Raw genomic sequence first — 56,679 nt, 5'->3', positions numbered from 1 at the left:
CGGGATTGCGCACGGCATCGGAGCGGAAGAGCTGGCCTGGCTCAGAGCCTTCGAGCTCGACTGGGTCGTGGTAGAAGGCCTTGTACTCGTCGCCGACCTTGTTATCGGAGGGGGCTGCGGCGTCGGTGCTTGGCGCGGCGTCGTCAAGCTCCTTGGCGTCGGTTGCGATGTCGGAGGCCTCAGCCGGGCTCTCGTCAGCGACTGGATCTTCGAGGGCCTTTTCAATGAGGGCGCTTTCAGGCAGCTCGGTGTTCGGAGCATCGGCAGCGACGGCGGCGGGGCAGATGCTGAAGGTCAGGCAAGCAGAAGCAAGCAGTGGCAGGTAGGTGCGCAGTGATTTTTGCACGGTAACGTCCTTTCTAGAGATCGGAGGAGTCTTAGTGTTTGTCTGGCTACGCCGTTAGGGGGCGGGGAGAGCGCTGCGCGGTGGAGCTGACACCGATTATTATTGGTTTAATTTTGCTAACTAACAATGGGGAAATGAATTTAATCCGTTTGTACAGGCCCGTATAGGGGTGTACACCGTTAGCATTACGTTTCCGGGCGGGCGTGCTTGAATGGAATCATGATTGATGCGCGCGATAGTCAGGCCCTCGATGTGGCCAAGCTGTACTACAACTCGCACCTATCCCAAGCGGAGGTAGCGCAGTGTCTGGGTATTTCGCGCCCTACCGTCTCCAAGCTTTTGCAGCATGCGCACGACCAGGGCTTCGTGGTCATCAGCATCAACGATCCTCGCGAACGCTCCGATGAGCTGGTGCGTGAGCTAAAGGAGCACTTCGCGCTTGCCGACGCCCGCGTGGTCACCACCCCACGCGGCGGCAACCTCATGCAGGACCTAGGCGCAGCTGGCGCCGCGCTGCTCGAAGAGCTCGTCCACGACGGCTCCAGCGTCGGCGTGTCCTGGGGCCAGACCATGTCCGCCGTGGCAGAGCACCTGCGCCAGCTGCCGCTCGAGGGGGTAAAGGTGGTGCAGCTCAAGGGCGGGCACTCGCACACGCAGCGCTCCACCAAGGACTTCGCCACCCTCCAGGGCTTTGCGCGCGCCTTCAATGCGGAGACCTTTATGCTGCCGCTGCCTGTCATTTTCGATTCGGCCGAGGCGAAGCAATGGGTGGAAAAGGATCGCCATATTGCCCACATCGTGGAGATGGGCTCCCAGGTCGACGTCGCGGTGTTCACGGTGGGCGCGGCCGCGCGCGAGTCTTTGGCGCTGAACCTGGGCTATCTCAGTGGGGAGGAAACGCAGCTCATCTTGGAGCGCGCGGTAGGCGATGTCTGCTCCCGCTTCTTTGACGCTGAAGGCCGCGTCGCTGTGCCCGAGGTGGACGCGCGAACGGTGAGCATTACTTTCGACGCCCTGGCGGCGCGGCCGGCACGCGTCCTCGTTGCCGGAGGGGCGGAAAAGGCCGACGCCATCCGGGTGGTACTCGAGCAAGGATTGGCCACGCATTTGGTCATCGATCACAACACGGCGCAGCGCGTTCTAGCAGGGGAGTGAGCCGTATCATAAAGGTGAACAAATGTAAATAGCATCATTGACATTTGTGTTGGCTGCGGTAGTGTAATGCCTGAAAGTCATTGTCCTTCCGATAGGAGTTCACCGTGTCTGAAGCCGCACACGCAAACGAATTTTCCACCGAAATCGCCACCCCGCACATCAACCCCAAGGGCGCGGAAATCGCAGAGACCATCTTGCTGCCAGGTGACCCACTGCGTGCAAAGTTCATCGCCGATACCTTCTTGGAAGACGTCGTCCAGTTCAACGAGGTCCGCAACATTCTCGGATTCACTGGCACCTACCAGGGCCACCGCGTCTCCGTCATGGGCACCGGCATGGGCATGCCTTCCATCGGCATCTACTCCTGGGAGCTAATCCACAACTACGGCGTGAAGAACCTGATCCGCGTCGGCTCCATCGGCGCACTGCAGGAGGACATCGACCTGCACGATGTCATCGTCGCCTCCGCCGCTTCCACCGACTCCAACTTCCTGAGCCAGTACAACCTGCCGGGCCAGTACTCTCCGACGGCTTCGTGGAAGCTGCTCAAGGCACTCGTCGATGAGGCAGAAAAGCAGAATGCCCACATCCACGTCGGCAATGTCTTGAGCTCCGATGTCTTCTACAACTTCGACCAGGCCGTCAATGACCGCTGGGCACACATGGGCGTGCTCGGCGTCGAGATGGAATCCGCTGCGCTTTATGCCACCGCTGCCGAGGCAGGCGTGAACGCCCTCGGTCTGTTCACCGTCTCTGACAACATCGCTGCCGATACCCACCTTTCGGCTGAGGAACGCCAGACCGCATTCCACACCATGATGAAGCTCGCACTGCCACTGGCAGGCCTGGACTAGGAAGGATGGCTTAAAAAGCCATGTCAAAAGCTACAAACGCTAAGCCATCGGGCGTCGTAAAGCGCGGCGTCGATGCAGCCCTCAACCCCAAGGCAGCCGTACCGGTGCTGCTATTCTGCTTCGTCTTCTCCCTCGTGGTGGATAATGGTTTCAAGACCATGACCATGCCGATTGCGCAAGGCTTGGGCATTGATGACAACACTGCCTCGCTGCAGGCATCCCTTGCTGGCGTCATCATCGGCATCGGCGCCGTGGTCTACGCGGCGCTGGCGGACTCCGTGTCCATCCGCAAGCTCATGATCACCGGTGTGCTCCTCGTGGCTGTCGGCTCGGTTATTGGTTTCGTGGGCTCGGGCTCTTGGCCCATCGTGCTGGCCGCCCGCCTGATTCAGACCACCGGCCTAGCCGCCGCGGAAACCCTGTACGTCATCTACGTGACCAAGCACCTATCTGAAGCAGACCAAAAGACCTACCTCGGCTTTTCCACCGCCGCCTTCCAAGCCGGCCTGCTGATTGGCGCGCTGACCTCCGGCTTTATCTCCACCTACATCTCGTGGACCGCGATGTTCCTCGTGCCGCTCATCCTGGTGCTGTGCATTCCTGCCATCCACAAGATGGTGCCCGAGGACGAAGCAGTGGAGTCAAGCCTGGACGTGCTCGGCCTTATCCTGGTTGGCTTCTTTGCCACCGCGCTGACCATGTTCATGCAGGCGTTCGACTGGAAGTGGCTCATCCTGGCCGTCGTGGCAGTGATTGGATTTACGCTGCACATCCGATCCGCTAAGGCGCCCGTGGTGCGCCCGGAATTCTTCACCAACGGCCGCTACGTGTGGGCAATTACCCTGGTGTTCTTCATCTACTCCACGCAGCTGGGCTACATCTTCCTGTTGCCATTTGCGGCCAACGAGCTGCACGGCATGAGCATTGACCGCGCCAGCCTACTGATGATTCCGGGCTACATCTGCGCCATCTTGGTCGGTGTCTTCTCCGGCAAGATCGGCAAAGTCCTGAACTCCCGCCAGACCATCTACACCGCACTGGTCATGATCGTCGGCTCCCTGGCCGTAGCCGCTCTCTTCGTACAGGAGCACGTCGCCGTGCTGGCCGTGACCATCGTGACCTTCGCATCTGGCTTCGCGCTGATGTATGCACCGCTGGTCAACACTGCGCTGCAAAACATCCCGGCCGCGAAGTCCGGCATTGCCATCGGCTTCTACAACCTGACCATCAACATCGCCATCCCGCTCGGCATCGCGTACACCGCAAAACTCATTGACGTAAGCGATGGCTTCAACCTTGCCCTCGGCGTGCTGACCACCGTTGGCGCATGTGGCGCCGTCCTCTACGTCGTGGCCGACCGCATCATGGCCCGCAAGGCGCGAGATGTTTCTCGCGCGAAATCTGTAGATGCTTCCGAAACACTCGCTTAAAGGAGAAGAAATGTCATCCAACGTCGCATCCATGATCGACCACACCCTGCTCAAGCCGGAAGCCACCGCGCAGGACGTCGCCGCACTCATCGAGGAAGCCCAGCGCCTGGGCACCTACTCGGTGTGCATTTCCCCGTCCCAGCTGCCGGTCGAGGTTCCCGAGGGTCTACACGTGGCAACCGTGGTGGGCTTTCCCTCCGGCGCGGTCAAGCCGGAGATCAAGGCCGCCGAGGCAGGCCTTGCCGTGGACAATGGCGCCGAAGAAATCGACATGGTCATCAACATCGCGCTGGCCATTGAGGGCCGCTTCGACGCACTCGAGGAAGAGATCCGCACCGTGCGCAGCGCCTGCCAGGGCAAGGTCTTGAAGGTCATCATCGAGTCCGCCGCGCTTTCCGACGACGCGATTGTCGCCGCCTGCCGCGCCGCCGAGGCTGCCAGCGCTGACTTCGTCAAGACCTCCACCGGCTTCCACCCAGCCGGCGGCGCCAGCGTTCACGCAGTAAAGCTCATGGCAGATACCGTGGGCGGCCGTCTCGGCGTGAAGGCCTCCGGCGGCATCCGTACTGGCGCGGACGCGCAGGCGATGATCGACGCCGGCGCCACCCGCCTCGGCCTGTCTTCCTCCGCCGCGGTGCTGGCGGACCTAGAAAACTAGTGGCTTAGAAGCTGAATCGAGGAAACAATGTCACTTGTTGAATACGCTCGCACGTGGGCCGAACACGACCCAGACCCGTTAACCCGTGACGAGGTCTTGGGCTGGATTGAAGCTGGCGACGAAGCCGCGCTGTCCGGCGCCTTCGCCGGCCCGCTGGCCTTCGGCACCGCCGGACTGCGCGCCGCCGTTGGGGCAGGCGAGTCCCGCATGAACCGTGCCGTGGTCATCCGCACCACCTATGGTTTGGTTTCGTGGCTAAAACAGCAGGTTGAAAACCCAGTCGTGGTCATCGGCTGCGATGCCCGCTACGGCTCGGCCGATTTCTACCAGGATGCTGCGGAGGTTATCTCCGCTGCCGGTGGCCGTGCCCTGGTGCTGCCCAAGCAGAACCCCACGCCGTTGACCGCCTATAGCGTGCGCGAGCTCGGCGCCGACGCCGGCATCATGGTCACCGCCTCCCACAACCCTCCAGCCGATAACGGCTACAAGGTTTACCTGGGCGGCCGCGTGGCCACCGGTGACGCCAACGGCGTGCAGCTTGTCTCCCCGGCGGACGCAGAGATCTCAGCGGCGATTGCTGCGGCGCCGTTTGCCAACGAAGTCCCGCGTTCCACAGACAACATCGAGGAAGTCGATACCCGCGCGCAATACCTCGAGCGCGCCGCCAAGCTGGTGGGGGAGTCCACCAGCGCCAAGATTGCGCTGACTGCCATGCACGGCGTGGGCGCAAAGCTGGGCACCGCGCTGCTCGAGAAGGTCGGCTTCGAGGTTTCCCTCGTGCCGGAACAGGCCGAGCCGGACCCGGATTTCCCAACCGTTTCCTTTCCCAACCCGGAAGAGCCCGGCGCTCTGGACCTGGGCAAGGCGCACGCGGAAAAGATCGGCGCAGACATCCTCATCGCATACGATCCGGATGCTGACCGTTGCGCGGCCGCCATTCCGACGCACGGTGCGCAAGGCGGCGTCGTCTGGCGTCAGCTCACCGGCGACGAAACCGGCGCCCTGCTGGGTGACTACCTGGCGCGCCGGGGCGTGGGCGGAACGTTTGCAAACTCGCTGGTTTCCTCGCGTCTGCTGGGCCGCATTGCCGCGCACTACGGCCTGCCGCATGAGGAAACGCTCACCGGTTTCAAGTGGATTGCCCGCACGCATGACTTGAGCTTTGGTTACGAGGAAGCCATCGGCTTCTGCCCCGACCCGCAGGCCGTGCGCGACAAAGACGGCGTTGCCACCTCGGTGGTTCTGGCCAGCCTGGCCTCGGAGTGCAAGGACGCAGGCATCACCCTGCAGGACCGCCTCGCGGAGATTTACTCCACCGTGGGCCGCCTGGCCACCGCTCCGCTGACCTTCCGTGTGGAAGACCTTTCGCTGATTACCCGCGGCATGGAAAAGATCACCTCGACCCCACCGACTCAACTGGCGGGCTCGGAGATTGCAAAGGCAGAGAAGTTTGCCCAAGGCATGAAGCTCTACACCGTGGACGATGACCGCGTCATCGTGCGCCCGTCTGGCACCGAGCCGAAGCTCAAGTGCTACTTGGAGTCCCCGGATCCGGCCCGCCTGGATGCCATTGCAGAGGATCTGCGGGTCTTCTTCGACATGTAGCTGCAAGTTCTTTGCCCTAGGCCGTGATGCCTGGAAGGAGATGGGGCGTAACGCTGAGTGCGTTACGCCCGCTTTTCGCGTCTGGTGCCATTAATTTTAAGAAATTTATGGGTTGTGACCTAACCGTTATCTAACCCTATAAGCTGGCTTTTAACGCCTAAATGAAGACATTTCACAGGTTTATGACAGGCGATGTTCACACATTGAGGTGGCGGAATCTCGCGACTTCCGTACTGTGGGTTTCGGCGCCGTAAAGAGAGCTAGCACAAACGCTTAGTTTTTCCAAACGGCCTGATAGTTGCCCATTTTTAAAGGAAGAGGAAATTATGACTAACCAGAATGCACGCGATATCAAGGACCTGTTCAACAAGACCGCATACGACGTAAACGGCGACAAGCTGGGTTCCGTCAAGGAAGTATTCGTTGATGACAACTCCGGTCAGCCAACCTTCGTTGAGGTTAGCCACGGTCTGTTTGGTATGAGCGAGTCCATCGTTCCGATGCGCGGCCACAAGTTCGCTGGCGAAGACGACCTCATCCTCGCATTCGACAAGGAGCGCATCAAGGATGCTCCAAGCGTTGACACCGACAAGGCTCTTAGCGCAAACGACCAGAACGAAATCTTCCGCCACTACGGCGTTGACACCATGAAGGACGAGCAGGCCTACACCGGTGGCCGCCACGACGTTTCCGATAAGAACAAGGCTGGCCTGGCTGCTGGCGCTGGTGCAGGTGCAGGCGTTGGCGCTGCTGCTGGTGCAGAGCACGCTGCTGGTGCAGAGCACAAGGAGCACGCTCACAAGGACCACGTTGCTGGCACCGAGGCTGCAGACCACACCAAGAACGCTGGCCACACCCACGCTGACGTTGATGGCCGCGATTCCCTGGTTCGTTCCGAGGAGCAGCTGGACGTTAACAAGGAGCGCGTCGAGACCGGTGAGGTTCGCCTGCGCAAGTATGTCGTAACCGAGACCGAGAACGTTGAGGTTCCGGTTACCCGCGAAGAGGTTCGCGTCGAGCGCACCCCAATCTCCGAGGAAGAGGCTGCTTCCTTGCGCGGCAAGAATAACCTGACCGATGACGAAGCATCCGTCACCCTCCACGAGGAGCGCGTCCGCGTTGAGAAGGACACCGTTCCGGTTGAGAAGGTTGAGCTGAACAAGAAGCAAGTTACCGACACCGAGCGCGTCTCCGAGGATCTGCGCAAGGAGCGCATCGAGACCGAGGGTGTAGACGGCAAGACCACCAAGTAAAAACTTGGATAGTACTAGGTAGCTAGTACCTAGTACAGACACCTCCTAAATAGGCCGCTGGCAGTATTGCCGGCGGCCTATTTGTCTTTATGTCTTTCTCGCTTCCTCCCGCGTTCGGAAAAGACTAGGAACTTCCCTGCCGTAGGGCGCCTCTGCCCATAGACTGGAATCATGAATGTTGAGGTGGATCCGCTGATTGAGGCGCTGTACTACTGGTCCGACGTCAGCGGCGTGTTATTGATGGGGATCATCGGTGGCACGCTTGCTCGCCAGCGCGGCTATGACATTGTGGGCTTTTTCTTTATCGCGATGTTCTCAGCCTTGGGCGGCGGCATGATCCGTGACGTCCTCATCAACCGCGGCACTGTCGCTGCCATGTCGCAGCCGGAATACCTCTACCTTGCTTTCGCCGGCGCGCTGATTGCACGATTCTTCTACTTCAAAGGCAGAACCTGGGACTATATTCAATCTCACGGGGATGCCATAGTCTCCGCGCTGTGGGCAGCCACCGGTACCGTGAAGGCGCTGACCTATGGCCTGCCGCTTATCCCATGCGTGATGATGGGCGTGTTTACCGCAACGGGCGGTTCCATGATCCGTGACATCAGTATGGGCCGCGAGCCAGCCGTCTTCGGCGATAATCAGCCCACGGTGATCCCCGCGGTGGCCTGTGCCGCAGTGGTGCTCGTGGCCGATTCCTTCGACCACCTGGCCACCGGCATGCTGGTGGGGCCGGTCGTTTCCTTCATCCTGACCTTGTTCGGCATCTGGGCCGGCTGGCGCATTCCTGCCCGCCAGGAATGGGCGCCGCTGAACGATACTGCGGCGCAGGTCATGCTGCTCGCGCGTAAGGCCGAGAACAAAGGCCGGGCAGTGGGGCGTCGCCTAGAGCCCACCAAGGTGCGCAGCTGGCGGCACCAACAGATGGAAAAAGCCCTGCAGCGCCGCATCGAAAAGCAAGTGCAAAATGGTCGCCTCCGTGCGGCCGCCACCAGCGATGCCACCGAGCTGCTTGAGTCCTTCACCGACACCATGGAGCAGCTCCACGGCGAGGCCATCCCAGCCACCGACTCCGATTCTGCCGCGAAGAATGAGGAAGCTCTAAGCCAAGAATCCAAGGGCATCCTGCAGGAAATCGGCGTGGACTTAAGCGGCGATTCCTATGAGGACTATGACGAGGATGAACCGCTGCTCGATCCAGAAATGCTCAAGGAGCAGCGTGAGAACCTAGACATCGTGCTCTCGGATGAAAAGCTGACCGATGAGTTGGTGGAGCACTTAGTCCAGCGCTATAAGAAGCAGAATTAAAAAGTCGATACTTAAGTGTAAAAACTCACCTTTTCTTCTGCTTTAGCTGGGCAATCATATAAGCTTATGCGGTGGAATCATTCAGGACTTTCCGAGGCGATTCCTTATATAAGTGGAAAGGGGGAAAACGTCATGTTAAAGCGCGTATTAAGCGTTAGCGCAGCCGCCACCCTGGTATTGGCATTATCGGCGTGTGTTCCCCCAGACCAGACCCCGGATATCTCGGGCGTTGACTTCATCACCACTGACGGCGCGGAGCCGCAGAACCCGCTGCTGCCAGCGGATATCAACGATGTGCCGGCCGCGACCATCGTTAATCTCATCTACTCCGGCTTGGTCTACCTCAACGAGGAAGGCGAGGCGGAATACGACGTTGCTCAGAAGATTACCCAGACCTCGCCTACTGAATACGACGTCGTCTTGCGTGAGGATGCGAAGTTCTCCGACGGCTCTTCAGTTCGTGCGCGTGACTTCGTGGATTCCTGGAACGCAGCTGTTCAAAACAACATGCTTTCCTCCTACTTCTTCAAGCCGATTCTGGGATTTGGGGAGGGCGAGCCCACCATGCGTGGTCTTAAGGTAACAGGCGATAGAACCTTCCACATTGAGCTGGCCGAGCCTACCGCGAACTTCGTGAAACGCCTGGGCCATTCGGTCTTTTTCCCCATGCATCCTTCAGCCGAGAAGGGCTATGACGCATATGGCATGAACCCCATCGGCAACGGTCCGTACCGCCTGGCGCGCTGGGATAGGGATGAAAAGATCAACCTTATCCCAAACGCGGAGTATGTCGGCCCGCGAAAGTCCCGTAACGAGGGGCTGGAGTTTCGCTTTTATGAGACCGAAGAGGAATCCTATGCTGCCCTGCAGCGCGGCGAGCTGGACTTGGTCACGGATGTGCCGATCACGCATATCCACCGCTTTGAGGAGGAACTGGACGGGCGAAGCTTCAACGAGACTTCCGCCATGTTCAGCTTCATCACCATCCCGGCCAATGACCCGATGTTCCGCGGAGAGGCCGGCGCTTTGCGACGCCGCGCCATCTCCATGTCCTTCGATCGCACCCGCATCGCGCACGAAGTCTTGGACGATACTGTCACTCCGGTTACATGTTTTGCCACCCAAAAATATTGCCCTGAGATGGGGATGATTCCGGGTCAGGAAGTGCTGGTTTATAACCCAGAAAAGGCACGCGAACTGTGGGCAAAGGCTGATGCCATCTCGCCGTGGACGGGGCCATTTCTTCTGGGATATAACGCGGATGGCGGGCATGCGGAATGGGTCGATGCGGTAACTAAACAGGTTTCAGAGACACTTGGTATCGAGGCTTATGGCCGTGCTTTCTCGACCTTTAAGAAGTACCGGCAAGCCGTAACGGACCGTCAGATGCGCGGTTCCTTCCGTTCCAGCTGGCAGGCTGCGTACCCCTCGGAGGTCAACTTTCTGGAGCCGGTCTTCGCAACTCGATAAAAAGGTCCAAGAGCAAAAACTGCTTGCAGCGCAGTCCATCCTTTTGCATGACCTGCCGGCGCTGCCGCTGTGGGAATCCAACGTGGTTGGCGGCTATGACACCGATATCGCGCGTCCACATTTCAGCTGGAAGGGAAAGCCGTTTTACTTTGAGCTGACTCGCGACAAAGGCTAACAGCGCATTTTTAGCTTTTAGCCGGTTGTCGTTGCGGAATCCTGGCTAATCTAAAAATATGAACCTCGTTGGCTACTTCTTTTATCGGATGTGGCAGGTCGGAATCGACCATGTCCTACCGCTTGTCGCGTTGTTGCTGCTGGGCATGTTGGTGCCGCGGCTGGGTCGGCTGGCCATCCGCGTCCTGGAATCGCGGCTCGAGGAAGGCGAAGAGTCCACGAAGGCGCGCCTGGCCTTGGGCGGAGCTTTGGTCTACGTATTGCAGGCGGTGGCATATTTCTTGCTCGTGCTGGCCGCACTCTCGAACGTGGGCGTGCCGGCGCTGGGCGCGGCAATCCCGGCGACGGTGGTTTCTGCCGCCCTTGGTTTTGGTGCACAGAAGATAATCGGGGACTTCCTCGCGGGCTTTTTCATCCTTTCGGAAAAGCAATTCGGCGTCGGTGACTACGTGAGCTTTGAGGGCACAACGGGCGTGGAAGGAACCGTGGTGGCGCTGACCCTGCGCACCACGAAGGTACGTACGCCCACGGGCGAGGTGGTCATGGTTCCCAATGGCTCGGCGGGCGTTATCACCAACTTCTCGCAGGATTGGTCCCGCGCTGTAGTGGACCTTTCGGTGCCGCTCCACGAGGGCGAGACCCTTGAGGAAATCACTTCCCAGGTGCGTACGATTTCCCAGCAGGCCATCAAGGATCCGGCCATTGCTGGCGACGTCGCCGGCGAGCTCGAGATCCTTTCTGCCACCGGCATCGTGGAACCAACTGTTGCGGGTCAGCCTTGGCAGGTTAAATACCGCGTGCTCGTGCAGGTCAACCCTTCGCGGCAGTGGGCGGTTGAGCGCGCAATCCGCTCCGCGCTGCTCTCGGCGTTTTGGGATCACTACAACCTACCCAGCAACGCGACCGGCGTATTTCCTGCAGGTCCTTCCAGCTCCGTGGAAAAGCCCGGTATCGAGCGCACCCCTGAAACCGCGGCGGAAAAGGGGCTGGGCGCGGCAGTGGCGGCGTCGGCAAGCACAGATGGCGTCGCAGCGCGCGCTAGCGCCCACAACGCAGACAATGATGACACCGCCCTGGAGGAAGTTGCCAAAGCCAAGGACCATGGCCCCGGCAAGCCCGCGAGTGCGGATGTGGAAAAGGAAGAAAAGCCGGCCACCGGCATCTGGCGTGCGGATACCCCAAGCAGCAAGTTCCAGTACGTGTGGACTGCCGGTGGGCGCGTTCGTTCTTCTACCACCACGCTGCTGGCGGCACTTGCGATTACCGGACTGCTCATCTTTGCCTCCTGGAATCCGGAGGACGCCGGCACCGGTTGGCTAAACCCTGCCTACTGGTCACAGCGCGACGCCGCCACCTCGGAAGCGCCCGCCCCAGTCGCGCCGGGGGAGGAGGCCGACTCCTCGGCGGAGACCCCGCCTGCCCCGGGGACCACCACCCCGACCGAGGCCGCGGAGCCAACCACAAGCGCGGAAAGCTCTGCCGATTACGGCTCCAGTGAGGATGGCTCTAGTGAGGACGGCTCTCGGGCGGACTCGCGCTCGGGCTCCTCGGGCGCTGACTCCGACGCCGCCACCACCGTACCTGCTGAAACCGCAACGCAGAGCGCGGTGCCTAGCGCGGAGCCCACTGCGGCAGAAGAAAGCGCCGCCGCTGGGAGAAGCGACGGCGCTTGAGCGATAGGGAGGATAGGGCAATAAGTGGAGGGGAATAGGGGGAGATTCCCAACGGCGCCCGCGCGCCGCGTAATGGATATCGAAACGCGCAGGGAAATGTTAACAAGCAACCAGATTGGGGGTAACCGGGGCTAAATTCCTTAGTTAAAGCCCTTATTTGAAGCCCTGCCCCTTGCGCCACGTCATCGTGAGGCTATCGCGCACTGGCGAGCCGGGAGTCAAGATGTCATCCACGCGCAACCAATGCATCTCCGCTTCCTCGCGACGCACGGTGACGAAGGAATAACCGTGGTTATCCAGGTCCACGTGCTTGCAGTGTGGGTTGGCGCTGCGCAGGATGTGCTCGGCGGCGTCGGAAAGCGCGTTATTTTGCGGAAGCTTCAACTGCTCGTTGATGTTCGGTGCCGTAACCGAAGCGCACACCAGCTCCGCGCCGATGATGTTGCCTTGGTGGGTGATGTTGTGTGCCCACTCGGTGTGGATATCGCCGGTGACGAAGAGCGCCTGGGAGCCCTTGGCGGCCAGTGCCTCGATGACGCGGCGTCGCTCAGCGCTGTAGCCATCCCACTGATCACCGTTGACGGGGATGCCCGTGATGTTGGAAGAAAGCGCCGAAGATACCTTTTCGGTCTGCGGATCCTGCTGCAGCGTAATCAGGTTCAGCGGGGAAAACATCACGGAATTGCCCAGCATATTCCACGCGGTCTGCGAGGTTTCCAGCTTGCCGAGCAGCCATTCATATTGCTCGGAGCCCAGCATCGTGCGGTCCTCCTTCGCAAAGCCCGCCGGGTCCCAGGAAAGCTCCTTGTCGCGGTAGGTACGCAGATCCATCATGGTCAGCTCCACCAAATCACCGAAGGTTAGTGAACGGTAGATGTGGCCATCTTGCGAAGGATTCGTCATGCGTACCGGCATCCATTCGAAGTAGGCCTGCATCGCGCCGGCGCGCCGGGAATTCCAGTCGCCCTCGGTTGCCGGATCGTGGTTCTCGGCGCCGCCGGCCCAGGAGTTATTGGCTGTTTCGTGGTCATCCCACACCACAATCCAAGGCAGTGCGCCGTGGGCTGCCTGCAACTCTGGGTCTGTGCGGTAGCGGCCGAAGCGCACGCGGTAATCCTGCAGCGAAACAATCTCGTGCGCCGGGTGATGGTGGCGCACCGGTCCAAAACCCGAGTACTCGCCGACGCCGTATTCATAGATGTAATCGCCCAAGAAAATCATGTAATCCAGCTGGCCGGCGCGCGCCCGCTTGGCGATGTCCGTATAAGCACTGAAAAAGCCCGACTCCCAGTTAGCGCAGGAGCCCACACCAAAGGTTAGCTGCTCCGGGGAAGCGTTCGCCGCTGGGGCGGTCTTCGTGCGTCCGACCGGGCTTGCCTTGCCCGCGTGCTCGCCGTCGGTGACGCGAAAGCGGAAGAAGTACGTGGTTTCGGGGTTAAGCCCGTGCGGGTCCACGTTGACGGTATGGTCGCGCTCGGCTGTGGCTACCACGCTGCCACGCTTGACGACGTCGCGCATCTCCTCATCCGTCGCCACCTCCCACTCGAGCGTGACGTCGGGGCCCACGCCGGAGCCCGGCATTGCCTCAGGGGAGGCGGTAACGCGGGTCCACAGGATGACGGAATCCGGAATCGGATCGCCGGAGGCCACGCCGTGCAGGAACGGTAGCTCGCCCTTTGGCGGCTCGATGAGCTGGCGTTTGTTGCCGGGAAGTGAGCTCTGCGCGTTGGCCGGGCTAAGCCCGCCCGCGGTCAGCGCTGCGGCGGAGGCGACGCTGCTGGTTTGGAGGAAGCGGCGGCGGTTAAAACCGCGGCGGGCAGGCGCATCATTCTGAGAGTTGTTTCGCGGAAAAATATTCATGTTCCCCAAATATTCTCCGGTTTGGAAAGCTCGCAACTCGGGGAGAAAGATTTATTTTTGCCTTTACTTGCGGTTTACGTAGCGTTTTTCTGGCCTTTCAGAAGGGTGGGGCTGGGTACGCTGGAATGCATGAGTGAGTTCTCCAAAATTTCCGAATGGCCGGCTGACAATATCGCTGGGGCACTGCTGCATCGCGGCGAAATCGTTGAGTCGGTGGGCGCGCTGGACAGGGCCTTCTCCGTCGCATCGGTGACCAAACCGGTGGTGGCCTATGGCGTTGCCATGGCCGTGGAGGAAGGCGCGGTGGACCTCGATATGCCCGCCGGACCGGAAGGCTCGACTTTGCGGCACCTGCTGGCGCATGCTTCGGGCGTGAAGTTTGATTCCCGCGAGCAGCAAAAGCCGGTGGGCGAGCGGCGCATCTACTCCTCAGCCGGCTACGAGTGGGCGGCAGAGGTGGTGGAAGAGGCTGCGGAGATGCCTTTTCCGGAGTATCTGCGCGAGGGTGTGTTTGCTCCGCTGGGGATGGGCTCGACGCGCCTTGAGGGCTCTGCCGGCCACGGTTTGGTGACCACGGTCAGTGACCTTGCGGCCTTTACCGCCGAAGTCTATTCGCCGCAGCTGTTGCACCCAGGCACTGTGGCCGAGATGCGCCGCGTGCAATTTCCTGGCCTGCGTGGAATTGTGCCGGGCTATGGAAGTTTCAAGGATTGCACCTGGGGCTTGGGCTTTGAGATCCACGGCGAGAAACAGCAGTGGATGGGCGCGCTGCCTTGCAGCGCTGTAGGCCACTTCGGTATGTCCGGAACCTACCTGTGGCTGGCGGGGGATTGGGCCATGGTGGCTCTGACGGATCGCGATTTTGGCGACTGGGCCAAGCCTTTGTGGGCGGAGGCGAACACAGCGATTTGGAAGGAGTGTCAGGTGCGATAGGCGTTACTAGTGGGGTTTCTGAAAACCTTTGTTAACTACTGTTCCTCGTGTGAATTTTCAACCTTTGGTTGAGGTTTATCAAACGGGGGTTGAAGTGGTTGTTTAGGGTTGATGGGGCTCATGTGACGCGGGAGAATCGGCCCCAACGCGCAGACAGTTCGTTGGGGAAGACGAAGCTCGTCTGGCAGCACTTGGAGGCCACCCCTTTTTAGGCGGCCTGCGAAGCGCTGCTTTAAACATGTCGAAGGAGAATCGGCGTGAATACTCGCGTTCACGAAGCCGTCGCCACTACAACGGCACCCAGCGCCTGGCCGCACCGCAATGCCGGTCAGGTGCACACCGCCGTGCTCACCATTGCGGGAATGCCCCGCAAACTGCGCCCGGCAGTAGAGCGTGCCATGGCACGCTGCATCACCACTGAGTCAGAGTTCATCGTCCCCGGCGACGATCCACTCACCGCCCAGTGGTGCACACGGTGGTACCGGGACATGCCCGGTGACGCCGAACTTGTGCGCGCCGTCGTACCGGCACGCGTGGGTATCGGCTGCCGCCAAGTCATCACCGGCACGCAAAAAGAGCTCGCCGCCCTCGAAAGGGAAGTCGAGCTCTTATCAACCGAGCACGCATTCAGCGCGCGCGTTGACGTTACAATCTAGCCCTAGCTCCGAAGAACTAGTCCTCGGGGAAGGGGCTAGTGACGCGATCAGCCAAATCTGCCACCGAATCCAGCACCTGGTTCGGGCGGAATGGATAGCGCTGGATTTCGCGATCGTCGCTAATGCCAGTGCGCACCAAGATGGTCCGCAGGCCGGCCTCCAAGCCGGACTTCACATCGGTGTCCATGCGGTCACCAATCATGACCGTGTTCTCGGAATGCGCGCCGATGTTATTGAGCGCCGAGCGCATCATGACCGGGTTTGGTTTGCCCACGTAATAAGGCTCGCGGTTGGTTGCCGCGGTAATCAGTGCCGCGACCGCACCCGTTGCCGGCAACACGCCCTGCGGCGCTGGGCCCGTGACATCAGGGTTGGTGGCAATAAAGCGCGCGCCGCTGCGGATGAGATTAATGGCGGTGGTAATAGCCTCGAAGGAGTAGGTGCGCGTTTCGCCCAGGACCACGAAGTCTGGGTCGTTGTCGGTGAGTACCCAACCTGCTTCATGGAGGGCCGTCGTCAAGCCGGATTCGCCCACCACATAAGCCTTGCCCTCGCCCGTCTGGGTGGTCAAAAATGCTGCGGTGGCGGTGGCGGAAGTCCAGATGCGCTCGGCCGGAATCTTCAAGCCCGTGTTGTGCAGGCGCGCGGACAAATCGCGCGGGGTGGACATCGAGTTATTCGTCAGCACCATGAACTCGATGTCATTGTCATAGAGCGCCTGGATGAACTTATCGGCACCGGGCACCATCTCGCCCTCTTTGATGAGGACGCCGTCCATATCGGATAGGTAAGAAATCAAAGCTAAACCTCCATATGCTTATCTAGGTATTCGGTCAGTTGGCCGACGGTGTGGATGTCTTTCATTGCGGCCTCGTCAAAGCGCACCTTGAAGCGTTCCTCGGCGCGCACAGCCAGCTCGATGCGCTCGAGCGAATCCACGCCCAAGTCCTCGAGGGCGGCCTCACGCTCTACGCCCTCCGCGCTGCCAGTGACTTTCTTGATGAGCTCAGCCACCGCGCCGAAAGTGTCTTGGCGCTTATCCTCCTTTTCAGGGGCTTGGTTGAAGCGAGCTTGCAGTTGCGCGGAAAGGTCGTTTGCCATGCGTCCTAGTCTAATAGGGTCATATAGGTAGGTGCGGCTATTATGGGAAGGTCATGATTTATAGGGCTCGAGCAAAGACGATTGCGCACAGTTGGGCGCGCCGTTTGCGGCCGACGCGTCGCAACGAACAGCACCTCATGTACGAGTCCTTGCACAATCACACGGACGAGCCTGGGCTGACTGGAATCGATTCCTTGGGCACCGTGCGCAACGATGGCCTGGACATCGCGTGGTACGAGGTCGGCCCGCAGGACTCGGACATCACTGTGGTGTTCATCCACGGCTACTGCCTGTCCGCGGAGGCCTACTACAGTCAGGTGGACTACATGCGCCGGCATTTCCCGGAGGCACGCTGCCTGCTTGTCGACATCCGCGGCCACGGCCTTTCCCCCGAAGTCACCCCCGCGCAGTGCACGGTGGACGCCGCGGCTGACGACGTCCTCGCTGTCCTTTCCAAGCGCGCCTCCCGTGGCAAGCTCGTGGTCGTGGGGCACTCTTTGGGCGGAATGGTGGCGCTCAATGTGATTCGCCGCGCGCCGGACGAGGTGTACCAGCGCGTTGACTCGGCGCTGTTGATTGCGACGTCGATGCGCCGCTTTGCGGCGAAGGGTGTGGCGCAGATTCTCGAGTCGAAGGCGCTGGGCAGTTTGTATAACGCGTGCATGCGGCTGCCGAGGCGGATGGACCGCATCCGCTTTGAGGTCGCGCAGTGGGTTGCGCCGCTGTTTGCTGCTTTGCTGGCGGGTTTTCCGCAGATGGAGAAGCTGCAGTTCCACGTGGCCATGCTGATGGACACGCCGCTGTCCAGTTACACGGGCTTCTTTGACGACCTTCTCGACCACTCCGAGTATGCTGCCGCCGACCGTCTGGCCCGCCTGCGAGGCGAGGTCATCGTGGGTTCAGCCGACATCGTAACCCCGCGCAGCCAGTCGGACGTCATCTTGGAACACTGGCCGGCCGCCCGGCTGACTGAGGTGGACGGCGCAGGCCACATGGTCATCCTCGAGGAGCCCGAGGCCATCTCGGAGGCGCTTGGCCGACTCTTGGTTCCGTTGGTGGACTAGCGTTGCCGCGGCCGCCGGCCCTTTGCCGGCCCTCTACCGACCACCGCGCGCCTCCGCTTGTTTCCCAGAACCCCCGTAGGTTTGGTCCCATTCGTTTGGTCCCATTCGTTTGGTCCGTTTGTGGGGTAAAGGGACCACTAGCGGCTTCTGTCCGGAACCGGTTACTCGTAAAACTACCCTTAGTAGGGGACCCAACCAATGGGACCAGTTGGCCGGTCGGCCAGCGAGTTCGTTGTACGACAAGCCTGCGCCCTTCTGCGCCCTTCTGTGCCCCGGCCGCGCCGCAAAACGAGAAGACCGCCCCTTGGCGCCCTGCTAGGAGGGCAACCGAAGAGCGGCCTAAACCGTCCTAGAGCGAGTTATTACTCCTCGTCAGAGGAGGTGGACTCGGTGGCGGTCGGGTCATCGAGCTTCAGCTTCTTCGCTGCTTCCTCGACGACGGAACGTTCCACCTTGCCCTCGCGTGCCAAGCCCTCGAGGACTGCCACGACGATGGACTCGGCATCGATGTTGAAGAAGCGACGAGCGCCCTCGCGGGTGTCGGAGAAGCCGAAGCCGTCTGCGCCCAGAGCGATGTAGGTGCCCGGAACGTAAGGGCGAATCTGCTCCTGCAGGTCGGTGGTGAAGTCAGAAACACCAACGAACGGACCATCAAAGCCCTTGAGCTGCGTGGTGGCGAATGCCTCGGTCGGCTCGACGCCCTTCTGCAGCGCCTCCTTGTTGCGGCGCGCGCCGTCGCGAGCCAGCTCAACCCAGGAGGTGACAGAGAACAGGGAAGCCTTGACGTCGTAGTCCTTGGCCAGGATGTCCTGTGCGCGCAGCGCCTCGTGCACGCCCACACCGGAAGCCAGGATGTTGGCCGGGATGGAGCCGGACTCAGCGGTGTTGTAGTGGTAGATGCCCTTGTGCAGGCCCTCGATGTCGAGGTCCTCCGGCTCAGCTGGCTGGGAGACCGGCTCGTTGTACACGGTCAGGTAGTACATGACTGCCTCGGAGTCTTCGCCGTACATGCGGTTGATGCCGCGGTGGATCAGGTGAGCCACCTCGTAGCCGAATGCTGGGTCGTAGGAAATAACAGCCGGGTTGGTGGAAGCCAGAACCGGGGAGTGACCATCCATGTGCTGCAGACCCTCACCGGTCAGGGTGGTGCGGCCTGCGGTAGCGCCGATGATGAAGCCGCGGCCCAGCTGGTCGCCGGCTGCCCAGAAAGAGTCGCCGGTGCGCTGGAAACCGAACATCGAGTAGAAGATGTACAGCGGGATCATGGCCTCACCATGGGTGGCGTACGAGGTTGCAGCCGCGGTGAAGGACGCAGTAGCGCCTGCCTCGGAAATGCCCTCGTGCATGATCTGGCCGTCGGTAGCCTCGCGGTAGGAGAGCATGAGCTCGTTGTCCACTGGCACGTAGTTCTGGCCGCGTGGATTCCAGATCTTCATGGTTGGGAACCAGGAGTCCATACCGAAGGTACGAGCCTCGTCCGGGATGATCGGAACGATGCGCTTGCCCAGCTCCTTATCACGCATGAGCTCCTTGAAGGTACGCACAAGCGCCATGGTGGTAGCAACGTTCTGCTTGCCCGAGCCCTTACGCACGGAGCGCAGCTTCTCGATGCCCGGAGTGACCAGCGGGGTGAACTTGTCACGGCGCTCCGGCAAGAAGCCGCCGAGTTCTTTACGACGCTCCAGCATGTACTTGATTTCCGGTGCGTCCTCGCCTGGGTGGTAGTACGGCGGTGCGTAAGGATCCTGCTCGAGAACTTCGTCGGAGATCGGGATTTCCTGCTTGTCGCGGAAGAGCTTCAGATCCTCCAGAGTCAGCTTCTTCATCTGGTGGGTTGCGTTGCGGCCCTCGAAGTTGTGGCCCAGGCCGTAGCCCTTAATGGTGTGGGCCAGGATGACGGTCGGCTTGCCAGTGCCCTTGTTGGACAGTGCCTTCGCGTAAGCAGCGTAGATCTTGCGGTAGTCGTGGCCACCGCGGCGCAGGGCCCAGACCTCGTCATCGGAAAGATCCTCAACCAGCTTGAGGGTGCGCTCGTCGCGGCCGAAGAAGTGCTCGCGGACATACGCGCCGTCGTTTGCCTTGAAGGTCTGGTAGTCACCATCCGAGGTGGTGTTCATGATGTTGACCAGGGCGCCTTCTTTATCGGCGTCGAGAAGCTTGTCCCAACCGCGGCCCCAGATGACCTTGATGACGTTCCAGCCAGCGCCGCGGAAGAAGGACTCCAGCTCCTGGATGATCTGGGTATTGCCGCGGACCGGGCCGTCGAGACGCTGCAGGTTGCAGTTGATGACGAAGGTGAGGTTATCGAGCTCGTAGAGCGCGGCGGTCTGCAGGAGGCCGCGGGACTCTGGCTCGTCCATCTCACCGTCACCCAGGAAGGCCCAGACGTGCTGATCGGAGGTGTCCTTGATGCCGCGGGTCTCCAGGTACTTGTTAAAGCGTGCCTGGTAGATAGCGTTCATCGGGCCGATGCCCATGGAAACGGTTGGGAACTCCCAGAAGTCAGGCATCAGACGCGGGTGCGGGTAGGAAGGCAGACCCTTGCCTTCGCCGCGGGAAACTTCCTGGCGGAATCCGTCGAGGTCTTCTTCGCTGAGGCGGCCTTCCATGAACGCGCGGGCGTACATGCCCGGGGAAGCGTGACCCTGAAAGAAGATCTGGTCACCGCCGGAAGGATCGTCCTTGCCTTTGAAGAAGTGGTTCAGGCCGACCTCGTAAAGCGGGGCCGCGCCCGCGTAGGTGGAAATGTGGCCGCCGACGCCGATGCCTGGGCGCTGCGCGCGGTGCACCATGATTGCTGCGTTCCAACGGATCCAGCGGCGGTAGCGCTTCTCCAGCTCTTCGTCACCTGGGAACTCCGGCTCCATGTTGGTCGGGATGGTGTTGACGAAGTCAGTGGAGGTCAGGGCGGGCATCGGAACGCGCTTGGCGGTCGCACGCTCGAGCAGGCGGAGCATGAGGAAGCGGGCGCGTTCTGGATCGGCGTGATCCAGCAGGCCGTCGAGGGATTCCATCCACTCGCGGGTTTCCTCGGGATCGCTGTCGTGCAGGTAAGAAGCAACTCCGTCGCGGACGATCGGGAAGTTGGACTCATCCTTTACGGCGTCCTGGTCGGCCATTTAAACCTCCTAGATTGGTTTTACACAGTTTGCATCCCAGGATACGCGTACCCTGATCATCTGTGTGTGTGAAGGGGGTTAATAGTCATATGTGGCCGGTGAAAGGTGCTATTTGCTAACTTTGCAAAACTTCTGTGTGCAGTAAATCTCCTGTGTAATCGCGAAAACTACTGTGTAAGGCGTTATGATCTTGCTCATGCCAGAAAATGGAAGGAATAAAGCAGTGGCTGATGCGGCCAGCAAGCTCGGAATCACCGAGGGGCAGATTGCCCTTGAACTCGGGTGGGACGAGGATTGCGATTCCAGCATCTCCGAATCTATTGAGGATGTCCTTGGAGAGGATTTCCTCGATGAAGAAACCGACGAGCTTTGCGACGTCGTGCTTCTTTGGTGGCGCGCCGAAGACGGCGACCTCGTCGATGGTCTTGTCGATGCAACCCGCCCGCTAGGGGACTCTGGCCGGATCTGGCTTATGACCCCAGGAGCAGGCAAGCCGGGCAACCTCGCGCCGGGTGACATCTCCGAGTCCGCTCAGCTCGCAGGCTTGGTGCAGACTAAAGCGGAGCGCCTAGGCGAGTGGCAAGGTTCTTGTTTGGTTGCTCGCGGATATACCAAGAAATAACTTTTACCAGGCGATTTGTTAGCTAACGCTTGTGTGGGCTAATCTTATGCAAGCGTTAACGCAATGCGGCTTTAGCTCAGCTGGAAGAGCAACTGGTTTACACCCAGTAGGTCGGGGGTTCGATCCCCTCAGGCCGCACCATTGTGAAGTCTCGAGACATCGTTCCTTTGGATGGTGTCTCGAGATTTTTGTTTCCTTCAAACGCGCTTCGCACCGCCAGGCGTGGTTTCATGTACCGATGTATGTAAATAGCGGCCAGAAACCTGGTGATTCAGGCACGCTATATACACACAGAGGTACATACGCCGTGGACTGTCTTCGGTGTCCTTAATATGGGGCGCCTACGCGGTATTCTGCTCCAGCCATGCGTTGATGCCGCCGCGCAGGGAGTAGACCTCTCTAAAGCCGCGCTCGCGCAGTGCGGCGACGGCTTGGGCGGAGCGGCTGTCTGGGCGGAAGCCCGCAAATGGTGAGGAGGGATGGGTATATCCAGGCTACTCGCGTCACACTGGTTGCTTTGAGAATCAAGAGTTGCGGGGCGACCTCACCATTTGGATGCAAAGGGCGCTAAGCCGCCGTAAATGGTGAGGTCGGCGGCTTAGAAGCGTTCCTGGCCGCGTTCGCGGATCTTTTCATAAAAATCCGGCTTGGAGTCGCCGTAGCGGGAACGGCTGCGACGCGAAGGCGTCGTGTCTGCACGCGGGGTGGATTCCGCGGCGGCCGCGGGCTCCGTGGTTTCCTTGGTGGAATCCGTGGAAGGGCCTGCAGCGAGGGCAGAGTCTGCAGCAGAGCCAGGGCCTGCAGTGGGGGCAGAAGCGCCATCTGTGCTGGTGGCAGCCTGCAATGCCGCTTCTTCCTCGCGGGCCCGGCGGCGTTCGCGGATTTCGGACCACACGAAGTAGCCCAAGCCCAGCGGCGCCATGATGCCGAAGGCAATCCACTGGTAGCCATAAGACAAGTGGTTACCGCGGTCGAGCTGCGGGACCTCCAAGGCGGTCAGCTCACCCGGCTGCTCAGGCGAGAGCTGGATGTAGTCGTGGCCCAACTTTGTATCGGTAAGCGAGGCCACCTCTTCGGTGTGAATTGAGTAGACCTGCTCGTAGCCTTCTTGATCAATCGGCGCAGAGGCGTGCTTCGGCTCGTCCGCGCGAATCATGCCGACAATTGTGGTCTCACCGGCAGGAGCCTTAGGGATCGAGGGCACAGTGTTTCCTTCACCAGCGGCAATCCAGCCGCGGTTGACCAGCATGGTCAGGCCAGAGTCTGTGCGGAAGGGTACCAATGACTGGTATACCGCACCCGAAGAAACTGGACGCAGGCGCAGTAGCACTTCCTCATCAGCCAAGTAGCGTCCGTGGAGGGTAGCGCGGGACCATTCATCATCTGCGATGGCACCCTCAGAATCAACGACCTCAGAAAGTGGGCGTGGGTCCGCCTCATAAGCCTGGGCGATTAGGTGATTGCGTTCCACAATTCGGTCATCTTTGCCCAGCTGCCAGGGCGCTAGCACCGTGAAAGCAAAGTAGGAAAAGGTCACCACGAAGATGAGCAGCAGAACCCATCCCGGCTTGAGGAACGTCTTTAACATGCCCTTATCCTAGACCTGCTGCTCGCGAATCCAATCCAGCAGGCCAGGCTCTGCTGCTTCAATTTCCTTACGGGTTCGTGCGAAGTCTTCCACCGTGCCGTAGTAAGGATCCTCCACGTTGAGCTCCTCGGCATTCGGGTCGAAGCTGCGCATCAAACGAACGCGTTCCGGGTCGATACCTCGCTCGATGAGGGCGTCGCGGTGGCCGGAATCCATCGCGATGAAAAGATCCGCATCCATGTGCTCAGGGCCGAGCTTCGTCGCGCGGTGGGTTGCGCCGTCGTGGCCGCCGCTGCGCAGCTCCGCGATGGCGCGCGGGTCCGCGCCCTGGCCCACATGCCAGCCGCCCAATCCACAGGAAGAGGTACGGGCGACGAGATCTAGCATGTCGGTCTCCATGGCATCGCGAACGATGATTTCCGCCATGGGGGAGCGGCAAATATTGCCCGTGCAGACGAACACGAGGTGCAATGCGGAGGGGTTGTCCTCAGAAGTCATGGGGGTTTAGACCTCTTATAAGCAAATAGAGCGATTTCTGAACGAAAGCTAGGATAGTGCAGCAGCGCGCAGAGAGCGAAAACATAGCGAATAATGCATTAAGGAGCCTTAAGCCATGGCGCAGACAACCGTTGGTGATATCCGCCGCGTCCTCGAGGAAGCCTATCCGCCGCACCTGGCCGAAAAGTGGGATGCCGTGGGCCTTATCTGCGGTGATCCGGAAGACGAGGTGGGAAAGGTGGCCTTCGCACTCGACTGCACCCAGCAGGTTGCAGAAAAGGCAGTGGAGATGGGCGCGCAGATGCTAGTTGTGCACCACCCTTTGCTCCTGCGCGGGGTGACTTCCGTGGCAGCGGATACGCCAAAGGGCAAGGTCATCCACACCTTGCTCAAGGGCGGCGTCGCCTTGTTCGCAGCACACACTAATGCGGATAAGGCCCGCCCGGGCGTTAACGACAAGCTCGCCGAGCTGGTGGGCATCGAGCCGGGACGTCCGATCATTCCGCACGCGCTTTCCGACGCCGAGGTCACCGAGACCAGCCTCGGCTTGGGGCGCATCGGCGAGCTGCCCGAGCCAATGACTCTGCGCGAATTTACGCAGCAGGTCGCGAACGCGCTTCCGGAGACGGCCTGGGGAATTCGCGCGGCGGGTGACCCAGATGGCATCGTCAAGCGCGTGGCGGTCTCGAGTGGCTCCGGTGATTCCTTCCTGGATGCCGCTCGTGAGCTGGACGTGGATGTGTATGTGACCTCGGATCTGCGCCACCACCCCGTGGACGAGCACTTGCGTGCAGGGGGACCTGCCGTGGTCGATACTGCCCACTGGGCCAGCGAATTTCCATGGACTATGCAGGCGCGCGATATCGTGGAAAAGGCTTACAAGGTGGATACTGAAATCATCGAGCTGCGCACCGACCCGTGGACATTGTCCGTCCACGGAAAATAATCGCCTCGGGAAGACCTGCCATAAGGAGAACTAAATGAAACTGTCGAAGCAACTGCAGCCTGTCCTGCTGGAACTTGCCAACCTCGAGCGTTCCCAGGGCGTTACGGGAGAAAAGACCATTCCGGAGCAGCAGGAGTACGAAAAGGCACAGCTTGAGCACAAGCGGCTTGTCGACGCCGCCGGTTCCGCCCAACTCGCCGTCGACGACATGGAGATGGAAATCCTGCGTATCCAGGCCGATGAGCGCAAGCTGCGCCAGCGCGAGCGCGACGATAAGGCCCAGTTGGGAGCCGAGGTTGACCCGGAGCGTCGCAAGGACTTGGAGCATGACCTGTATGCGGCAAAGTCGCGCATCGCAGACTTGATGAGCGAGCTGCAGGAAGCTCACAATGAGATTCACGCGCTGCGCTCGAACCGCGACGTGCACGGTGCGCGTGTGGATGAGTCCCAGCGCAAGTTGGAAAAGCTCGCGCGTGCTGCGGAGGCGGCGCAGGAGGCAGTGGATAACCGCCCGGATCCGGCAATCCGCATTGCGGAGCTGCGCGAGCAGCTGCCTGCCGACGTCCTGGATAGCTACGATTCCGTGCGCCACGAAAACGGTGTCGGTGCGGCGGCCTTCAAGGGGCGCGCATGTGGTGGCTGCTTCATCGTGCTGCCGCCGGCAGAGCAGAATGCGGTGCGTAACGCCCCAACCGAGGTCCTGCCGCAGTGCGGCGATTGCGGCTCCTACCTGGTGCGCCCGGCCTAATGAAGCTGGTTATTTATGCCGATGGCGGTTCCCGTGGCAATCCGGGAATCGCGGGTTCCGGCACCGCTGTCTATTCCGCCGACCGCCAGCAGCTGCTGCGCGAAATCGCATATGTCGTAGGTAAAAAGTCCACCAATAACGTGGCCGAGTACCACGGCTTGCTGCGTGGGCTCGAGGCCGCGGTGGAGCTAGGCGCCGACGAAGTTGATTTCTTCATGGACTCTAAGCTCGTGGTCGAGCAGATGAACGGGCGCTGGAAGATCAAGCACCCAGACATGCAGGCCCTGGCGTTGGAGGCGCGCAAACTCATCGACCAAATCGGCACGTTCAACCTGAGCTGGGTGCCGCGTGCCAAGAACAAGGTCGCGGATGCGTTGTCGAACGTGGCGATGGATGCCGCCGCCGCGGGCGAGCCGGTGGGTTTTGTCGGCGATACTGAGCAGGCGGATCAGGCTCCTGCGGTGCAGGAGACCGCCAGTGTGGAACCGGGAGAGCCGGCCGCTGCGAGCCAGCCCAGCGATTGGATGGCCGAGCAAGGCCCGGTCACGCGTTTCATCCTGGTTCGCCACGGACAAACCGCGATGTCGGTGGCCAAGCAGTACTCAGGCCATGCCGATCCAGAGTTGACCGAGTTCGGCCGCAAACAGGCACTCGCAGCTGCCCAGGCGCTGGCCGATACGCCAGTCGATGCCATCGTCTGCTCACCACTCAAGCGCTGCCAGCAGACCGCACAGGCGATTGCGCGCAGCGTGCGCCCGGCCGGAGCTGATAAAGATGCTCTTGAGGTGGAAACCGTAGCGGGCTTAATCGAGGTCGACTTCGGGCTGTGGGAAGGCAAGACCTTCGCCGAGGCCCACGCTGCCGATGGCGAGCTGCACGGCCAGTGGCTAGAGGATGCCTCCGTGGCCTGCCCCGGCGGCGAGTCCTTGCAGCAGGTTCACCGCCGCGTGCGCAAGACCCGCCAGGAGTTGCAGGAAAAGTATGCGGGCAAGACCGTCGTGGTGGTCTCGCATGTCAATCCCATCAAGTCCTTTATCAGGCAGAGCTTGGACGCAGGTCCGGTGACTTTTAATCGCCTCTTTTTGGACTTGGCGTCGATAAGCATTGCGGAATTCTGGGACGGCGGCTCGATGCTGCGCGGTTTCAACGATGTGGGCCATTTGCAGTCACTGGGCTAGACTGTAACGCGCGAATGAGCCGACCGGGTGAACGCGTCCTTTCCGAACCAACCTCCACGAGGGGCAAGGCGGGGGACGAGGAAAGTCCGGACTCCACAGAGCACAGTGGTTGCTAACGGCAACCCGGGGCGACCCGCGGGCAAGTGCAACAGAAAGTAGACCGCCGAACGACTTCGCTACGCCTCGTCGTACGAAGATTCGTGAGGTAAGGGTGAAACGGTGAGTTAAGAGCTCACCAGCACCGTCAGTGATGGCGGTGGCTGGGTAAACCCCACTGGGAGCAAGGCATCATGGCCGGCATTTTTGCGGGCTTGATCAGGCGTTCGAAGGCTGCTCGCTTTAGCCTGAAGGTAGCTGCTTGAACCAACTGGCAACGGTTGGTCTAGATGGATGTTCACCGCCGCACGCTTGATGCGTGCGGGAAGACAGAATCCGGCTTATGCGTCGACTCATTCGCCCATTTTTCTGGAACAATGGGGTGGCATGAAACTCTATGCCGCCCCATTAGATTTCCGCTCCGTCGCCGCCGAATTCGGTGTGCCCACCGACTTTAGTGAGGAACTGTGTGCGGCGGCCGCGGCCGCGCAGGATCGTTTCGCCACCTTGCGCCGCGATGCGCGTGATATCCCGCTGGTTACCATCGACCCATTGGGCTCCAAAGACTTGGACCAAGCCGTGTGCATTGAGGCGCGCATGGATGGCTACCGGGTGTATTACGCTATTGCCGACGTCGCGGCTTTCATCGAGCCCGGCAGCGCCCTGGAGGAGGAGACCTTCCGCCGCGGGCAGACCATATATCTGCCCGATGAACCAGCGCGTTTGCATCCCACGGTGTTGTCGGAGGACAAGGCCTCCTTGCTGGAGGGCGTGGATCGCCCGGCCGTGTTGTGGACCATCGACCTCGATGGGGCGGGCGAGGTTCTGGACTTTACTTTGGCGCGAGCATTGGTGCGCTCGAGGGCGCGGCTGGATTATGAAGGCGTGCACGCGGATCTGGCAGCGGGCAGCATGCATTCCTCGATTGCTTTGTTGCCGCAAGTAGGAAAGCTGCGGCAGGCTTCCTCGCTGCGCCGGGAGGCGATTAATCTGCGGCTTCCTTCCCAGAGTGTCGAGGAATTCGAGGAAGATTGCCAACACCGCTATGAACTGGTCATTGAGCCGCGGTACGAGGTCATGGACTATAACTCGGAGATTTCTCTGCTGACCGGGATGTGCGCGGGGCAGCTGATGGAAAAGCACGGCGTGGGGTTGCTGCGCACGCTGCCTGCGGCCACGGCGGAAGCTGAGGAGGAGTTCCGCACTGAGGTTGCGGCCTTGGGCTATTCGCTTGACGACGCCTCGATTACTCAGTTCCTGCAAACACTCGATGCGGATTCGCCGCGGGGCATGGCCGCAATGCGGGAAGCGCAGCGCCTGCTGCGCGGTGCCGGCTACGTGTGGCTGGAGGAATCGCCCGCGGAGGTACACGCGGGCATCGGCGGCTACTACGCGCATGTGACTGCGCCGCTGCGGCGGTTGGCGGATCGATTCGCCACGGAGGTCTGCCTCGCGCTCGCACACGGCGAATCTGTGCCGGAGTGGGTTAGTTCGCGCGCTGGGGACTTAACTCGCACGATGGCCACGACCTCGCAGCTGGCCTCCCAAGTGGATAAAGCCTGTCTGAACCTGACAGAGGCAACCGTTCTCGAGCCATGGGTGGGCACGAACTTTGAAGCGATCGTGGTCCAGGGTGGGCCAACGCGTGAGAAAGCCCGCATCTTTGTGACGCAACCTCCGGTATTTGCGGAGGCTGTCGGGCACCCAGATACGGGCAGTGAGTCTAACTTCTCTCTGGTCAAAGCTGACGTGGCAGAGCGCGACGTGCTTTTTGCGTGGCCTGCTGATTAGTTGTGGTTAGTTCGCTGCTGTGGCTAGAAGGTATTAGCTTGCTCGCCGTCGAGCAGTGGAACCACCAGCAATCCGTCCTCGGCGAGGTCCGCTGCGAAGTTATCGGCCTTGGCCGCCGGCACGAAAGCGATGACAGACTGGGAAGTACCAGCGTGTGCTGAACGCGCAGAGCGTGCGCCGCGCACCGTGGCTAGCTCGGCAATCTTTTCCGCGGAGTGCAGGCTATAAACCGTGGTTAGTGCTTGCTGCGACTGGTTAAGCAGCGGGAAGAGATCGGTGCCGCGGCGCGAACGCAGGGCGCGGGCGAGTTCTTGGGCGCGCTCGGTTTCTTCCGAATAGAACACCAACCACTCGGCGGCTTCGGCCAAGGTGGGCTGGTTGGCCGAGCCATGGACCTTGTGAACTGCCTTCAGCCAATCCAGCACACGCTGGGATGCGTCGGGCAAAAGTCGCAACGACTCAGCGCCGAAAGCATGGCAGGCATCATCGATGAAACGCTCACGCTGGCGAATCGCGGCGATGCCTGGTGTGGCATCGAAATCGCCGGGGACGGTAACAGCAAACGCGGCAATCTCGCGGGTAATTGGGTGGGGCGCCTGGGTGACGGAGCCATCCGCGTAGTCCACGATTGTTACTGTCTCGCCCACGCCTCGGAGCGCGGCAGTGTGGCGGGCACGCAGGGCGGGGTATTCGCCGAAGGTGCCGACCGACTGGGAGCAGACATCGGCGATGCGTGCGCGCAGGGGAGCGGAGTGAAGATCTTCGGCATCACCGAGCAACGCTAACGCTACAGCGACATCTCCCGCGGCAAGCGCACCAAGACCGGCTGCGAAAGGAATATCGCTAACCACCGTGACGTCCATGCCGGCGGTTTCACGAGAAAGCAGCTGGCGGTTAATCATGGTGTGTGCGATGCCGCCCCAACGGGCTGCGAAGCCACCGACCGGAGCCGCCGGGATGATGGGCTGGCCCTCAGAATCTATTGACGGCAGCTGCTCTGCGGCACGGGATGCCAGTTCGGTGAGACTGATGGCGTCGTTGATGGTCTCGCCCTCGTGCGGAACAAGGTGAACCGCAATGGTGCCGTCGGTACGTGGGCTAACCGCTGCGGCAGCACGCATCTGCGCTAAGCCCATTATGGCGACGCCACCAAAGTGGTCAATGTGCTCGCCAATGAGCGAGAAAGTAGCGGGCGCACTAGCGCAGTGTGCTGGTTCCGTGCCTACTAGTTCGAGGTGGGCAGCGTTGATTCGCTCCGCTGCGGGGGAAGAAGGCGTGGACCACATCGGCATGGTGCGAGGAACTCCTTGGTGCTGCTTTGGGGGACTTTGGACTTTCATAGTCTAGCGTTTACGCGCCAGACGCCTATTGGGATGTGCCTGTAAAGTGGTGGCACCCCTTAAACACCCTAGTGTGGCCGCCGGCCACCGCTACCCGCAACACGGGGTGCGGACAGTAGCAGCAGAAGGGCTAGTTAAGAAAAGGAGCCTTTTATGAGCAACCCAGATGAGCAGTGGTACTACGACACCGCCACCGGCAAGGTAACCCAGGGCGCTGAAAGCGGTTGGGATAACCGCATGGGCCCGTACGCCACCCGCGAGGAAGCAGAGCACGCTATCGAGATTGCGAAGGCTCGCAACGAAGCCGCTGATGCTTACGACGCGGAAGATGACGCTTAAGACTCGATCCTATTTCTTGAGCTTCTTGCTCAGCGGCTTGAACGCGGACTTGATGGCCTTGAAGGATTCGGCATAATCGTCGAGTGCTTCGAGGCCAATATTGCGTTCACGCTGGTAAAGAAGGCCGTAACCAAAAGTGTCTTCACCGCGGCGGCGAGCGGTGTTGGCCAGCTCTAGGAGCTTGTCACGGGAAGTGACGGAGTCTTGGAAATCACCCAAGACCGATTGCATTTGCTTGCAAGCCTTGTACAGGCCCTTGGTCTTTAGGTTCGTCGCAGAACCGGCAGCCTCTGCTGCATAACGCAGCTTCTTAGCGGCCTTGCGCATGTCGTGGAAGTAATCCTCACGCTCGTGCAGCGATAGTTCTGGGTTATCCCAGTTCTTGATTGCCTTCTCATGACGCTTGACCAGCTTCTTGTACGCCTCGTTGAGGTGCATCGCCATGACCTGGTCCATGGACGGAGCTTCCTGCTTCTTGGCGGCAGCGTCCTTCTTTTTCTTCGGCGCGGTGTCCGTAGCCTCTGCTTCTTGGGCGGTCTCTTCCGAACCCGAGGCCTCAGCAGCGTCCGCGGCTTCTGCAGCTGGAGTAACGGTGGAAACTACTGTGGCGTCTTCGGTCTCTTCGGCATCATCTGCAGGCGCTTCCTCGGAGTCCTGTGCTACTGGTGGGTTGGCTAGTAGCTCATCAAGCGAATCCAGCAGCTCCAAGTAGCGCTCCGAATCGAGTGCGGCAACCACGTGGCGGTGAGCGCGGCGGTATGCGGTGCCCATGTCGCGTGAGATGTGCTCGCGCGTTGCCTCGTCCAATGTGTCGGAATCTTCGGAGGCAAGCAAGCTCTGCCAGCGTTCTTCAACAACCTCAGCGTCGCGTGCTACGCCTAGGATGCCGGCGAGAAGCTTTAGCTCAGATTCGATGCGCTCGATTTCCGGGCCAACGACAATGCCGTGGAAGGTTTGAATGTGGCTGCGCAGCTCGCGGGTAGCCACGCGCATCTGGTGGACAGAATCCCATTCGTTGCGACGGACGCGGGGGTCGTAGTCGACGAGCTTGTCACGGTTCGCCTTCAGCGCACTGACCACCGCGGCGGCAGCGGAATCCGGTTCCACGCTCGAAGTCTGCAGTGCTGGAGGAAGGGGCGCGTTGCGGATGGAATCGCCCAAAGCGGACTTCAGCTTGGACGGGGAGGAGGAAACGCGTGCGCCGGCGCCGATGAGGAGGGACGTGGCTTCGCGGATGAAGCGGCTTCCTTCATTGGTGCCTGGTAGGTCGCCGGCGAGCTCCACTTCCCACTCACGCCAGGTATGCTGACCGCCTCCTTGCAGGAAGGAGAAAGCGGTGACGTGGTCATCGCAGAATTCAGCAACCGGTTTTCCCTCGGCGTTAGCAAGAACCATCTCAGTACGGTTGTTATCAACCTGGGCGATGGGGGCAAGCGGGTGATTGCGGATAACGGAGCGAACCTCGTGGAGAAGCTCTGCTGGGACCTCGTAACGGCCATCTACTGGCTCGCCGAGCTCGGCATGAATCTCCGTTCGGCCTTGGCTGCCCGGAATCTTAATGTGCCAGCCATCATCATTTCCGCCCGTACGACGACGCAACGTGATCTTTGCATGGGTCAGACGCAGGTCTTCGGTGTCGTAGTAGATGGCAGAAAGTGCGTGGTGGTGGGTTTCAGCGATGTGGTCCACGCCAGCGAGCCGGGTGAGCTCAGGCAATTGGATGGATTCGGCGACTGCGAACTTTGCTTCGACTTCGAGGAAAGTCTTCGTAGACATGCACACACCTTTAATCAATACGTATTTAAGGAAAGAAGAGTTACTAAACGAAAGCCTACCCGTCAGCGTAGGTTAATGGGGCAGGCTTTCCAGACGTTAACTGGCGATCTGCCGCTGGCTGCTTGAGCCTATGGAATCGCCTGCAAGATGCGATTTTTCAGCCGCACTTGCACCATCGTGTACCCCGGCCCAACTACTGGCAGAAAGCGTCATTGCGGAAAGGTGAGGGAACAAGCGGTTGCGGGCTTCCTCGGAACCAACCTGGCGCTCATACAGCGCCGGGATTGCCTGCCGGGCAAGGCTGCGGCCATCGGCCTCATTGCCGGTTTCTGCCGTACGGGCATCTGCTGCTTCAGACATTCCGGTGAAGTTAGCTTCATCGAGCAACTCCGAGATGCGGGCGGCATAGGACAACCAGAAACTACGGCGGTAGGCGGCGGTCTCGCCGCGGCTGCGCGCCTGGGCCGCACCGTCTCCGGAGCGCATGTACCAGTCGCATTGGCGGCTCAAGGAATCGAAGAGCTGGGCCACATGCGCGGAATCTTCCGCCGTGCCAACAACGCAGGCGATGCCCTTTTCGTGCGCGAGGATTGAGGCGCAACCATTGTGATAGGCCACAACGCCCAGCAAACTCGCTTGGTGCTTTACATACGGGGCGTGGATATGCACGCGCCGAGCAAGGAAATCTGGAGCGTGCCCAGCAAACACATCTTCCACACGGTAGCGCTGTTGCAGGGACTGCGCCTTGGCAATGAGCGCATTCGCTTCATTCTCAAAGGGAGTGGATTCCGCCTTGCGCAGGAGGTTGTTTATCTTCTCGCGAATCTTCGCTTGCTTCGGATCAATATCCGCTTGGCGGTCCTTCGCGGCCGCGACCAAAAGCTCAGTATCACGCAGCTTAGGCAGTCGTAACAGCTCCAGGCTTAGCTTGCGAAGTGTTTCCTCCGGGAGAATCAGCGAGCCCGAACGTGGTGGCGCTAATTGCAGCCATTGCTTGCGCAGTACCGGCGAAGAAATGCGCGCCGGGACGCGTGGTGCGGCGCGATAGAGCAGGGGATGGACCTTAGGACCTAGAACGTGGAGGATATCGGCCGGTGCCCAGCCTTTCTCGGCGGCCCAGACAGCGTTGATGAGAGCTTCGTTGTGGAGAGCGCGGTGGGAGTGGTCAGTGTCTTGGTACATGGTCTTCCTTTCGGCTGTGTTCGAATGTGTGTTCAGCAAAGCATGTCGCCCAGACATCCCTTCCTCGCATCGCCCCCACCTTTTGCCCCCGAGATACTTTGCTGAAATGGTCAAACGCCGCCCAAAGTAGTGTCTAATAGAGTGCGCAATTTACGCGTGTATCGCAGGTAAGGTTTAGAGCATGAACAGCCAACATGAATTCGTCCTCCGCACAGTCGAAGAACGCGATATTCGCTTCATCCGCCTGTGGTTCACCGACATCTTGGGCGCACTCAAGTCCGTTGTCATGAGCCCCTCCGAGCTGGAATCGGCATTCGAGGAGGGCGTGGGTTTCGACGGTTCATCTATCGAAGGCTTTTCCCGCATCTCCGAGTCGGATACTCTCGCCCTGCCGGATCCTTCGACCTTTCAGATCATGCCTTTCGACCAGGATGAGCCGGAGATTGCTTCGGCGCGCATGTTCTGCGATATTGCCCAACCAGACGGCCAGCCTTCCATGGTGGATCCGCGCCATATCCTGCGCCGCCAGGTCACCGAAAGTGCCAACGAGGGCTTTACCTGCATGGCTGCACCAGAAATCGAGTTCTACCTGCTGGAGCAATCGCCGGATAATACAAATCTCATCGCGACGGACAATGGCGGTTACTTCGACCAAGCCACCCATGACCGCGCGCCGAGCTTCCGCCGTCGCTCCATGTCGGCGCTAGAGGCCTTGAGTATTGCCACGGAATTTAGCCACCATGAGACCGCGCCGGGCCAGCAGGAAATCGATCTGCGCCATGCCGACGTGATGACCATGGCCGATAACATCATGACCTTCCGCCACGTCATAAAACAGGTGGCTGCTGACCAAAAAGTCCAGGCCACGTTCATGCCGAAGCCTTTTGAACACTTGCCAGGTTCTGGCATGCACACCCACTTGAGCCTGTTTGAAGGAGAGCACAATGCTTTCCACGATCCCGACGATGAATTTTCCTTGTCCCAAACCGCCAAGCAGTTCATTGCGGGCATTTTGGAGCACTCCGTTGAGTTGACTGCTGTGACCAACCAATGGACCAATTCCTATAAGCGCTTGATGTTCGGCAACGAGGCGCCGGGCTCAGCAACCTGGGGCGTTTCGAATCGTTCTGCGCTCGTCCGCGTGCCTACCTACCGTCTGGGCAAGGCGGAGTCGCGTCGCGTGGAGATCCGTTCGCTGGATTCTGCGATGAACCCATACTTGGGTTATGCCGTCTTGCTGGCAGCAGGCCTGCGTGGCATCAAGGAAGGCTACGAGTTGGGCGATCCCGCAGAGGACGATGTCCATCAGCTCACTCGCCGCGAGCGCCGCGCTATGGGCTACCGCGACCTGCCCGTCAGCTTGGACCAGGCCCTGCGTGAGTTTGAAAAGTCGGAGTTTATGGCGGAAGTCCTAGGCGAGCATGTCTTCGAGTATTTCTTGCGTGCCAAGTGGGATGAATGGCACTCCTATCAGCAGCAAATCACCAGCTTTGAGCTCAACCTCAACTACTAGTTAGGCACTTTAAAGGATTTTGATGCGCCCTATTGCAGTTCCCTCGCCGGCCACCCTAGGCCTTACTCGAGCGACGGCAGCTAAAGATCTTGAACAACTGGGCTGGGATAATCCCGAGTCGCTAGAGCTTTTGTGGACGCTCGCAGCTTCGGGTGATCCGGACCTTGCGCTGAACACGCTAATCCGCATGTATGAGGCTGTTCCCGAGCTCGATGGGCAGCTGCGTAGCAGCGAGGAATTGCGCGTGCGCACCTTAGCTTTGCTCGGGGCGTCGACAGCATTTGGTGATCACTTGGCTGCTAATCCCGAGCTGTGGCGGGAGCTGGCCAAGCCCTTGCCCACGCCAACTGAGATGCTGCAGGAGATTCTTGGCGCAGTGGGCGCTCAACCTGCGGATTTTACCGAGGACGCGCAAGAGGAACGCCCCGATACAGCCACGCCGGATTTGAACACGGCCGGCACCTACCGAGCCGCCGCAGGGGACCACAAGGCGGTGCTTAAGTCCACCTATCGCACGCTCATGATGCGCATCGCCGCTCATGATCTTGCGGGTACGTTTTTCTCCCGCAAGGGGCAGTCTGCGCCGCAGCCGCGCTTGGAGTTCCAGGTTGTCACGCGGCTTTTGACTGCGCTTGCCGACGCCGCCCTTACTGCCGCGCTCGCCGTCGCCATCCGCAACGTCTACGGCGACGACCCCGTCGACGCGAAACTGGCAGTCATGGCGATGGGCAAGTGCGGAGCTGGCGAGCTGAATTACATTTCCGACGTCGATGTCATCTTCTTATCCGACGTCGTTACGCCGAAGATTACGCGGGTGGCCTCCGAGTTTAATCGAATCGGCTCGGCCTCCTTCTTCGAAGTCGATGCCAACCTGCGCCCCGAGGGAAAGTCCGGCGCGCTGGTGCGCACCTTGGAATCCCACGTTGCTTATTACAAGCGGTGGGCAGAGACTTGGGAGTTTCAGGCTCAGCTCAAAGCACGTCCACAGACCGGCTACTTGCCGCTCGGCGAGGATTACCTGGCCCAGATCGGTCCTATGGTGTGGACCGCATCCCAGCGTGATTCGTTTGTGGAAGATGTCCAAGCCATGCGCCGCCGCGTGCTGGATAATGTGCCAAAAGAGTTGCGGCAACGCGAGCTGAAACTGGGAGAGGGCGGGCTGCGCGACGTCGAGTTTGCGGTGCAGCTGCTTCAGCTGGTGCACGGCCGCTCCGATGAGACCCTGCGCGTTCTTTCTACGGTGGATGCGCTCACCGCCCTGGTCAGCGCTGGATACGTGGGGCGTGAAGATGGCACGCAGTTGATCGAGGCCTATGAGTTTCTCCGCTTGCTAGAACACCGTCTGCAGCTTGAGCGCTTCCGCCGCACTCACGTCTTGCCTCCCGCCGATGATAAGCAGGCCCTTAAATGGCTTGCCATCATCTCCGGGTTCACCCCGCAGGGCAATAAGTCCGCCGCCGAGCGCTTGGACCAGTACCTGAAGACCACGCGCTTGCGAATTCAGGATCTCCACTCCCGCCTGTTCTACCGGCCGCTGCTTAATTCGGTGGTCTCCATGTCCGCCGACGAGCTCAAGCTTTCTCCGGAGGCGGCAAAGCTGCAGCTGGCAGCACTTGGCTATGTCTATCCCGACCGCGCCTTTGAGCACCTGACCTCCTTGGCTGCGGGCACGTCGCGAAAAGCTAGGATTCAAGCCATCTTGCTGCCTACGCTCATGGGTTGGCTTTCCTCGACCGCAGACCCAGATATGGGCCTGCTTAACTATCGCAAGCTCTCTGAGGCCGCGTATGACCGGCAATGGTTCCTGCGCATGCTGCGCGACGAAGGCATCGTGGGGCAGCGTCTAATGAGCATCTTGGGCACCTCGCCCTTTGCTTCGGACCTCATCATTAGCGCTCCCGACGTCGTCAAGCAGCTCTCCGACGGCGCTTCGGGCCCGAAGCTGCTGGAAACCAAGCCCGAGCAGGTATCGAAGGCGTTGGTTAATTCCACCAAGCGTCATGCAGACCCCGACAAGGCGGTGGCGGTGGCCCGTAGCTTGCGCCGCGTGGAATTAGCGCGCATTGCCGCGGCGGACTTGCTCGGATTTATGTCAGTGCAGCAGGTGTGTTACGAACTATCCACGATTTGGGATGCCGTGCTGGAGGCAGCGCTGCGCGCGGAGATTCGTGCTTGGCTTGGCGACGCCGCGCAAGAGGAACCGCCCGCACGCATCGCCGTCATCGGTATGGGGCGCCTGGGCGGAATGGAGCTGGGCTTTGGCTCTGACGCCGACGTCATCGTGGTGGCCGAACCTAGCGAGGGTACAGACGAGACGGAAGCGGTCAAGTGGGCAATCGGGATCGTCGATAAGCTGCGGCGTCGGCTTTCTAAACCTTCCGGCGATCCGCCGCTCGACGTTGACCTGGGGCTGCGCCCAGAAGGCCGTTCCGGTGCCGTAGTGCGCACGATTGCCTCTTATGAGCGTTATTACCGCGAGTGGGGCGAGGCCTGGGAGATGCAGGCGCTGCTGCGTGCGGCCTTCGTCGCTGGCGATCGCAGCGTGGGGGAGAAGTTCCTAGCTATGGTCGATGGTTTCCGCTATCCCGATGATGGCGTTAGCGAAAAGACCTTGCGCGCGATTCGTCGTATGAAAGCTCGCGTGGATAACGAGCGTCTGCCGCGCGGTGCTGATCGCAACACCCATACCAAGCTGGGGCGCGGCGGGTTGTCCGACATCGAGTGGACCGTACAGCTTTTGACCATGATGCATGCCCATGATTACCCGGACCTCCACGATCCTTCGACGTTGCGCGTGCTGGACGCGGTGGAAAAACACGAGCTGATTCCGCCGGAGAAGGTTCAGGTGCTGCGGGATGCCTGGCTGCTGGCAACCGACGCCCGCAATGCCTTGGTGCTCGTGCGCGGCAAGCGCGTGGATCAGCTGCCGACGCCGGGACCACAGTTGGCCCAGGTGGCCGGTGCTGCCGGCTGGGCACCGGAGGACAACCAGGAATTCCTGGATACCTATCTCAAGACCACGCGGCATGCCCGCAAGGTGGTCGACGAGGTCTTCTGGGGTGAGGCGGAGACCTTCGAGCACGAAAATGCCTAGGCTGGGAAGGCAGAGAATGAAAACTGTCCCAGCATTGAGCTTAAAGAATTGAGAAAGCCATGTCTTTGAATTTGTCGCTTGATATCACCACCGCCACCTTGGCTGACTTGGAGGCCTTCCTAGCCGCCGCTCGGGCAGCCGGGGCCACAGGCAGCGACGCGCTAGAGCTGGAAGACGCGCAGCTTCGCGTAAGCATCACGAAGCCGAGGCCAGAAGAAAATATTCACGCCCCGGCAGATGAACCAGCCACCACACAACCAACGCAGCCGCAGGCTCCGCGTCATTCCCAGCAGCCGCGCAGCGCGTGGGAGCGCACCTTGGGCGATAATGCACTTCGCTCTGTCATCGATATTCTTTCTGAGCGTCTCGACCCACCACGTGGCGGCAGCTCATTTGGTAACTTCGGCCCAAGTATTTAGAACCGCTCTTAGCCAGGATTAGACTTCAAAACTGTGTACCGCAATAAGATCGTCGCCGTGTGGGCGATTGTGGCCGTGTTGGCTATCCTCGCACTGGGCATTGGCGTGTTTGCCACCACTCGAGATAATCCACCGGCTGGTGCGCAGACCGTGGCAGAGGCCATCGGTGGCGGTGTGCTGCAAAATGACAATTCGGCAGCGCCGTCGAATATCGATGAAGAGCGCATGTACTCGCTGGCTGAAGCGCTTGGCATTCCCCCCGAGTCGATGCCGCGCGACATGCTCGAATCCGCGAATCGCTCCGAGTCCCGCGGAACCATGATCCAGGTTTTGCGCAAAGCAATCGAGCAAGGCGTCCTCAATGATGAGGAGGCCGCCGTTATCCTCAAGGCCTTTGATCTGGGCCTGGTCAACCCGGCCGTCGATACCATCGTCGCGGAAAGTTCCCCAGCGCAGTAATCACAGGAACACACAGGTGCCGTGCAGGCTCACGCGAAGCATCTGGCAGGTGCCAGACTTAATGTAATCCTCGTAAATATAACGAATGCATAACGCATTGCGTGTGGAGGAGGAACATGAACTGGCGCGAGAAACTTGGCACCGCGATCGGCGTTTCATTGGCCGTAGCAATTCCGGTCACTGGCGGACTCGGCGTTTCCTATGCGGTCAATGCCATGCCGATAGAATCCAGTGCGGAAATTCCCATTAACTCTGATGAAGTTTCGCAAAGCCCGTTGAAGGAGCCCGGCCAGGAACTCGGGGAAGCGTTGCGTAGCTTCCATCCCGGCCTATAGTGGGCGAGTATGTTGCTGCGCTCCGTCTCGCTAAAGAAACAGGAACTGGATAGCTACCTGCTCCAGCTGCCCATGGTGCAGTACCTGCAGGACCTGCCTTACTTCGAGTTCACCTCGCCCGTGACCTGCTTGGTGGGTGAAAACGGGGCGGGCAAGTCCACGCTTCTAGAAGCAATCGCGCTGCGTCTGCGCTTTTCGCCCTTTGGCGGGCGCTACGACGACGCCAAGCGCATCCGCGCGCCTTTTCGCGGCCTGTCCGCGGGGTTGAACTGTAAGCTCGACGAGAATCTACAACGTGGCTATTTCTTACGCGCCGAAACGCATGAGTCCGTGCTTGAGGCGGCTAATAGCCCAGACGAGCGCGCCGGGCGTAATACCTTGCCGCGCGAGGTGGACTTGGAGCACCGCTCCCACGGCGAGTCTGTCTTCGACGTGCTGGGCGAGCATATCGACGGCCGCGGGCTTTATATCCTTGACGAGCCCGAAGCCGGATTGTCCGTCGTGCGGCAGATGGCGCTCGTGGCCGAAATTCATCAAGCCGCAGAACGCGGCGCCCAGTTCCTCATTGCCACGCACTCGCCGATTCTGCTTGCCGTGCCGGGCGCGGACATCGTCGAGCTTGGCGACGCCGGTTTCGAGAGGATTTCCTTCGACGCCGCCGAGCCCGTGGCGGCTACCCGGGAATTCTTGGAGGCGCCAGAGGAAACGATAAAGTTCCTGATTACCTAGGAGACGCTGACAACCTTGACCTTCGGGCCAGTGCCTCCGCCGCGCTTGCGCAGGAAGTGCGTGACAGCTACGCCGAGCATGCCCGCAAGCCAAATGATGAGGGAAGTTACAGCGGCCGCGTGGAAGTCGCCCAGTTCGTAGTGTGGAGCGTGGCCACGGCTATCGAGCACCATGCCAAAAATTTGCGCTGCCACCATCGAAGAGATGAATCCACCCATGTTGGCCAAGCCTGTTGCCGTGGCCACCACACTGCGTTCCATGTTCTCGCGCACGATGTCGAAGCCATAGTTCGAGCACGGAGAGCAAAACGAAATAGCCACCATGAGGATGAAAAGGCTGAAGAAGCTGTTGCCCCAGAGGAAGAAAGCCGTCCACGACATTATGTTGAGTGTCGTGAAAAACAGCGCCATCCAGTCGCGGAAACCCTGCGCACGCGAGGAAATCTTGCCGTGGATTGGTCCTAACGCAAACATGCAGATCGTATAAAAGGTCAGCACCGTTCCGGCCTGTACCTTGGAGATTCCTAGTCCCTCCGTCATGAACGGCATTCCCCACAACATGACAAATACAGTCGCACCCAAAAGGCCACAGAAGTGGATGAAAAATCCCTGCCATGCAACGGGGGAACGCAGCACCATGGCCAGTCTGGTGGCCAAGGAATGCGCCTGCGAATTGGGCTGCTCGGCGGGAGTTTCGATGATGCCTAGAGCTTCAGGCGTGTCCGCTACGGCAACCGCCGCAGCTAGTGCGATGAGAATGCCCGCCGCACCCAAAGCTACAAAGGCCGTGGTCCATCCGGTCCACCCCAAAAGCGCAGCGAAAGGAATAGCGGAGACGAACTGGCCGAGCTGACCCAACGACGAGGTCACCTGGGTAAACATTGGCGTGCGGTGCAAAGGGAACCAATATGGCAGGATGCGCATCACGGATAAGAAGGCCGTGGCGTCGCCCGCGCCAATCAAAAGCCGAGCGGCAATAGCCATCCAATAATTTGTGGTTAGGCCCAGTGCTACCTGCCCCACGCCCATGATGACAGCGCCAATAACGAGCAGTTTGCGAGGACCATACTTATCAATGAGCACACCCGTAGGAATCTGTGCGAACGCATAGATACCCAACTGCACTGAGGTGAAGACCGCAATGCGAGAGGCATCGACGTCGAAACGCTCCATCGCTTCCAGCCCCGCCACACCAAAAGAGGTGCGCCCGGTAATCGCCACGATGTAGACAAGAATCGCGGCAACCCAAATGGATAAGGCTTTGGTGGTCACAACTTCCCGTGGATTTGGCACAGACATGGCTGATACTTTACGCGTGCCCGACTATGATGCAGGGGGTGAAGTACATTTCTACGCGCGACGCTAACCGTCAGCCTGCTTCTTTTACCGATATTCTCTTAGGTGGGCTTGCCCCTGACAGCGGCCTTTACCTGCCGGAATCCTATCCGCAACTAAACGGCGCTGTGCTCAATGAATGGCGTCAGTTGCTCGCTGAGGAAGGCTACGCGGCGCTTGCGGCAGAAGTACTCAAGCTTTTCGTGGATGATATTCCAACTGATGATCTGGAGGCCATCGCGCAGCGCGCGTACACCCATCCTAAGTTCGCGAGCGAGGAAATTGTCCCCGTGACCGCGCTGGGTGATGGCCTTTTCATCGGCCACCTCTCCGAAGGACCTACCGCTGCCTTCAAGGACATGGCCATGCAGCTGCTCGGCGAGCTCTTCGAGTACGAGCTGGGCCGCCGCGATGAAACCCTCAACATCCTGGGCGCTACCTCGGGCGATACTGGCTCTTCTGCGGAATATGCCATGCGCGGGCGCACCGGAATCCGCGTCTTCATGCTGACCCCGGCGGGCCGCATGACTGCTTTCCAGCAGGCTCAGATGTTCGGCCTTGATGATCCGAATATCTTCAACATCGCGCTCGACGGTGTCTTCGATGATTGCCAGGATGTGGTTAAGGCAACCTCCAATGATGCCGGGTTTAAGAAGGAATTCCGCATTGGCGCCGTTAATTCCATCAACTGGGCACGCCTTATGGCGCAGGTCATTTACTACATCAACTGCTACCTGAAGGTCACCTCTGACAACGAGCAGAAGGTCTCTTTCTCCGTGCCCACCGGCAATTTTGGTGATATCTGCGCCGGCCATATCGCCCGTTCGATGGGGCTTCCCATCGACAAACTCATCGTCGCCACCAACGAAAACGACGTGCTCGATGAGTTCTTCCGCACCGGCAACTACCGTCCGCGCCCGGCGGAGGAGACCTTCAAGACCTCCTCGCCGTCGATGGATATCTCCCGCGCCTCGAACTTTGAGCGTTTCGTCTTCGATTTGCTTGACCGTGATGCCTCGCGCACCGCGGAGCTCTTTGGCCCCAAGCTGAAGGAGGGCGGTTTCCAGCTCAGCACTGAGGAACTGCGTGCAGCCCGGGATGAGTATGGCTTTACTTCTGGTTCCTCCACGCATGCGGACCGCCTGGCCACCATTGCATCGGTCAAGGAAAGTTATGACTACCTGGTGGATCCGCACACCGCGGACGGCATCAAGGTCGCCCGCCAGGTGCAAAAGGAAGAGGACATCAAGACACCGATCATCTGCCTGGAGACCGCCCTGCCGGTGAAGTTCTCCGAGACTATCGTCGAGGCCATCGGAACCGAGCCAGCAGTTCCGGAGCGTTTTGCTGGCATCATGGATGCACAAAGGCATGTCACGGATCTGCCCAACGACGTCGCTGCAGTCCAAGACTTCATCCGCCGCTCCATAGCACAGACCGACGTGAAACAGCACCCCAGAGGAGCATAAAAGATGGCACAGGAACAGTTCTCCGGACCGGAATACTTCACCGAGTTCGACCCAGAGAAGTTCATCCGCGATCTCAAGGAGATGGCGGAGATGGAAAAGGAAAACAAGCAAGCTTCCGAAGCAGACAAGAACACCGATGGTGATGGCACGGTCTAGCTCGCGGGTACCACAGATAGCAGCCGCCGTGGCTTTAGCAATTGGCCTCGGCGGCTGCTCTTTGATCCCCACGCAGACGGTGCAGCACGCGCTTGGCGACGCCGCGGCCACCCTCACTGGCGAATCCGCCGCACCGGAGGCGTCGGAAAGCGATGCTCAGGTAAACAACGAGGGTGACGCGGAAGCCACGCCAGCGCAGCCGGAAATCCCCGCCGCGAACCCCGATACCTCGCGGCCTGCGCTCTCACCCATGCCGGCGGGAACCGCGTTGGATATCTCCTCCCAGGAACCGAAACCGGGAGAGTATTTTGACTTCCAGATGTGCACCGCAGCGTGGTCTTTCTCGCTGGAAGATGGCCGCAACTTCGCGGTGACCGCATCGCACTGCGGCAAACCCGGCGACCGTGTGTGGGCCGGAAACGCGCATCGCACCTTTACCTTCCCGGCAGAACCAATCGGGGAAGTGGTTTATTCGGACTTGTATTCCGATACCACCCACGGCCTCGACTTCGCGCTCATCGAGCTGCATGCTGACGTGGGTTACTACACGCCGAAGTATATGGAGGCCGGCGTGGCCACAACGGGCGAGCTTCCACAGCAGTTGTGCAAGCTGGGGCGCATAACCGGTGAGACCTGTGGCGAGCTAAGCCATGGCCCGGAAAAGGGCGGGCTGAAGTCCGGCGAGATTCGCATGGAAATCACGGCCGCTCGGGCGCGCCTGTGCGGTACCCAAGGCGATTCCGGCGGGCCGATGTACGCCCAACTGCCAGGAGGAACCGCAATCGTCGGCGTAGTCTCTGGCACCACGCAGGAGCTAAAAGGTCAGTGCGCCGAAGCGCCGGACATGGAGCTTTCTTTTACCCCTGCAGCCGATATCGTAGCGCTCATCCCGGAGATTTTGGGCTCTGAAATAGCGCAGGTGGGCTAGCGCGGGCTCGGGCCAAAGCGGACAAAGAAAGCGGCTAGGGTAGTGGGCATGGCAACCCCTGAATACATCCTCAACCTCCGTGAGAAGGTGGGCCACCAGCAGCTGTTCCTGCCGGCGTGCACCGCAGTTATTGTCCGCGATGTTCCCATGAACGCGGCGCTATGGGAAGTCCCATCGGTGCTGCTGGTGCAGCGCGCCGACAATGAGACCTGGGCGCCCGTCGAGGGCATCTGCGAGCCTGGCGAGGAAATCACCACCACAGCCATCCGTGAGGTCAAGGAAGAAGTCGGTCTCGATGCCACCGCGGAAGCGCTGCTTGGCGTGGGGCAGGTAGGCCCTGTCACCTACGACAATGGCGACGAGTGCATGTTCATGTCCACCGCACTGCGGCTTTCGGTTCCAGAAGGCGCGGAGCCGGTGGTTTCTGACGAGGAAAACCTCGCGGCGCAGTGGTTCTCCGTCGCCCAAATGCCGGCTTCGGTAAGCGCCCGTAACCGTATGCTGATCGGTGATGCCGTGGCACAAATGAAGCACCCGAAGGGCTTTCGCCCACGCATGGGATTTGTAAAACGCAACTAGCAATCGCGTATGCCCAAAACCACCTCCAACCTGGATTTCTGTCAGCTAATTGTTTCTATTTGATGGCTGGTGATAGTCTGAAGATCCGTAGGTCGCCGCGCGAGGCGTCCCGCGGATTTTTTGATCTTCAAGGGGTGTCTCGTTGCGCTGAGCTTGCCGCATCAGCAATCAAATTCCTCGAAAGGTGCATTCCATGCCACCTCGTTCCAACCAGAACACCAAATTCATTTTCGTCACCGGAGGAGTTGTCTCCTCCCTGGGCAAAGGCTTAACAGCGGCATCGCTGGGTCAGCTGCTTTCTGCCCGCGGACTCTCGGTGACCATGCAGAAGCTCGACCCATATCTCAACGTCGACCCAGGCACCATGAACCCGTTTGAGCACGGCGAGGTCTTTGTCACCGAAGACGGTGCCGAGACCGACCTCGACCTGGGCCACTACGAGCGCTTCTTGGACCGCAACCTCACGAAGAACGCGAATGTAACCACGGGCAAGGTGTACTCCTCGGTCATCGCGAAGGAGCGCCGTGGTGAGTACTTGGGCAAGACCGTGCAGGTCATCCCGCACATCACCGATGAGATCAAGGATCGCGTGCTCGCGATGGCCGCGCCCGATGCCTCCGGCAATGTGCCGGACGTGGTCATCTCCGAAATCGGTGGCACCGTGGGCGATATCGAATCGCAGCCCTTCCTGGAGGCCGCACGGCAGGTACGTCATGCCGTCGGCCGCGAGAATATCTTCTTCATCCACTGCTCGTTGGTGCCATACCTCGGCACTTCGGGGGAGCTGAAGACGAAGCCGACCCAGCACTCCGTGGCGGAGCTGCGCTCCATCGGCATCGTGCCGGACGCAGTGGTGCTGCGGTGTGACCGCGACGTTCCGGATGGCTTAAAACACAAGATTGCGCTCATGACCGACGTCGAGGAAGAAGGCGTAGTATCCTGCCCTGACTCGCCGTCCGTCTATGACATCCCGGAGGTGCTCTACCGCGAGCACCTGGACACCTTCGTCATCCGCAAACTAGGACTGCCTTTCCGCGATGTGGATTGGACCCAGTGGGGCGAGCTACTGGATCGCGTCCGCAACCCGCGCCACGAGGTCACCGTGGGCATCGTGGGCAAGTACATTGACCTGCAGGATGCGTACCTTTCCGTGGCAGAGGCAATCCGGCATGCGGCCTTTGCTCACCACGCGAAGGCGAAAATCAAGTGGATCACCTCGGATGACTGCGAAGCAGACTCAGCCACTGCGCTGGGCGATCTCGACGCCATCGTGGTGCCAGGCGGCTTCGGAGTGCGCGGCATCGAGGGCAAGATCGCCGCGGTGAGATACGCCCGAGAGAACAAGATTCCTTTCCTGGGCCTGTGCCTGGGTCTGCAGTGCACCGTGCTGGAGGCGGCCCGCCAGGCAGGCATTGCCGACGCCTCCTCGACAGAGTTTGACCCCGAGACCTCTGCGCCAGTCATCGCCACGATGGAGGAGCAGCAGGCAGCTGTCTCCGGCGAGGCGGACCTCGGCGGCACCATGCGCCTGGGCGCTTATCCAGCTGTGCTCGCTGAAGACTCCGTCGTGGCGAAGGCCTACGGCACTACTGAGGTCTCTGAGCGCCACCGCCACCGCTACGAGGTCAACAACGCCTACCGTGCGCAGATGGAGCAAGGCTCCGGCCTGGTTTTCTCCGGCACCTCCCCCGACGGCAACTTAGTCGAGTTCGTCGAATACCCCAATCACCCATTCATGGTGGCCACCCAAGCCCACCCCGAGTACAAGTCGCGCCCGACTAACCCGCACCCGCTCTTTGACGGGCTGATTGCAGCAGCGCTGAGCTAAAGGCCGCCGGCCGCTAAGCAAGAGGCCTAAAACGCGTAAAATCCCTGCGGAGAGCTTGTGCTTCCGCAGGGATTTTCTTTGCTCCCTAATTAGCAGTCGTAGTACATCTCAAACTCCTGCGGGGTTGGGCGCAGGCGGGAAGGAGCGATTTCCTCTTCGTTCTTGTACTGCAGGTAGGTCTCGATGAGGTCCTCGGTGAAGACGTCGCCTTCGGTCAGGAACTCGTTATCTTCCTCCAGGGCGCGCAGGGAAGCCTCAAGGCTGGTTGGTGCCTGCGGGATGGAAGCCTGCTCTGCCGGTGGCAGCTCGTAGAGGTCCTTATCCACCGGAGCGTGCGGCTCGATGCGGTTCTTGATGCCATCGAGGCCAGCCATCATCATGGCAGCGAAACCGAAGTATGGGTTGCCCGATGGGTCCGGAGCGCGGAACTCGATGCGCTTTGCCTTCGGGTTGGAGCCGGTGATCGGGATGCGGATTGCCGCGGAGCGGTTGCGCTGGGAGTAGACCAGGTTAATCGGGGCCTCAAAGCCCGGAACCAGGCGGTGGTAGGAGTTCAGAGTTGGGTTGGTAAACGCCAGAACTGCCGGTGCGTGGTGGAGGATACCGCCGATGTAGTAGCGCGCGATATCGGAAAGGCCACCGTAGCCTGCCTCATCGTAGAACAGCGGCTTGCCGTCCTTCCACAGGGACATGTGGGCGTGCATGCCGGAGCCGTTGTCACCCGCGAGCGGCTTTGGCATGAAGGTTGCGGACTTGCCGTACTCAGCGGCGGTGTTCTTGATGATGTACTTAAAGGTCTGAATATCATCAGCCGCGTGCAGCAGGGAGTTGAAGCGGTAGTTGATCTCATTTTGACCCGCGCCCACCTCGTGGTGGAAGCGCTCAATCTGGAAGCCGGCGTTCTGCAGGTTGCGCACCATGGCATCGCGGACTTCGCCATGCTTGTCGACGGGCGCAGTAGGGAAGTAGCCGCCCTTGACGCGGGTCTTGAAACCGGTGTTCGGAGTGCCGTCGAAGTTGGCCTCGTTGCCGCGGTTCCACCAGCCCTCGTCGGTGTCTACCTCGTAGAAACCATGGTCGATGTCGGTGGAGTAGCGCACGGAATCGAAGAGGTAGAACTCGGCCTCGGCGCCGAAGTTGCACACGTCCGCGATGCCGGTGGAAGCAAGGTATTCCTCGGCCTTCATTGCGACGTTGCGTGGGTCGCGGGAGAAAGGCTCCAAGGTGAACGGATCGTTGACGAAGAACTTGATGTTCAGCGTCTTGGAGGAGCGGAAAGGATCCACCATCGCGGTTGCTGGGTCTGGCAGCAGGGTCATGTCAGACTCATCGATGGAGGTAAAGCCACGGATGGAAGAACCGTCGAATGCGAGGCCTTCTTCAGCGGCAGCCTCGGTGAACTCCGAAGCGGGAATTGAAAAGTGGTGCTCGGTGCCGGGAACGTCAGTAAAACGAATATCGACGAACTTTACGTCTTCATCCTCGATGAACTTGACGATTTCCTGGACGGACTCGAAAGACACTGTTTTGTCTCCTCAGGGGTTTAGAAAAATGTTCTTCATCGAAGTTTACTAGCTTTATTCTGCCTTCGGATGTTAACCCATCGATCTATAGATATATTTCGTTTTCGTGTCTGCATGCAGGGGGCACTAGATTGGTCAACATGGCTGATAAGCGAACATGGCTCGATGGACCCGCAATCCCGGGCGAAAATGATGACTTCGAAGGCCCCGGCGCATGGCCGGGCGAAAAGCTCGGACTTCCTGAGTCTGGCTCCGGGGCGCTGGCGCCGGTGGCCCGCCGTGCAGGGGCGGTTCTCATCGACTGGATCGTGTGCATGCTGCTGGCCAATCTCATCGTGATGTTCACCCACGCGCTGGGCGGCCCTGCATTCCTGGGCTACATGCTGTGGGTCATCGTCGGCATCCTCTGCGGCTGGCTCTTTGCTCGCACTCCGGGCATGCTTTTGCTGGGCATGGGCGTGGCGCGTCTCGACGCCCCGGGGCAAACGGTGGGCTTCTGGCGCGCGGCAGTGCGCACCATCCTCACCGGCTTCCTCTTCCCGGCCGCAATGGTCGATACCGACGGCCGCGGTATCCACGACCGCGCAACCGGCACCGCAGTGATCATGGTCTAGTTCCTCTATCTTGCGGCGTCGCAGGGTGCTTCCTACAAAACCTAAAAGCGGCCCTTCCTTGGTGGATTCCAAGGAAGGGCCGCTTTTGCACAAGTATTATTTGCCCTTACGCTGCTGCGCGCGGCGCATGCGGCGGTTCATGCCAGCCATGTTCTGCGCCTGGCGTGGCATCGGGCCCTTCGGCAGACCCGGGGTGGTGCCTGGCAGGTCATCCATGGCCTCAATCTTGCGGATGATTGCGTAGGTCTCGTCCTTTTTGAAGTTACGCGGGAACTTCATCACGTGATTGCGCAGCTTGGACACTGGAACCTCGTCCTCGCCGTTGCCCACCCAGACCTCGTAGACCGGAACGCCGCCGGCGAGCTTATCCACGCGCTTTTTCAGGGTGTTGAGAACCGGAGTCAGGCGCTTGCGGTCACCTTCGCAGACGAAGATGACGCCGGCATTGCCGATGACGCGGTGGATGAGGTCCTGATGGCGGGTAACGCCGACCGCGGTCTTGACCTTCCAGACGATGCCCACGGTGTTGCGCAGCTGCTGCTCCAGCGCCCAACCCGCAACGCCCGGCTGATCCTCGACCTTTTTGTACATGTCGCGCTCAAGGCGGCGGGTAAACAGCCACATCGCCAGCAAAGCGCCGATGCCGAGACCCAGGATGAGCATGAACCACTGGCCGTTGAAGAGCAGGCCGATAAGGAAGAACAACAGGCCCATGCCGAGGAAAGCGGCGAGCATGATAGGAATCAATGCCTTGTCATGCTTGCGCTGCATATTGAACGCTTGCCACATCTGGGAACGGGTTTGCTTGCGCTGCTCGCGTTTTGCGGCGCGCTCTTGCTTCTTTGCAGCCTTCAGGCTTGCCTTATCGTCTTGTGCCATGGTTCCTACTTTAAAGGTCAGCGCTGCAAATTAACGAATTGCAGCGGCAGCGGAGTCAGCGTTTGCCGGGGTCTTTACCATGCGGGTCGTTACCGGGGTTTCCTGGGAAGGGCCGTACTTCTCGAGCAGCGTCGAAGCCTCTTGGGCGGTAGCGCCCTTCGAGGTCTCAGCCAGGTGCTGCAAATTTTCTGGCAATTCGAAGCCGCGGGCCTCCATAGCCTGCACGTACAGGCGGCCAGCGCGGTAAGAAGAACGCACCAGTGGGCCAGACATGACGCCGCCGAAGCCGAGCTCCTTGGCCAGCTTGGAGTGTTCGACGAACTCCTCCGGGCGGACCCAACGCTCGATCGGGTGGAAGCGCGGGCCTGGGCGCAGGTACTGGGTAATGGTGATGATGTCGCAGCCAGCAGAGCGCAGGTCGCGCAGAGCTTCCTCGATCTCATCCTTGGTCTCGCCCATGCCCAGGATCAGGTTGGACTTGGTGATGAGATCAAAGTCGTGAGCCTGGCGAATTACGTCGAGGGAGCGCTCGTAGCGGAAGGCCGGGCGGATGCGCTTGAAGATGCGCGGCACGGTCTCCAGGTTGTGAGCGAAGACCTCAGGGCGAGCCTCGAAGACCTCCTGCAGAAGGTCCGGCTTGCCGGAGAAGTCAGGGGTCAGGTTTTCCACACCGGTGTGCGGGTTGAGCTCGTGAATCTTGCGCACGACCTCGGCGTAGAGCCACGCGCCTTCATCCGGCAGATCGTCGCGGGTAACACCGGTGATGGTGGTGTAGTTCAGGTCCATCTCCTGGATGTTTTCTGCAACGCGGCGCGGCTCGTCGCGGTCCAACTCCGCCGGCTTACCGGTGGCAATGTCGCAGAAATCGCAGCGGCGGGTGCACTTATCGCCACCGATGAGGAAGGTGGCCTCACGAGATTCCCAGCACTCGTGGATATTCGGGCAACCAGCCTCCTGGCACACGGTGTGCAGGGAAGCGCCGGACACGCGGGACTTCATATCCTCGTAGCCCGGGCCGGTGCGGACCTGGTTGCGGATCCAGCGCGGCTTTTGTTCGATGGGGGATTCCGCATTCTTCTTCTCAATGCGGAGCATCTTGCGTCCTTCAGGCTTAACAGTCACAAAAACTCACTCTACGGGGTTGGGATTGTCTCTTACTAATACAAGGCCGGTGTGTGGAGGTTTATTCCGCACTCTGGGCACGCTTTTGGCGGGCCTTCTCGTTGGCGACCTTAATCGGGTCTGGCGCTGAACCAAATGTGTGGTCCGCGACGGTGAGTTCACCAGAAAGCGCGCGCTGCAGGGCGTCGAGAAGCGGTGTCGCAGCCTCCTCCATAGTGACATCGCGGCCAAGCTCGAGGCTCAGCGTGGTCACGTCGGCGTCGTCAATGCCGCAGGCCACGATGTGCTCGTAATACTCCAGCGTGTTGGTGCAATTAAGCGCAAGACCATGCATGGTCACGCCGCGAGTGATGCGGATTCCCAGCGCCGCAATTTTGCGATCGCGCTTGGGGGCCTGCGGGTCCGTGGCCTGGGTGGTGGAGGGCACCCACACACCAGACCGGCCGTCGATGCGGCCGGCGGTACGAACGCCAAGCTCGCGCACCGTCTGGATGATTGCCTCTTCGAGCCGGCGGACATAGTCCACGACGTCGACAGGCTCCGCGAGCTTCAAGATGGGGTAGACCACCAGCTGCCCCTCACCATGCCAAGTAATCCGCCCGCCGCGATCCACCGTGATGACCGGCAGACCATTGTCCGGCATATCCTCCGGCTGCGTGCGTTTGCCAGCGGTGTAGATGTTGGGGTGCTCGACCACGAGGATGATGTCCCCGCGCTCGCCTTTTGCGCGCTGGGCGGCAAGCTCGGCCTGGAGATCCCACGCCTGTTGGTAATCCATGCGGCCGAGGTGGCGGATTTCCAGCGCTTCCTGTGACGCGCGAATACTGCGATCAGCGGGGAAGAAGGGCTCACGAGGAGCTGTCATGTGTGATGCTTCCTTAATCTAATAAAACGCGGGGGTCGATACTGATAGTGCCACCCAGGCCAATGCCGGCCCAACACCGGGGTGAGGGGGCAGGTGGAGGCGTAGTCGGAGGCAAAAGAAAAAGCGGGAGGAAACCTCCCGCTTTAGCAGTAAGTGGCTTAAACGCCGTTTGCCGCAGCGTACTCTTCTGCGGTCATCAGCTCGCCGGTCTCAGAAACCTCGACCTCGAAGAGCCATCCTTCACCGAATGGGTCGTTGTTGATGACTGCGTAGTCATCGTGAACAGCCTCGTTAACAGCGGTGACGGTGCCGGTAATTGGGGCGTAGAGATCGGATACGGACTTGGTGGATTCGACCTCACCGCAGGTATCGCCAGCGGTAACAGTGTCACCGACTGCCGGCAGCTCAGCGAAGACGACCTCGCCCAGACGGTCAGCAGCAACGGAGGTGATGCCAACGCGGACGGTTGCGCCCTGTGCGGCGTCAGCAGAAGAATTGATCCACTCGTGGTCCTCGGAGTAGGAGAAATCTGCAGGAAGGTTAGCCATTGTGATGGGAGTCCTTTCGGAAGATGGTATGTGCTTTTATCTTAACGGTTGTCACGCGTCCGCGAACTACTTTTCGCGCTTGTAGAACGGAAGGGCCGCGACGCTAAACGGGTAGCGCTTGCCGCGGATGTCTACCTCGACGGCGTCGCCAGGCTGCAGGTTTGCAGAGGTATCCAGCAGCGCGATGGCAACCGGGTGGCCCAGGGTCGGGGAAGGCTGACCGGAGGTGACAGAACCGACCTTGGTTTCGCCAACGAAGACCTCAGCACCGGCGCGGGCGGCGCGGCGCTGATCGGAGACCAAGCCGGTGATGGCGACCTGCGGGCCTTCCTCTGCACGAGCGCGGATGACCTCAGCGCCAACGAAGTCGGCTTCCTTCTTAGCAAAAGCACGCGCCATGCCGGCCTCAACCGGGGTGATGTCGCGGGAGAGCTCGTTGCCGTAGAGCGGCATGCCCGCTTCCAAGCGCAGGGAGTCACGCGCTGCGAGGCCACATGGCAGGATGTCGTACTCGGCACCGGCCTTGAGCAGCTCCTCCCATAGCTCCGGGGCATCGGAGTTGTAGACGATGAGCTCGAAGCCATCTTCGCCGGTGTAGCCGGTGCGGCAGATGAAGGCGTACTTGCGCGCTACCTTGCCGGTCATCGCTGCGTAGTAAGGCAGTTCCATGACGGCTTCCTGCTTGTTGTCCTCGACCAGCGGGATGAGGATTTCTGCTGCCTTCGGGCCCTGGATGGCAATCATTGCTACGTCGCGGGACTCGTTGTTGAGGTCCACATCGAAGCCCTCAGCGCGCTCGTTGAGTTCCTCCCAGACCACGTCAGCGTTGCCGGCGTTTGGCACGACCAAGAACTTGGTCTCGCCCAGGCGGTAGGTGATGAGGTCATCGATGATGCCGCCATCTGCGGCGCAGATCATCGAGTACTTTGCCTTGCCCACCTTGAGGGTGGTCATATCGGAGATTAGGCAGTAGGACAGGAACTTTGCGGCATCCTCGCCGTTGACCCAAACTTCGCCCATGTGGGACAGGTCGAAAAGGCCAGCGGAGTTGCGAACCGCGCGGTGCTCTTCGAGCTCGTTGTTGTACTTCAGGGGCATGTTCCACGGGCCGAAAGCCGTAAAGGATGCGCCAAGCTTTTCATGCTCTGCATGCAGCGGGGAGTTGAGCAGTTCAGACATTTTTCTCCTTTAGAGTTCTTCTCTGCTAGTTCGATTCTGTTAGTTGGTCTCCGCGTCAGCGGAGATCTCGAATGCTTCTGGCGGCGGGCAAGCGCAAACCAGGTTGCGGTCACCGTAAGCCTCGTCGATGCGGCGGACTGGTGGGAAGTACTTGTTAGCGCGCAGGGAGGCAACCGGGTAGGCGGCTTCCTGGCGGGTGAAGGAGTACTCCCAGTTATCGGAGGTCACTGCCGCTGCGGTGTACGGAGCGTTGTGGATGACGGATGCCTCGTACTCAACCTTGCCGTCGATGATGTCCTGGATTTCGGCGCGGATTGCGCGCATGGCCTCGATGAAGCGGTCCAGCTCGGCGAGGTCTTCGGACTCGGTCGGTTCCACCATGAGAGTGCCGGCGACCGGGAAGGACAGGGTCGGTGCGTGGAAGCCGTAGTCCACGAGGCGCTTGGCGACGTCCGCCGCAGTAACGCCGGAGGCATCGGTCAGCTCGCGCAGGTCGAAGATGCACTCGTGCGCGACCAGGTCGGCGTTGCCGGTGTAGAGGACCGGGAAGGAATCCTGCAGGGACTTTGCCAGGTAGTTTGCGCTCAGGATGGCGTGGCTGGTGGCCTGTGCAACGCCCTCGGTGCCGACCATGGCCAGGTAGGCCCAGGAGATAGGCAGCACGCCGGCGGAGCCAAACTTGCTGGCGGTAGAAGGAACGCCCTTTTCAATCGAGGTAGCCTGCTGCGGGTCGATGGAGGAATCGTTCGCATCGGTGGGCAGGAATGGCACTAGGTGCTGGGCGACGCCCACCGGGCCAACGCCCGGGCCACCGCCGCCGTGCGGGATGGTGAAGGTCTTGTGCAGGTTCAGGTGGCTGACGTCGCCGCCGAACTCGCCCGGGCGTGCCCAGCCGGTTAGTGCGTTCATGTTCGCGCCGTCGATGTAGACCTGGCCGCCTGCCGCGTGGACCTTGTCGCACACGTCGCGGACCTCAGGGTCGAAGACGCCGTGGGTGGATGGGTAGGTGATCATGATGCCGGCGATGTGCTCACCGTGCTGTTCGATCTTGGCATCCAGGTCCGCCAAGTCGATGGAGCCATCGTCCGCGGTAGCAACGACGACCACGCGCAGGTTGGCCAGGGTAGCGGAGGCCGCGTTGGTGCCGTGTGCGGAAGATGGGATGAGGATGACGTCGCGGCCAGCGTCGCCGTTGGCAACGTGGTAGCGGCGGATGGCCAGCAGGCCTGCGAGCTCACCCTGGGAGCCAGCGTTGGGCTGGATGGAGACCTTGGCATAGCCGGTCAGCTCGGCCAACCAGCCCTCGAGCTCCTCGATGAGCGCGCGCCAGCCGGCGGTGGTCTCTTCCGGTGCATATGGGTGAATGCCCGCGAACTCTGGCCAGGAGATCGGCTCCATGGCGGCAGTGGGGTTCAGCTTCATGGTGCAAGAACCCAGCGGAATCATGGTGCGGTCCAGCGCCAAGTCCTTGTCTGCCAGAGTGCGCAGGTAGCGCAGCATCTGGGTCTCGGAGTGGATGGAGTTGAAGATTGCGTGATCCAGCGGAGCTTCCTCGCGAACGAGCGCGGAAGGCAGGGCATTAACGGCGGACTCGGCGTTGTCCTTGTCTGCGGACTCTGCGCCGAATGCGGCGGCGAGCTTGGCGACGTCATCAAGCGTTGCGGACTCACCAAAGGAGACGGAGATTTTCTCGGAGCCGATAGCGCGCACGAGGTAACCCTGTTCCTGAAGGGATGCCTTGATGGCTGCAGCGTCGACGTCGGTGACAGTGACGGTGTCGAAGAACTCGTCAGCGACCAGGGTCTTGCCTGCGCCCTTTACAGCAGCGGCGAAGGAAGCGGCGAGCCCGTGAACGTGCTCAGCGATCTTTTTCAGGCCCTCTGGGCCGTGGTAGACGGCGTACATGGACGCTACGTTGGCCAGCAGCGCCTGCGCGGTACAGATGTTGGAGGTAGCGCGTTCACGGCGGATGTGCTGCTCGCGGGTTTGCAGAGCTAGGCGGTATGCCGGGCGGCCGTCTGCATCCTTGGAAACGCCGACGATGCGGCCCGGCATCTGGCGCTTGAGCTTGTCAGTAACGGCCATGTATGCCGCGTGTGGGCCACCGAAGAACATTGGGACGCCGAAGCGCTGCGCGGAGCCCAGCACGATGTCCGCGCCTAGCTTGCCCGGTGCTTCCAGCAGGAGGAGGGAGAGCGGGTCGGCGACGACGGAGGCAACCGCGCCGCGGGTGTGCAGCTCCTCGATGATGCCGCGTGGGTCAAAGACGTCACCCTCGGTGCCGGTGTACGCGATGACGGCGCCGATGAGGTCTTCGCCCACGAGGCCCTCGCGGATATCGAGGATTTCCACCTCGAGCTCGATGGCGCGAGCGCGCTCCGCCGCCACAGCGAGCACCTGTGGATGCAGGCGGGAGTCGAGGATGACGCGGCGGCCCTTCTTGACCGCGCGGGACATCAGGCCGACTGCCTCAGCGGTAGCGGAAGCCTCGTCGAGCAGGGAAGCGTTTGCAATCGGCAGACCGGTCAGGGATTCGATCATGGTCTGGAAGTTCAGCAGTGCTTCCAGACGGCCCTGGGAGATCTCCGGCTGGTACGGGGTATAAGCGGTGTACCAACCAGCATCCTCCAGCAGGCCGCGGCGGATGACGGCCGGGGTGAGCGTGTCGGAGTAGCCCTGGCCATAGAAGGACTTCAACACGATGTTCTGGCTGGCGTATTCGCGCAGCTTGTCCTGCGCTTCATTCTCGCTCAAGGCATCTGGCAACTGCGGTGCCGATGCGGCGCGGATGGTTGTGGGAAGTGCGGCGTCGACAAGCGCGTCCACGCTGTTGTATCCCAGTGCGTTGAGCATCGTCGCTTGCTCGGAGGAATTTGGTCCGAGGTGGCGCGAGATGAAATCCATAAGTTCAATCTCCTTTGAAAGAAGCTCCGTGAAGGACGTCATGGTGAATGCCTAAAACATGGCCTAAACCGACCCCAAGTATAAAGCCTATGGCTGTGACCTAAATCGGTTTATCGAAGTCTTTTCGTGCACCACACAGCAACGGCGTGGCCCATGGACGCGTAGGGAGCCTAAAAGTGCCGAATAGAATCCCTACGCGGCCCGTGGGCGAGGAACAGGGCTGAGAAATCGACGGACAGATTAGGGCAGGCCTAACACCCCCGTTTGCGGGGAGATATGTGAAAACCCCGCAGGCTCCCGAGTATCCACAGCAGTGGAAACAGGGGAGCCTGCGGGGCGGAAAACCCTAAACTACTAAGGGCTTAACTCCTTAGACCTCGAGGTCAGCCTCGAAGTCGGCGGTCTCAAGGCGGTCCTTGATGGTGGTGATGAAGCGACCTGCGTCTGCACCATCGACAACCTGGTGGTCATAGGTGAACGGCAGGTAGCACATCTGGCGGATAGCGATTGCGTCCTGGCCATTCTCGTTGACAACAACTGCGCGCTTGGTGATAGCGGCGGTGCCCAGGATGCCGGCCTGTGGCGGAACCAGAATCGGGGTATCGAGGAGTGCGCCCTCGGAGCCGATGTTGGTGACGGTGAAGGTGGCACCGGTGAGGTCGTTCGGCTTCAGCTTGTTGTTGCGGGCCTTGTCAGCCAGCTCAGCAATAGCCTTTGCGATCTCTGGCAGGGACATGTCCTGTGCCTTGTGGATGACCGGCGTCAGCAGGCCACGTGGGGTATCGACGGCGATAGCCACGTTGACGTCTGCGTGGTAGGTCATCTCCTTGGTCTCAGGGTTGTAAGAAGCGTTGACGTTCGGGTGGGAAACCAGAGCCTCAACGGTTGCCTTAACGATGAACGGCAGGAAGGACAGGTTAGCGCCGTGCTTGTCGATGAAGGCCTGCTTGGACTTCTTGCGCATATCCCAGATGGCAGTCATGTCGACTTCCTGGACGTGGGTCAGCTGTGCGGAAATCTGCAGAGCCTCAACCATCTTTGCAGCGGTGATCTCGCGGATGCGGTTGACCTTCTGGGTGGTGCCGATGAGCTCCTGCTTTTCCGGATCCACGGACTTGGTGGACCAGCGTGCGCGTGGGTTGGAGGAGCCGGCTGCCGACGCCGCCGGTGCCTCGCCCTCGCCTGCAGCTGCCAGGACATCCTGCTTGCGGATGCGGCCGCCAACGCCGGTGCCGGAAACGGTGGAAAGGTCAACGCCGTGCTTTTCAGCCAGCTTGCGTACCAGCGGGGTGACGTAAGGAACGTTGTCGCCGTTGTTGATCTTGGAAGAGCCCTCGGAAGCAGCCGGGGTGGAGGAAGCCTCTGCAGACTTCTCAGCCTTTGGCTCTTCCTTCTTCTCTTCAGCCTTTGGCTCTGCCTTTTCTTCGGCCTTTGGCTCT

General features: G+C 60.4%; 49 protein-coding genes, 1 tRNA gene, 1 other RNA gene and 1 pseudogene (1 of these 52 only partly in view). 32 read left to right on the top strand and 20 right to left on the bottom strand.

Going from position 1 to position 56,679, the window contains the following annotated elements:
* Window positions 1-346: the 5' end (the start) of a lipase family protein gene (locus HMPREF2888_RS08385; protein WP_061923830.1), read on the bottom strand. Its footprint begins 1,016 nt before the window's first position; 346 of the gene's 1,362 nt are visible here — the first part of the coding sequence; its start codon is at window positions 344-346; its stop codon lies off the left edge, out of view.
* Window positions 347-565: 219 nt separating this feature from the next.
* Between HMPREF2888_RS08385 and HMPREF2888_RS08380 the strand changes: the two genes are divergently transcribed.
* The 9 genes from HMPREF2888_RS08380 (at window position 566) to HMPREF2888_RS08340 (ending at window position 11,926) form a co-directional block, all read left to right on the top strand.
* Window positions 566-1,501, top strand: coding sequence for a sugar-binding transcriptional regulator (locus HMPREF2888_RS08380; protein WP_061923827.1), 936 nt, complete (start codon window positions 566-568; stop codon window positions 1,499-1,501).
* 104 nt (window positions 1,502-1,605) lie between these two features.
* Complete coding sequence (gene deoD / locus HMPREF2888_RS08375) at window positions 1,606-2,355, top strand: purine-nucleoside phosphorylase (protein ID WP_061923823.1); 750 nt, start codon at window positions 1,606-1,608, stop codon at window positions 2,353-2,355.
* Window positions 2,356-2,375: 20 nt separating this feature from the next.
* Window positions 2,376-3,785 (top strand): MFS transporter, encoded by a 1,410-nt coding sequence (locus HMPREF2888_RS08370; protein WP_061923820.1) that lies wholly within the window; start codon window positions 2,376-2,378, stop codon window positions 3,783-3,785.
* Between the two features lie 10 nt (window positions 3,786-3,795).
* Complete coding sequence (gene deoC, locus HMPREF2888_RS08365; RefSeq protein ID WP_061923817.1) at window positions 3,796-4,443, top strand: deoxyribose-phosphate aldolase; 648 nt, start codon at window positions 3,796-3,798, stop codon at window positions 4,441-4,443.
* Between the two features lie 27 nt (window positions 4,444-4,470).
* Complete coding sequence (locus tag HMPREF2888_RS08360; RefSeq protein ID WP_061923814.1) at window positions 4,471-6,048, top strand: phospho-sugar mutase; 1,578 nt, start codon at window positions 4,471-4,473, stop codon at window positions 6,046-6,048.
* A 326-nt stretch (window positions 6,049-6,374) separates the two neighbouring features.
* Window positions 6,375-7,301, top strand: a complete 927-nt coding sequence (locus tag HMPREF2888_RS08355; RefSeq protein WP_061923810.1) for a PRC and DUF2382 domain-containing protein — start codon at window positions 6,375-6,377, stop codon at window positions 7,299-7,301.
* Between the two features lie 171 nt (window positions 7,302-7,472).
* Entirely contained in the window at window positions 7,473-8,609 is a 1,137-nt protein-coding gene (locus tag HMPREF2888_RS08350; protein ID WP_061923808.1) for a trimeric intracellular cation channel family protein, read from the top strand.
* A 132-nt stretch (window positions 8,610-8,741) separates the two neighbouring features.
* Entirely contained in the window at window positions 8,742-10,079 is a 1,338-nt protein-coding gene (locus HMPREF2888_RS08345) for a peptide ABC transporter substrate-binding protein (RefSeq protein ID WP_168163260.1), read from the top strand.
* Between the two features lie 233 nt (window positions 10,080-10,312).
* Window positions 10,313-11,926, top strand: a complete 1,614-nt coding sequence (locus HMPREF2888_RS08340; protein ID WP_061923805.1) for a mechanosensitive ion channel family protein — start codon at window positions 10,313-10,315, stop codon at window positions 11,924-11,926.
* Window positions 11,927-12,079: 153 nt separating this feature from the next.
* Here HMPREF2888_RS08340 and HMPREF2888_RS08335 read toward each other — a convergent pair whose 3' ends face one another.
* Complete coding sequence (locus HMPREF2888_RS08335) at window positions 12,080-13,786, bottom strand: alkaline phosphatase D family protein (RefSeq protein ID WP_061923802.1); 1,707 nt, start codon at window positions 13,784-13,786, stop codon at window positions 12,080-12,082.
* A gap of 129 nt (window positions 13,787-13,915) precedes the next feature.
* Between HMPREF2888_RS08335 and HMPREF2888_RS08330 the strand changes: the two genes are divergently transcribed.
* Both HMPREF2888_RS08330 and HMPREF2888_RS08325 read left to right on the top strand, forming a co-directional pair.
* Entirely contained in the window at window positions 13,916-14,719 is an 804-nt protein-coding gene (locus tag HMPREF2888_RS08330) for a serine hydrolase domain-containing protein (protein WP_061923799.1), read from the top strand.
* 257 nt (window positions 14,720-14,976) lie between these two features.
* The gene (locus HMPREF2888_RS08325) at window positions 14,977-15,375 is read left to right on the top strand and encodes a hypothetical protein (RefSeq protein ID WP_061923795.1); all 399 of its coding nucleotides are present in this window, start codon (window positions 14,977-14,979) and stop codon (window positions 15,373-15,375) included.
* A 16-nt stretch (window positions 15,376-15,391) separates the two neighbouring features.
* Here the strand turns inward: HMPREF2888_RS08325 and HMPREF2888_RS08320 are convergent, their stop codons facing one another.
* Together HMPREF2888_RS08320 and HMPREF2888_RS08315 are read right to left on the bottom strand one after the other, a co-directional pair.
* On the bottom strand, window positions 15,392-16,174 hold the full coding sequence (locus HMPREF2888_RS08320; RefSeq protein WP_061923793.1) for an HAD-IIA family hydrolase: 783 nt from the start codon (window positions 16,172-16,174) through the stop codon (window positions 15,392-15,394).
* A 2-nt stretch (window positions 16,175-16,176) separates the two neighbouring features.
* Window positions 16,177-16,476 carry an acyl carrier protein gene (locus HMPREF2888_RS08315; RefSeq protein ID WP_061923789.1) on the bottom strand — a complete coding sequence of 100 codons (300 nt, stop codon included), beginning with the start codon at window positions 16,474-16,476 and terminating at the stop codon, window positions 16,177-16,179.
* A 53-nt stretch (window positions 16,477-16,529) separates the two neighbouring features.
* Here HMPREF2888_RS08315 and HMPREF2888_RS08310 point away from each other — a divergent pair, with 53 nt between their 5' ends.
* Window positions 16,530-17,540, top strand: coding sequence for an alpha/beta fold hydrolase (locus HMPREF2888_RS08310; RefSeq protein ID WP_061923786.1), 1,011 nt, complete (start codon window positions 16,530-16,532; stop codon window positions 17,538-17,540).
* 362 nt (window positions 17,541-17,902) lie between these two features.
* Here the strand turns inward: HMPREF2888_RS08310 and aceE are convergent, their stop codons facing one another.
* Window positions 17,903-20,659 (bottom strand): pyruvate dehydrogenase (acetyl-transferring), homodimeric type, encoded by a 2,757-nt coding sequence (aceE, locus tag HMPREF2888_RS08305; RefSeq protein WP_061923784.1) that lies wholly within the window; start codon window positions 20,657-20,659, stop codon window positions 17,903-17,905.
* Between the two features lie 184 nt (window positions 20,660-20,843).
* Here aceE and HMPREF2888_RS08300 point away from each other — a divergent pair, with 184 nt between their 5' ends.
* Both HMPREF2888_RS08300 and HMPREF2888_RS08295 read left to right on the top strand, forming a co-directional pair.
* Window positions 20,844-21,281, top strand: coding sequence for a DUF3052 domain-containing protein (locus HMPREF2888_RS08300; protein WP_070497700.1), 438 nt, complete (start codon window positions 20,844-20,846; stop codon window positions 21,279-21,281).
* 65 nt (window positions 21,282-21,346) lie between these two features.
* Window positions 21,347-21,422 (top strand) — tRNA-Val (locus tag HMPREF2888_RS08295).
* Window positions 21,423-21,622: 200 nt separating this feature from the next.
* Here HMPREF2888_RS08295 and HMPREF2888_RS13295 read toward each other — a convergent pair.
* From HMPREF2888_RS13295 to HMPREF2888_RS08285, 3 genes and pseudogenes are all read right to left on the bottom strand, one after another.
* Window positions 21,623-21,724: pseudogene (locus HMPREF2888_RS13295) on the bottom strand (rhodanese-like domain-containing protein); the annotation flags it as partial.
* Window positions 21,725-21,879: 155 nt separating this feature from the next.
* The gene (locus HMPREF2888_RS08290; protein WP_061923781.1) at window positions 21,880-22,869 is read right to left on the bottom strand and encodes an SURF1 family cytochrome oxidase biogenesis protein; all 990 of its coding nucleotides are present in this window, start codon (window positions 22,867-22,869) and stop codon (window positions 21,880-21,882) included.
* Window positions 22,870-22,878: 9 nt separating this feature from the next.
* Window positions 22,879-23,367, bottom strand: coding sequence for a low molecular weight protein-tyrosine-phosphatase (locus HMPREF2888_RS08285; RefSeq protein ID WP_061923778.1), 489 nt, complete (start codon window positions 23,365-23,367; stop codon window positions 22,879-22,881).
* A 115-nt stretch (window positions 23,368-23,482) separates the two neighbouring features.
* Here HMPREF2888_RS08285 and HMPREF2888_RS08280 point away from each other — a divergent pair, with 115 nt between their 5' ends.
* The 5 genes from HMPREF2888_RS08280 to HMPREF2888_RS08260 all read left to right on the top strand — a co-directional run bounded on the left by HMPREF2888_RS08280 (window position 23,483) and on the right by HMPREF2888_RS08260 (window position 28,126).
* Window positions 23,483-24,313: a Nif3-like dinuclear metal center hexameric protein gene (locus HMPREF2888_RS08280; protein WP_061923775.1), complete on the top strand. Its 831-nt coding sequence runs from the start codon at window positions 23,483-23,485 to the stop codon at window positions 24,311-24,313.
* Between the two features lie 34 nt (window positions 24,314-24,347).
* Entirely contained in the window at window positions 24,348-25,061 is a 714-nt protein-coding gene (locus HMPREF2888_RS08275) for a zinc ribbon domain-containing protein (protein ID WP_061923772.1), read from the top strand.
* The gene (locus HMPREF2888_RS08270) at window positions 25,061-26,239 is read left to right on the top strand and encodes a bifunctional RNase H/acid phosphatase (protein ID WP_061923769.1); all 1,179 of its coding nucleotides are present in this window, start codon (window positions 25,061-25,063) and stop codon (window positions 26,237-26,239) included. Before HMPREF2888_RS08275 ends, HMPREF2888_RS08270 begins: the two co-directional genes overlap by 1 nt.
* A 15-nt stretch (window positions 26,240-26,254) precedes the next feature.
* Window positions 26,255-26,695, top strand: an RNA gene (gene rnpB / locus HMPREF2888_RS08265) — RNase P RNA component class A.
* Between the two features lie 27 nt (window positions 26,696-26,722).
* On the top strand, window positions 26,723-28,126 hold the full coding sequence (locus HMPREF2888_RS08260) for a ribonuclease catalytic domain-containing protein (protein ID WP_061923766.1): 1,404 nt from the start codon (window positions 26,723-26,725) through the stop codon (window positions 28,124-28,126).
* A 23-nt stretch (window positions 28,127-28,149) separates the two neighbouring features.
* On the opposite strand, the gene HMPREF2888_RS08255 is transcribed toward HMPREF2888_RS08260, so the two are convergent.
* Window positions 28,150-29,418, bottom strand: a complete 1,269-nt coding sequence (locus HMPREF2888_RS08255; protein WP_061923763.1) for a galactokinase family protein — start codon at window positions 29,416-29,418, stop codon at window positions 28,150-28,152.
* 201 nt (window positions 29,419-29,619) lie between these two features.
* Here HMPREF2888_RS08255 and HMPREF2888_RS08250 point away from each other — a divergent pair, with 201 nt between their 5' ends.
* A complete protein-coding gene (locus HMPREF2888_RS08250; protein ID WP_061923761.1) occupies window positions 29,620-29,805 on the top strand; it encodes a hypothetical protein in 186 nt (61 codons plus the stop codon).
* A gap of 9 nt (window positions 29,806-29,814) precedes the next feature.
* Here HMPREF2888_RS08250 and HMPREF2888_RS08245 read toward each other — a convergent pair whose 3' ends face one another.
* Window positions 29,815-31,581, bottom strand: a complete 1,767-nt coding sequence (locus HMPREF2888_RS08245; RefSeq protein ID WP_061923758.1) for a CYTH and CHAD domain-containing protein — start codon at window positions 31,579-31,581, stop codon at window positions 29,815-29,817.
* 96 nt (window positions 31,582-31,677) lie between these two features.
* The gene (locus HMPREF2888_RS08240; RefSeq protein WP_061923755.1) at window positions 31,678-32,763 is read right to left on the bottom strand and encodes a DUF2786 domain-containing protein; all 1,086 of its coding nucleotides are present in this window, start codon (window positions 32,761-32,763) and stop codon (window positions 31,678-31,680) included.
* Window positions 32,764-32,944: 181 nt separating this feature from the next.
* On the opposite strand from HMPREF2888_RS08240, the gene HMPREF2888_RS08235 reads away from it, so the two are divergent.
* The 6 genes from HMPREF2888_RS08235 (at window position 32,945) to HMPREF2888_RS08210 (ending at window position 39,312) form a co-directional block, all read left to right on the top strand.
* Window positions 32,945-34,276 (top strand): glutamine synthetase family protein, encoded by a 1,332-nt coding sequence (locus HMPREF2888_RS08235; protein WP_061923753.1) that lies wholly within the window; start codon window positions 32,945-32,947, stop codon window positions 34,274-34,276.
* 22 nt (window positions 34,277-34,298) lie between these two features.
* The gene (locus HMPREF2888_RS08230) at window positions 34,299-37,370 is read left to right on the top strand and encodes a bifunctional [glutamine synthetase] adenylyltransferase/[glutamine synthetase]-adenylyl-L-tyrosine phosphorylase (RefSeq protein WP_061923750.1); all 3,072 of its coding nucleotides are present in this window, start codon (window positions 34,299-34,301) and stop codon (window positions 37,368-37,370) included.
* 59 nt (window positions 37,371-37,429) lie between these two features.
* Window positions 37,430-37,789 carry a hypothetical protein gene (locus HMPREF2888_RS08225; protein WP_061923747.1) on the top strand — a complete coding sequence of 120 codons (360 nt, stop codon included), beginning with the start codon at window positions 37,430-37,432 and terminating at the stop codon, window positions 37,787-37,789.
* Window positions 37,790-37,822: 33 nt separating this feature from the next.
* Window positions 37,823-38,248 (top strand): hypothetical protein, encoded by a 426-nt coding sequence (locus HMPREF2888_RS08220; RefSeq protein WP_061923745.1) that lies wholly within the window; start codon window positions 37,823-37,825, stop codon window positions 38,246-38,248.
* Window positions 38,249-38,364: 116 nt separating this feature from the next.
* Window positions 38,365-38,583 carry a hypothetical protein gene (locus HMPREF2888_RS08215; protein WP_070432644.1) on the top strand — a complete coding sequence of 73 codons (219 nt, stop codon included), beginning with the start codon at window positions 38,365-38,367 and terminating at the stop codon, window positions 38,581-38,583.
* A 9-nt stretch (window positions 38,584-38,592) separates the two neighbouring features.
* A complete protein-coding gene (locus tag HMPREF2888_RS08210) occupies window positions 38,593-39,312 on the top strand; it encodes an AAA family ATPase (RefSeq protein ID WP_061923742.1) in 720 nt (239 codons plus the stop codon).
* On the opposite strand, the gene HMPREF2888_RS08205 is transcribed toward HMPREF2888_RS08210, so the two are convergent.
* Window positions 39,309-40,610, bottom strand: coding sequence for an MFS transporter (locus tag HMPREF2888_RS08205; RefSeq protein WP_061923739.1), 1,302 nt, complete (start codon window positions 40,608-40,610; stop codon window positions 39,309-39,311). The genes HMPREF2888_RS08210 and HMPREF2888_RS08205 overlap by 4 nt on opposite strands.
* Before the next feature lie 38 nt (window positions 40,611-40,648).
* Here HMPREF2888_RS08205 and thrC point away from each other — a divergent pair, with 38 nt between their 5' ends.
* The 5 genes from thrC (at window position 40,649) to HMPREF2888_RS08185 (ending at window position 45,606) form a co-directional block, all read left to right on the top strand.
* Window positions 40,649-42,115, top strand: coding sequence for a threonine synthase (gene thrC, locus HMPREF2888_RS08200; protein ID WP_061923925.1), 1,467 nt, complete (start codon window positions 40,649-40,651; stop codon window positions 42,113-42,115).
* Between the two features lie 3 nt (window positions 42,116-42,118).
* Window positions 42,119-42,271, top strand: a complete 153-nt coding sequence (locus tag HMPREF2888_RS12880; protein ID WP_162839576.1) for a hypothetical protein — start codon at window positions 42,119-42,121, stop codon at window positions 42,269-42,271.
* A gap of 28 nt (window positions 42,272-42,299) precedes the next feature.
* Window positions 42,300-43,199: a trypsin-like serine protease gene (locus HMPREF2888_RS08195; RefSeq protein ID WP_235591066.1), complete on the top strand. Its 900-nt coding sequence runs from the start codon at window positions 42,300-42,302 to the stop codon at window positions 43,197-43,199.
* A gap of 48 nt (window positions 43,200-43,247) precedes the next feature.
* The gene (locus HMPREF2888_RS08190; protein WP_061923922.1) at window positions 43,248-43,778 is read left to right on the top strand and encodes an NUDIX hydrolase; all 531 of its coding nucleotides are present in this window, start codon (window positions 43,248-43,250) and stop codon (window positions 43,776-43,778) included.
* A 193-nt stretch (window positions 43,779-43,971) separates the two neighbouring features.
* Window positions 43,972-45,606: a CTP synthase gene (locus HMPREF2888_RS08185; RefSeq protein ID WP_061923732.1), complete on the top strand. Its 1,635-nt coding sequence runs from the start codon at window positions 43,972-43,974 to the stop codon at window positions 45,604-45,606.
* Window positions 45,607-45,695: 89 nt separating this feature from the next.
* Here HMPREF2888_RS08185 and glnA read toward each other — a convergent pair whose 3' ends face one another.
* The gene (glnA, locus tag HMPREF2888_RS08180) at window positions 45,696-47,129 is read right to left on the bottom strand and encodes a type I glutamate--ammonia ligase (protein WP_061923728.1); all 1,434 of its coding nucleotides are present in this window, start codon (window positions 47,127-47,129) and stop codon (window positions 45,696-45,698) included.
* Window positions 47,130-47,269: 140 nt separating this feature from the next.
* On the opposite strand from glnA, the gene HMPREF2888_RS08175 reads away from it, so the two are divergent.
* Window positions 47,270-47,743 (top strand): RDD family protein, encoded by a 474-nt coding sequence (locus HMPREF2888_RS08175; protein ID WP_061923726.1) that lies wholly within the window; start codon window positions 47,270-47,272, stop codon window positions 47,741-47,743.
* Window positions 47,744-47,839: 96 nt separating this feature from the next.
* On the opposite strand, the gene HMPREF2888_RS08170 is transcribed toward HMPREF2888_RS08175, so the two are convergent.
* The 7 genes from HMPREF2888_RS08170 to sucB all read right to left on the bottom strand — a co-directional run.
* Window positions 47,840-48,622 carry a DUF4191 domain-containing protein gene (locus HMPREF2888_RS08170; protein WP_070518639.1) on the bottom strand — a complete coding sequence of 261 codons (783 nt, stop codon included), beginning with the start codon at window positions 48,620-48,622 and terminating at the stop codon, window positions 47,840-47,842.
* Between the two features lie 30 nt (window positions 48,623-48,652).
* The gene (gene lipA, locus HMPREF2888_RS08165; RefSeq protein WP_070518638.1) at window positions 48,653-49,717 is read right to left on the bottom strand and encodes a lipoyl synthase; all 1,065 of its coding nucleotides are present in this window, start codon (window positions 49,715-49,717) and stop codon (window positions 48,653-48,655) included.
* Window positions 49,718-49,805: 88 nt separating this feature from the next.
* Window positions 49,806-50,609, bottom strand: coding sequence for a lipoyl(octanoyl) transferase LipB (lipB, locus tag HMPREF2888_RS08160; RefSeq protein ID WP_061923716.1), 804 nt, complete (start codon window positions 50,607-50,609; stop codon window positions 49,806-49,808).
* A 158-nt stretch (window positions 50,610-50,767) separates the two neighbouring features.
* Window positions 50,768-51,157 carry a glycine cleavage system protein GcvH gene (gene gcvH / locus HMPREF2888_RS08155; protein ID WP_070432637.1) on the bottom strand — a complete coding sequence of 130 codons (390 nt, stop codon included), beginning with the start codon at window positions 51,155-51,157 and terminating at the stop codon, window positions 50,768-50,770.
* A gap of 66 nt (window positions 51,158-51,223) precedes the next feature.
* Window positions 51,224-52,336 (bottom strand): glycine cleavage system aminomethyltransferase GcvT, encoded by a 1,113-nt coding sequence (gcvT, locus tag HMPREF2888_RS08150; protein WP_062038145.1) that lies wholly within the window; start codon window positions 52,334-52,336, stop codon window positions 51,224-51,226.
* A 39-nt stretch (window positions 52,337-52,375) separates the two neighbouring features.
* Complete coding sequence (gene gcvP / locus HMPREF2888_RS08145; protein ID WP_070518644.1) at window positions 52,376-55,240, bottom strand: aminomethyl-transferring glycine dehydrogenase; 2,865 nt, start codon at window positions 55,238-55,240, stop codon at window positions 52,376-52,378.
* A gap of 370 nt (window positions 55,241-55,610) precedes the next feature.
* Window positions 55,611-56,679, bottom strand: a 1,069-nt coding sequence (gene sucB / locus HMPREF2888_RS08140; protein WP_070518636.1) for a 2-oxoglutarate dehydrogenase, E2 component, dihydrolipoamide succinyltransferase, incomplete at its 5' end; no start/stop codon positions are given.

The sequence above is a fragment of the Corynebacterium sp. HMSC077D03 genome (assembly GCF_001808545.1).
GTDB classification, from domain to species: Bacteria; Actinomycetota; Actinomycetes; order Mycobacteriales; family Mycobacteriaceae; genus Corynebacterium; species Corynebacterium simulans.
This window is presented reverse-complemented; position numbering and strand designations above follow the sequence as displayed.

Bases quoted from the DNA above. Each gene is read 5' to 3' on its own strand.
- HMPREF2888_RS08270 (WP_061923769.1), top strand. From the start codon at position 25,061: ATGAAGCTGGTTATTTATGCCGATGGCGGTTCCCGTGGCAATCCGGGA.
- HMPREF2888_RS08205 (WP_061923739.1), bottom strand. From the start codon at position 40,610: ATGTCTGTGCCAAATCCACGGGAAGTTGTGACCACCAAAGCCTTATCC.
- HMPREF2888_RS08335 (WP_061923802.1), bottom strand. From the start codon at position 13,786: ATGAATATTTTTCCGCGAAACAACTCTCAGAATGATGCGCCTGCCCGC.
- HMPREF2888_RS08210 (WP_061923742.1), top strand. From the start codon at position 38,593: ATGTTGCTGCGCTCCGTCTCGCTAAAGAAACAGGAACTGGATAGCTAC.
- deoC (WP_061923817.1), top strand. From the start codon at position 3,796: ATGTCATCCAACGTCGCATCCATGATCGACCACACCCTGCTCAAGCCG.
- gcvT (WP_062038145.1), bottom strand. From the start codon at position 52,336: ATGTCTGAACTGCTCAACTCCCCGCTGCATGCAGAGCATGAAAAGCTT.
- HMPREF2888_RS08185 (WP_061923732.1), top strand. From the start codon at position 43,972: ATGCCACCTCGTTCCAACCAGAACACCAAATTCATTTTCGTCACCGGA.
- HMPREF2888_RS08280 (WP_061923775.1), top strand. From the start codon at position 23,483: ATGGCGCAGACAACCGTTGGTGATATCCGCCGCGTCCTCGAGGAAGCC.
- aceE (WP_061923784.1), bottom strand. From the start codon at position 20,659: ATGGCCGACCAGGACGCCGTAAAGGATGAGTCCAACTTCCCGATCGTC.
- HMPREF2888_RS08250 (WP_061923761.1), top strand. From the start codon at position 29,620: ATGAGCAACCCAGATGAGCAGTGGTACTACGACACCGCCACCGGCAAG.
- HMPREF2888_RS08260 (WP_061923766.1), top strand. From the start codon at position 26,723: ATGAAACTCTATGCCGCCCCATTAGATTTCCGCTCCGTCGCCGCCGAA.
- HMPREF2888_RS12880 (WP_162839576.1), top strand. From the start codon at position 42,119: ATGGCACAGGAACAGTTCTCCGGACCGGAATACTTCACCGAGTTCGAC.
- HMPREF2888_RS08225 (WP_061923747.1), top strand. From the start codon at position 37,430: ATGTCTTTGAATTTGTCGCTTGATATCACCACCGCCACCTTGGCTGAC.
- HMPREF2888_RS08315 (WP_061923789.1), bottom strand. From the start codon at position 16,476: ATGGCAAACGACCTTTCCGCGCAACTGCAAGCTCGCTTCAACCAAGCC.
- HMPREF2888_RS08170 (WP_070518639.1), bottom strand. From the start codon at position 48,622: ATGGCACAAGACGATAAGGCAAGCCTGAAGGCTGCAAAGAAGCAAGAG.
- HMPREF2888_RS08215 (WP_070432644.1), top strand. From the start codon at position 38,365: ATGAACTGGCGCGAGAAACTTGGCACCGCGATCGGCGTTTCATTGGCC.
- HMPREF2888_RS08380 (WP_061923827.1), top strand. From the start codon at position 566: ATGATTGATGCGCGCGATAGTCAGGCCCTCGATGTGGCCAAGCTGTAC.
- HMPREF2888_RS08240 (WP_061923755.1), bottom strand. From the start codon at position 32,763: ATGTACCAAGACACTGACCACTCCCACCGCGCTCTCCACAACGAAGCT.
- HMPREF2888_RS08275 (WP_061923772.1), top strand. From the start codon at position 24,348: ATGAAACTGTCGAAGCAACTGCAGCCTGTCCTGCTGGAACTTGCCAAC.
- HMPREF2888_RS08300 (WP_070497700.1), top strand. From the start codon at position 20,844: ATGATCTTGCTCATGCCAGAAAATGGAAGGAATAAAGCAGTGGCTGAT.
- HMPREF2888_RS08245 (WP_061923758.1), bottom strand. From the start codon at position 31,581: ATGTCTACGAAGACTTTCCTCGAAGTCGAAGCAAAGTTCGCAGTCGCC.
- HMPREF2888_RS08350 (WP_061923808.1), top strand. From the start codon at position 7,473: ATGAATGTTGAGGTGGATCCGCTGATTGAGGCGCTGTACTACTGGTCC.
- gcvP (WP_070518644.1), bottom strand. From the start codon at position 55,240: ATGGATTTCATCTCGCGCCACCTCGGACCAAATTCCTCCGAGCAAGCG.
- HMPREF2888_RS08340 (WP_061923805.1), top strand. From the start codon at position 10,313: ATGAACCTCGTTGGCTACTTCTTTTATCGGATGTGGCAGGTCGGAATC.
- HMPREF2888_RS08190 (WP_061923922.1), top strand. From the start codon at position 43,248: ATGGCAACCCCTGAATACATCCTCAACCTCCGTGAGAAGGTGGGCCAC.
- HMPREF2888_RS08310 (WP_061923786.1), top strand. From the start codon at position 16,530: ATGATTTATAGGGCTCGAGCAAAGACGATTGCGCACAGTTGGGCGCGC.
- HMPREF2888_RS08290 (WP_061923781.1), bottom strand. From the start codon at position 22,869: ATGTTAAAGACGTTCCTCAAGCCGGGATGGGTTCTGCTGCTCATCTTC.
- HMPREF2888_RS08345 (WP_168163260.1), top strand. From the start codon at position 8,742: ATGTTAAAGCGCGTATTAAGCGTTAGCGCAGCCGCCACCCTGGTATTG.
- lipA (WP_070518638.1), bottom strand. From the start codon at position 49,717: ATGCTCCGCATTGAGAAGAAGAATGCGGAATCCCCCATCGAACAAAAG.
- HMPREF2888_RS08235 (WP_061923753.1), top strand. From the start codon at position 32,945: ATGAACAGCCAACATGAATTCGTCCTCCGCACAGTCGAAGAACGCGAT.
- HMPREF2888_RS08370 (WP_061923820.1), top strand. From the start codon at position 2,376: ATGTCAAAAGCTACAAACGCTAAGCCATCGGGCGTCGTAAAGCGCGGC.
- HMPREF2888_RS08330 (WP_061923799.1), top strand. From the start codon at position 13,916: ATGAGTGAGTTCTCCAAAATTTCCGAATGGCCGGCTGACAATATCGCT.
- HMPREF2888_RS08355 (WP_061923810.1), top strand. From the start codon at position 6,375: ATGACTAACCAGAATGCACGCGATATCAAGGACCTGTTCAACAAGACC.
- HMPREF2888_RS08175 (WP_061923726.1), top strand. From the start codon at position 47,270: ATGGCTGATAAGCGAACATGGCTCGATGGACCCGCAATCCCGGGCGAA.
- HMPREF2888_RS08360 (WP_061923814.1), top strand. From the start codon at position 4,471: ATGTCACTTGTTGAATACGCTCGCACGTGGGCCGAACACGACCCAGAC.
- gcvH (WP_070432637.1), bottom strand. From the start codon at position 51,157: ATGGCTAACCTTCCTGCAGATTTCTCCTACTCCGAGGACCACGAGTGG.
- HMPREF2888_RS08255 (WP_061923763.1), bottom strand. From the start codon at position 29,418: ATGCCGATGTGGTCCACGCCTTCTTCCCCCGCAGCGGAGCGAATCAAC.
- HMPREF2888_RS08285 (WP_061923778.1), bottom strand. From the start codon at position 23,367: ATGACTTCTGAGGACAACCCCTCCGCATTGCACCTCGTGTTCGTCTGC.
- lipB (WP_061923716.1), bottom strand. From the start codon at position 50,609: ATGACAGCTCCTCGTGAGCCCTTCTTCCCCGCTGATCGCAGTATTCGC.
- HMPREF2888_RS08230 (WP_061923750.1), top strand. From the start codon at position 34,299: ATGCGCCCTATTGCAGTTCCCTCGCCGGCCACCCTAGGCCTTACTCGA.